The 57190-nt window shown below is 46.9% G+C and carries 55 protein-coding genes and 1 tRNA gene (2 of these 56 cut by a window edge); 22 read left to right on the forward strand and 34 right to left on the reverse strand.

Going from position 1 to position 57190, the window contains the following annotated elements; genetic code table 11:
• The 24 genes from ACNI23_RS16810 to modA (ACNI23_RS16925) all read right to left on the reverse strand — a co-directional run.
• Positions 1-201, reverse strand: the 5' end (the start) of a protein-coding gene (locus tag ACNI23_RS16810) for an ATP-grasp domain-containing protein (RefSeq protein ID WP_420250433.1). It extends 969 nt beyond the left edge of the window; only the first 201 of its 1170 coding nucleotides appear in the window; the start codon lies at positions 199-201; the stop codon falls past the left edge of the window.
• Between the two features lie 499 nt (positions 202-700).
• Positions 701-1882, reverse strand: coding sequence for an iron-containing alcohol dehydrogenase (locus tag ACNI23_RS16815; RefSeq protein WP_420250434.1), 1182 nt, complete (start codon positions 1880-1882; stop codon positions 701-703).
• A gap of 511 nt (positions 1883-2393) precedes the next feature.
• Positions 2394-2981, reverse strand: coding sequence for a peroxiredoxin (locus ACNI23_RS16820; protein ID WP_420250435.1), 588 nt, complete (start codon positions 2979-2981; stop codon positions 2394-2396).
• Between the two features lie 11 nt (positions 2982-2992).
• Positions 2993-3535: a peroxiredoxin family protein gene (locus ACNI23_RS16825; RefSeq protein ID WP_420250436.1), complete on the reverse strand. Its 543-nt coding sequence runs from the start codon at positions 3533-3535 to the stop codon at positions 2993-2995.
• Positions 3536-3704: 169 nt separating this feature from the next.
• Positions 3705-5048, reverse strand: a complete 1344-nt coding sequence (locus ACNI23_RS16830; protein ID WP_420250437.1) for a sigma-54-dependent transcriptional regulator — start codon at positions 5046-5048, stop codon at positions 3705-3707.
• 3 nt (positions 5049-5051) lie between these two features.
• Positions 5052-6242: a two-component system sensor histidine kinase NtrB gene (locus ACNI23_RS16835; RefSeq protein WP_420250439.1), complete on the reverse strand. Its 1191-nt coding sequence runs from the start codon at positions 6240-6242 to the stop codon at positions 5052-5054.
• Positions 6242-7384, reverse strand: coding sequence for an iron-containing alcohol dehydrogenase (locus ACNI23_RS16840; protein ID WP_420250440.1), 1143 nt, complete (start codon positions 7382-7384; stop codon positions 6242-6244). The genes ACNI23_RS16835 and ACNI23_RS16840 overlap by 1 nt, the downstream gene beginning before the upstream one ends.
• 99 nt (positions 7385-7483) lie before the next feature.
• Complete coding sequence (locus ACNI23_RS16845) at positions 7484-8104, reverse strand: histidine phosphatase family protein (protein ID WP_420250441.1); 621 nt, start codon at positions 8102-8104, stop codon at positions 7484-7486.
• Entirely contained in the window at positions 8101-9237 is a 1137-nt protein-coding gene (locus tag ACNI23_RS16850; RefSeq protein ID WP_420250442.1) for a DVU_1551 family NTP transferase, read from the reverse strand. The genes ACNI23_RS16845 and ACNI23_RS16850 overlap by 4 nt, the downstream gene beginning before the upstream one ends.
• A gap of 2 nt (positions 9238-9239) precedes the next feature.
• The gene (locus tag ACNI23_RS16855) at positions 9240-10277 is read right to left on the reverse strand and encodes an XdhC family aldehyde oxidoreductase maturation factor (protein WP_420250443.1); all 1038 of its coding nucleotides are present in this window, start codon (positions 10275-10277) and stop codon (positions 9240-9242) included.
• A complete protein-coding gene (locus ACNI23_RS16860; protein WP_420250444.1) occupies positions 10274-11608 on the reverse strand; it encodes a DVU_1553 family AMP-dependent CoA ligase in 1335 nt (444 codons plus the stop codon). The genes ACNI23_RS16855 and ACNI23_RS16860 overlap by 4 nt, the downstream gene beginning before the upstream one ends.
• The gene (trsS, locus tag ACNI23_RS16865; protein ID WP_420250445.1) at positions 11601-12950 is read right to left on the reverse strand and encodes a radical SAM (seleno)protein TrsS; all 1350 of its coding nucleotides are present in this window, start codon (positions 12948-12950) and stop codon (positions 11601-11603) included. Before trsS ends, ACNI23_RS16860 begins: the two co-directional genes overlap by 8 nt.
• Positions 12940-13404 (reverse strand): DVU_1555 family C-GCAxxG-C-C protein, encoded by a 465-nt coding sequence (locus ACNI23_RS16870; RefSeq protein WP_420250446.1) that lies wholly within the window; start codon positions 13402-13404, stop codon positions 12940-12942. The genes trsS and ACNI23_RS16870 overlap by 11 nt, the downstream gene beginning before the upstream one ends.
• A 56-nt stretch (positions 13405-13460) precedes the next feature.
• The gene (trsM, locus tag ACNI23_RS16875) at positions 13461-14111 is read right to left on the reverse strand and encodes a DVU_1556 family methyltransferase (RefSeq protein WP_420250447.1); all 651 of its coding nucleotides are present in this window, start codon (positions 14109-14111) and stop codon (positions 13461-13463) included.
• A complete protein-coding gene (locus ACNI23_RS16880; RefSeq protein WP_420250448.1) occupies positions 14111-14326 on the reverse strand; it encodes a DVU_1557 family redox protein in 216 nt (71 codons plus the stop codon). The genes trsM and ACNI23_RS16880 overlap by 1 nt, the downstream gene beginning before the upstream one ends.
• A 36-nt stretch (positions 14327-14362) precedes the next feature.
• The gene (locus ACNI23_RS16885) at positions 14363-16639 is read right to left on the reverse strand and encodes a pyridine nucleotide-disulfide oxidoreductase/dicluster-binding protein (protein ID WP_420250449.1); all 2277 of its coding nucleotides are present in this window, start codon (positions 16637-16639) and stop codon (positions 14363-14365) included.
• A gap of 102 nt (positions 16640-16741) precedes the next feature.
• On the reverse strand, positions 16742-19465 hold the full coding sequence (locus ACNI23_RS16890) for a molybdopterin-dependent aldehyde oxidoreductase (protein WP_420250450.1): 2724 nt from the start codon (positions 19463-19465) through the stop codon (positions 16742-16744).
• Positions 19466-19531: 66 nt separating this feature from the next.
• Positions 19532-20551, reverse strand: a complete 1020-nt coding sequence (locus tag ACNI23_RS16895) for a molybdopterin-binding protein (protein ID WP_420250451.1) — start codon at positions 20549-20551, stop codon at positions 19532-19534.
• A 649-nt stretch (positions 20552-21200) separates the two neighbouring features.
• Positions 21201-21932 carry a Rossmann-like domain-containing protein gene (locus ACNI23_RS16900; protein ID WP_420250452.1) on the reverse strand — a complete coding sequence of 244 codons (732 nt, stop codon included), beginning with the start codon at positions 21930-21932 and terminating at the stop codon, positions 21201-21203.
• Between the two features lie 12 nt (positions 21933-21944).
• The gene (locus ACNI23_RS16905; RefSeq protein WP_420250453.1) at positions 21945-22619 is read right to left on the reverse strand and encodes a molybdate ABC transporter permease subunit; all 675 of its coding nucleotides are present in this window, start codon (positions 22617-22619) and stop codon (positions 21945-21947) included.
• A gap of 4 nt (positions 22620-22623) precedes the next feature.
• Entirely contained in the window at positions 22624-23349 is a 726-nt protein-coding gene (gene modA / locus ACNI23_RS16910) for a molybdate ABC transporter substrate-binding protein (protein WP_420250454.1), read from the reverse strand.
• The gene (locus tag ACNI23_RS16915) at positions 23349-24053 is read right to left on the reverse strand and encodes an ATP-binding cassette domain-containing protein (protein ID WP_420250456.1); all 705 of its coding nucleotides are present in this window, start codon (positions 24051-24053) and stop codon (positions 23349-23351) included. Before ACNI23_RS16915 ends, modA (ACNI23_RS16910) begins: the two co-directional genes overlap by 1 nt.
• Complete coding sequence (modB, locus tag ACNI23_RS16920; RefSeq protein WP_420250457.1) at positions 24050-24715, reverse strand: molybdate ABC transporter permease subunit; 666 nt, start codon at positions 24713-24715, stop codon at positions 24050-24052. The genes ACNI23_RS16915 and modB overlap by 4 nt, the downstream gene beginning before the upstream one ends.
• On the reverse strand, positions 24715-25461 hold the full coding sequence (modA, locus tag ACNI23_RS16925) for a molybdate ABC transporter substrate-binding protein (protein ID WP_420250458.1): 747 nt from the start codon (positions 25459-25461) through the stop codon (positions 24715-24717). The genes modB and modA (ACNI23_RS16925) overlap by 1 nt, the downstream gene beginning before the upstream one ends.
• A 136-nt stretch (positions 25462-25597) precedes the next feature.
• On the opposite strand from modA (ACNI23_RS16925), the gene ACNI23_RS16930 reads away from it, so the two are divergent.
• The 4 genes from ACNI23_RS16930 to ACNI23_RS16945 all read left to right on the forward strand — a co-directional run bounded on the left by ACNI23_RS16930 (position 25598) and on the right by ACNI23_RS16945 (position 28732).
• Entirely contained in the window at positions 25598-26677 is a 1080-nt protein-coding gene (locus ACNI23_RS16930; RefSeq protein WP_420250459.1) for a TOBE domain-containing protein, read from the forward strand.
• Positions 26678-26889: 212 nt separating this feature from the next.
• Complete coding sequence (locus ACNI23_RS16935) at positions 26890-27933, forward strand: ABC transporter substrate-binding protein (protein ID WP_420250460.1); 1044 nt, start codon at positions 26890-26892, stop codon at positions 27931-27933.
• A 92-nt stretch (positions 27934-28025) separates the two neighbouring features.
• Positions 28026-28541 carry a thiol peroxidase gene (gene tpx / locus ACNI23_RS16940; RefSeq protein ID WP_420250461.1) on the forward strand — a complete coding sequence of 172 codons (516 nt, stop codon included), beginning with the start codon at positions 28026-28028 and terminating at the stop codon, positions 28539-28541.
• A gap of 115 nt (positions 28542-28656) precedes the next feature.
• A tRNA-Thr gene (locus tag ACNI23_RS16945) sits at positions 28657-28732 on the forward strand.
• Between the two features lie 114 nt (positions 28733-28846).
• Here ACNI23_RS16945 and ACNI23_RS16950 read toward each other — a convergent pair.
• Positions 28847-30076 (reverse strand): hypothetical protein, encoded by a 1230-nt coding sequence (locus ACNI23_RS16950; RefSeq protein ID WP_420250462.1) that lies wholly within the window; start codon positions 30074-30076, stop codon positions 28847-28849.
• A 364-nt stretch (positions 30077-30440) separates the two neighbouring features.
• Here ACNI23_RS16950 and ACNI23_RS16955 point away from each other — a divergent pair, with 364 nt between their 5' ends.
• The 4 genes from ACNI23_RS16955 to ACNI23_RS16970 all read left to right on the forward strand — a co-directional run bounded on the left by ACNI23_RS16955 (position 30441) and on the right by ACNI23_RS16970 (position 33089).
• Positions 30441-30731 (forward strand): hypothetical protein, encoded by a 291-nt coding sequence (locus ACNI23_RS16955; protein WP_420250463.1) that lies wholly within the window; start codon positions 30441-30443, stop codon positions 30729-30731.
• Between the two features lie 69 nt (positions 30732-30800).
• Positions 30801-31004 carry a hypothetical protein gene (locus tag ACNI23_RS16960; RefSeq protein ID WP_420250464.1) on the forward strand — a complete coding sequence of 68 codons (204 nt, stop codon included), beginning with the start codon at positions 30801-30803 and terminating at the stop codon, positions 31002-31004.
• Positions 30997-31260, forward strand: a complete 264-nt coding sequence (locus ACNI23_RS16965; RefSeq protein WP_420250465.1) for a hypothetical protein — start codon at positions 30997-30999, stop codon at positions 31258-31260. The genes ACNI23_RS16960 and ACNI23_RS16965 overlap by 8 nt, the downstream gene beginning before the upstream one ends.
• A gap of 53 nt (positions 31261-31313) precedes the next feature.
• Complete coding sequence (locus ACNI23_RS16970; protein ID WP_420250466.1) at positions 31314-33089, forward strand: DUF3987 domain-containing protein; 1776 nt, start codon at positions 31314-31316, stop codon at positions 33087-33089.
• A gap of 97 nt (positions 33090-33186) precedes the next feature.
• Here the strand turns inward: ACNI23_RS16970 and ACNI23_RS16975 are convergent, their stop codons facing one another.
• The 4 genes from ACNI23_RS16975 to ACNI23_RS16990 form a co-directional block, all read right to left on the reverse strand.
• Complete coding sequence (locus tag ACNI23_RS16975) at positions 33187-34473, reverse strand: type II toxin-antitoxin system HipA family toxin (RefSeq protein WP_420250467.1); 1287 nt, start codon at positions 34471-34473, stop codon at positions 33187-33189.
• Positions 34470-34784, reverse strand: coding sequence for a helix-turn-helix domain-containing protein (locus tag ACNI23_RS16980; protein ID WP_420250468.1), 315 nt, complete (start codon positions 34782-34784; stop codon positions 34470-34472). Before ACNI23_RS16980 ends, ACNI23_RS16975 begins: the two co-directional genes overlap by 4 nt.
• Before the next feature lie 247 nt (positions 34785-35031).
• Positions 35032-35667 carry a YagK/YfjJ domain-containing protein gene (locus ACNI23_RS16985; RefSeq protein WP_420250469.1) on the reverse strand — a complete coding sequence of 212 codons (636 nt, stop codon included), beginning with the start codon at positions 35665-35667 and terminating at the stop codon, positions 35032-35034.
• 319 nt (positions 35668-35986) lie between these two features.
• Entirely contained in the window at positions 35987-36889 is a 903-nt protein-coding gene (locus tag ACNI23_RS16990; RefSeq protein ID WP_420250470.1) for a hypothetical protein, read from the reverse strand.
• A 245-nt stretch (positions 36890-37134) separates the two neighbouring features.
• Here ACNI23_RS16990 and ACNI23_RS16995 point away from each other — a divergent pair, with 245 nt between their 5' ends.
• From ACNI23_RS16995 to ACNI23_RS17030, 8 genes are all read left to right on the forward strand, one after another.
• Complete coding sequence (locus ACNI23_RS16995; RefSeq protein ID WP_420250471.1) at positions 37135-37461, forward strand: helix-turn-helix domain-containing protein; 327 nt, start codon at positions 37135-37137, stop codon at positions 37459-37461.
• A gap of 131 nt (positions 37462-37592) precedes the next feature.
• Complete coding sequence (locus tag ACNI23_RS17000) at positions 37593-38270, forward strand: ERF family protein (RefSeq protein ID WP_420250472.1); 678 nt, start codon at positions 37593-37595, stop codon at positions 38268-38270.
• 77 nt (positions 38271-38347) lie between these two features.
• Entirely contained in the window at positions 38348-38734 is a 387-nt protein-coding gene (locus ACNI23_RS17005) for a hypothetical protein (protein WP_420250473.1), read from the forward strand.
• A gap of 1 nt (position 38735) precedes the next feature.
• Positions 38736-39731 (forward strand): AAA family ATPase, encoded by a 996-nt coding sequence (locus ACNI23_RS17010; RefSeq protein ID WP_420250474.1) that lies wholly within the window; start codon positions 38736-38738, stop codon positions 39729-39731.
• A 77-nt stretch (positions 39732-39808) separates the two neighbouring features.
• Positions 39809-40780: a DUF3150 domain-containing protein gene (locus ACNI23_RS17015; protein WP_420250475.1), complete on the forward strand. Its 972-nt coding sequence runs from the start codon at positions 39809-39811 to the stop codon at positions 40778-40780.
• Between the two features lie 11 nt (positions 40781-40791).
• Entirely contained in the window at positions 40792-42321 is a 1530-nt protein-coding gene (locus ACNI23_RS17020; protein ID WP_420250476.1) for a cobaltochelatase CobT-related protein, read from the forward strand.
• Positions 42322-42337: 16 nt separating this feature from the next.
• On the forward strand, positions 42338-42673 hold the full coding sequence (locus ACNI23_RS17025; protein ID WP_420250477.1) for a hypothetical protein: 336 nt from the start codon (positions 42338-42340) through the stop codon (positions 42671-42673).
• A gap of 14 nt (positions 42674-42687) precedes the next feature.
• Positions 42688-42879, forward strand: a complete 192-nt coding sequence (locus ACNI23_RS17030; protein ID WP_420250478.1) for a hypothetical protein — start codon at positions 42688-42690, stop codon at positions 42877-42879.
• A gap of 71 nt (positions 42880-42950) precedes the next feature.
• Here the strand turns inward: ACNI23_RS17030 and ACNI23_RS17035 are convergent, their stop codons facing one another.
• Positions 42951-44498 (reverse strand): DNA cytosine methyltransferase, encoded by a 1548-nt coding sequence (locus ACNI23_RS17035; RefSeq protein WP_420250479.1) that lies wholly within the window; start codon positions 44496-44498, stop codon positions 42951-42953.
• Between the two features lie 88 nt (positions 44499-44586).
• Here ACNI23_RS17035 and ACNI23_RS17040 point away from each other — a divergent pair, with 88 nt between their 5' ends.
• The 6 genes from ACNI23_RS17040 to ACNI23_RS17065 all read left to right on the forward strand — a co-directional run bounded on the left by ACNI23_RS17040 (position 44587) and on the right by ACNI23_RS17065 (position 52530).
• Positions 44587-45000: a very short patch repair endonuclease gene (locus ACNI23_RS17040; protein ID WP_420250480.1), complete on the forward strand. Its 414-nt coding sequence runs from the start codon at positions 44587-44589 to the stop codon at positions 44998-45000.
• 161 nt (positions 45001-45161) lie between these two features.
• Positions 45162-46544, forward strand: coding sequence for an ATP-binding protein (locus ACNI23_RS17045; RefSeq protein ID WP_420250481.1), 1383 nt, complete (start codon positions 45162-45164; stop codon positions 46542-46544).
• A gap of 2 nt (positions 46545-46546) precedes the next feature.
• Positions 46547-49192: a Z1 domain-containing protein gene (locus ACNI23_RS17050; protein ID WP_420250482.1), complete on the forward strand. Its 2646-nt coding sequence runs from the start codon at positions 46547-46549 to the stop codon at positions 49190-49192.
• Positions 49192-50169, forward strand: a complete 978-nt coding sequence (locus ACNI23_RS17055) for a PD-(D/E)XK motif protein (protein WP_420250483.1) — start codon at positions 49192-49194, stop codon at positions 50167-50169. Before ACNI23_RS17050 ends, ACNI23_RS17055 begins: the two co-directional genes overlap by 1 nt.
• A 15-nt stretch (positions 50170-50184) precedes the next feature.
• Positions 50185-52239 (forward strand): AIPR family protein, encoded by a 2055-nt coding sequence (locus tag ACNI23_RS17060; RefSeq protein ID WP_420250484.1) that lies wholly within the window; start codon positions 50185-50187, stop codon positions 52237-52239.
• Positions 52240-52254: 15 nt separating this feature from the next.
• Positions 52255-52530 carry a hypothetical protein gene (locus ACNI23_RS17065; protein WP_420250485.1) on the forward strand — a complete coding sequence of 92 codons (276 nt, stop codon included), beginning with the start codon at positions 52255-52257 and terminating at the stop codon, positions 52528-52530.
• Positions 52531-52542: 12 nt separating this feature from the next.
• On the opposite strand, the gene ACNI23_RS17070 is transcribed toward ACNI23_RS17065, so the two are convergent.
• The 4 genes from ACNI23_RS17070 to ACNI23_RS17085 form a co-directional block, all read right to left on the reverse strand.
• Positions 52543-53406 carry a restriction endonuclease gene (locus ACNI23_RS17070; RefSeq protein WP_420250486.1) on the reverse strand — a complete coding sequence of 288 codons (864 nt, stop codon included), beginning with the start codon at positions 53404-53406 and terminating at the stop codon, positions 52543-52545.
• Between the two features lie 147 nt (positions 53407-53553).
• Positions 53554-54665 (reverse strand): IS3 family transposase gene (locus ACNI23_RS17075; protein WP_420249022.1). Its coding sequence is split into 2 segments (ribosomal slippage): positions 53554-54404 and positions 54404-54665, totalling 1113 coding nucleotides; the frame shifts between segments, so codons are not numbered across the junction.
• A gap of 246 nt (positions 54666-54911) precedes the next feature.
• Positions 54912-55760 carry a hypothetical protein gene (locus tag ACNI23_RS17080; RefSeq protein ID WP_420250487.1) on the reverse strand — a complete coding sequence of 283 codons (849 nt, stop codon included), beginning with the start codon at positions 55758-55760 and terminating at the stop codon, positions 54912-54914.
• Positions 55761-55895: 135 nt separating this feature from the next.
• Positions 55896-57190, reverse strand: the 3' portion of a protein-coding gene (locus ACNI23_RS17085; RefSeq protein ID WP_420250488.1) for a tyrosine-type recombinase/integrase. It continues 19 nt past the right edge of the window; only the last 1295 of its 1314 coding nucleotides appear in the window; its start codon lies off the right edge, out of view; its stop codon occupies positions 55896-55898.

A 57190-nucleotide genomic window follows, 5' to 3' on the forward strand; every position in this document is an offset into this window, starting at 1 on the left:
GATGGCGTTTTCAGAATTTGAGTAAACAGGCTGGTTGCTGTTCTGAGTGTATGCTTCAACGAATTCCCGCTCTGTGCTTAGTGAAATTGAGCGGCCTTTAAATATTTCGTGGGCGACTTTATTTCCAAGTACGGGCTGTCCGATTTTAGCCAAGGTCTCTTTTAATAAATCTGATACATATGGTTTTTCCAGAATGAACATTGTGCTTTCCTCTTAGGGCTGGGTTTCAGCAGGATTAATAAAGATAATACCAGCCAAGCACAATAGTGAAAGGAAAAATACAATCAAAGATACAGAAAACTAAAAAGACAGGGTGTCAGAATGGAAGAAGGAAGGAAAGGAGCAGGCCCGATTGCATTTGTTTCCAAGGTGCCGGGGTAAACGGTTCGTTTGAACCGTACAAGATTGAAACAATTTCTGCATTGGTCCGTATGCTTCATTACGGGCTTTCACCGTAATCGGGCCTGCGCGGGGAAAATTCTGAGGGGGATCTTGTCCCCCTCGGTAAATACTTTGTCTGTTCGGCTTTGAGTTTGCAGCTCCACCTGCGTGCCTTTGGCCGAATGTCTACAGGATAAACGGTTCAAACCTTTGCCAATCCATGACCTCTGTTATGCAAAATGATCCGTATGCCTGTGACAAAACATTTGTACATTCGGCCTGCGGTTTGCAGACTCACAGGCCGAATGGAACTTTCTATTTACATAGCAGCCTTGTAGATTGCTGCAACAGCTTCGTCAGTCATGCATCTGGGGTTGGTGAGACCACATGCATCTTTCTGTGCGTTGGCAGTCATAGTCGGGATATCCTTTTCGGAAACCTTCTTGCCGTATTTTTCACCGAGAGCCTTCAGGCCTGCGGGGATACCAACGTCAGCGGAGAGCTGGCGGATAGCATCGAGTGCTGCATCAGCTGCGTCGCGTTCGTCCATGCCGCTGGTATCAACGCCGAGCCATTCAGCGAGGATAGCGAAACGTTCAACATTAGCGATCAGGTTGTGCTGTTCAACGTGGGGCAGCAGGATAGCGTTACATTCGCCATGAGGCAGGTCATAGAAACCACCGAGCTGGTGAGCCATGGCGTGTACGTGACCAAGGGATGCGTTGTTGAAGGCCATACCGCCGAGATACTGGGCGTAGCACATGCCTTCGCGGGCATCGATGTCCTGACCGTTAGCAACTGCGCGGCGCAGGAATTTGTTGATCAGGCGGATGGATTTTTCAGCACAAGCGTCAGTGATGGGAGTAGCGATGGTGGAAACCCAAGCTTCAACGGAGTGGGTCAGTGCATCCATACCGGTTGCTGCGGTCAGTGCCGGAGGCATGCCCATCATCAGCAACGGATCATCAAGAGCGATACCGGGGGTAACGCGCCAGTCAACGATAGCCATCTTAACTTTGCGGGAAGTATCAGTGATGATGCAGAAACGGGTCATTTCAGAAGCAGTACCTGCGGTGGTGTTAACTGCAACATAAGGAGGCATGGGGTTGGTGGATTTGTCAACGCCTTCGTAGTCGTGAATGGTTCCACCGTTAGCAACAACAAGGCCTACGCCCTTACCGCAGTCATGGGAGCTACCGCCACCGAGGGTGATCAGGGAGTCACATTTGTTGTCCTGATAAGCTTTTACACCGTCAGCAACGTTTTTGTCAGTGGGGTTGGGAATTGTGTCATCGTAGACAACGCAGTCCATGCCTTCAGCCTTAAGAATGTCAACGATCTGCTGGGTGATACCAACGCCGGTGATACCTTTGTCAGTTACGAGCAGAGGCTTTTTACCGCCGAGAGCCTTGATGCGAGCGGGGATTTCTTTGTGTGCACCAATACCGATAAGGGTTACACTGGGAATGAAAAAACCATTTACTTGTTCACGTACTGCCATTTTGAGACCATCCTTGTAGCTTTATAGGTTTTTGAAGGTTGGGCCTGTCGTGTACTTATTAACGCTTTCTATAAGGCAAGACGTGTGCCAAAATTGGTAGTCTTGCTATTACAGATGGTTACGTCGTTTCTGCGTTTTTTGTGCTGAATCATTTCTGATCTATTTTGGCTCCTAGTATTGCTAAAAGTAATGTGAAAAATGTAACAAGAATGACAAATGTGTTATACTACATGGGATAAAGTTAGTGTGTGTCAATATGAACCAGCAATGTATGGCTGTGTGTCAGATGGCACTTGTGCTTTTCTTAGCATGTATTTGCAGTTGCTAAAAGTCTCTTTTTAGTATTTCTGTATTAGAATTTATATTTTTAATTTTGTTGATCAGCTAATCAATAGTTTTTCTTTGTTTATTGCTTTCCTATTTGTTATGATTTTAGCTTTTTGCATTAACGCTAAAAGAAAAGCCGCCCTGCATTTGCAGGGCGGCTTTAAGTTTAAAATGACAGTAAGGACTAATTCAGCTTCTCAAGGGCTTTAATTATCTGGCCGAGGTCCGGTCTTTTATTAATGTCGTGTACATCGATGTAGCGAAGTGTTCCTTTTTTATCGATGATGAAGATGGCCCGTTCAGTAATGCCTTCCGGTCTGAGTATCCCATATTTTTTTGCTGCTTCTCCATGAGGGTAGAAGTCAGAAAGTACTGGAAACCACAGCCCGTCTTCACTCATTTGCGTTGTCCAGGCGTATAACGATGGAATGTTGTCGGCTGATATTCCGATGACTACGGCATCGTGCATTTCAAACAGTTCGCGGGCGAGATTGTATCCCGGCCATTGATCGGAGCAAATCGGAGTGAATGCGGCAGGGACAAATGAGATCACGACATTTTTTTTACCCCGGTAGTCCGATAGACTGACCTTGTTGCCGGAAATGGCTGGCAGGGTAAAGTCCGGGGCTTTCTCTCCGACTTTAACTTTTAGTACGCTGTCCACTGCTTTAAGTGGATGTTGTTTGTATATTTGTTCTTCAGCCACTTTGGCCTGAACAGGTGCCTGGGCCAGCAGCAGGAAGGCTAGGGTGCACAGAATGGTTTTGATCATATCCGGCTCCGTTAAAGTTTGTTGTTAATTGTTTGCATGAATCTTTCTGCGGATTCAAATGGTCCCTCATGGGAGAGCAGTACTTTAAATTTTCCGCCGTCATTTTGCAGCAGGAAGAAATGAGGAGTTCCGGGCTGGCCTACTTTATCATGAATCTCGAGTTCCGGATCAGCAAAGATTGGGAATTTCACGTTGAATTTCTCTTTGAAAAAGTCAATTTCGAACTCTGTGTTTCCAGCAGCAAGTCCGATTAGCTTAACCTGCTTTTCTGATGCTTTTTCAAGACGCTCAAACAAGGTATTTACGTTCGGTGCTTCTCTTTGGCAATGCGGGCAGTACATGCTGTATACTTCTACTAAAAGATATTTAGCATCAATGTCGCTGATTTTCCATGGACCGTTGCCTTTGAGGGCAAGATATTGTTTTTGAGTTTCAGTTATCTTTCCTTCAAGAGGTATTTCCGGGAAATCCATTCCGGACTGGATCGGAGTGGCGTAAGCCATTGAGGTTACAAACAATGTAACAATTATTAAAACAAAGCAGATTTTGCGCATTAGAGATCTCCTTGGGAGTTTATTGAAAGTATATCCTGCCTGAACCGGGGAGGAAGTCCAGCTTTGATACAGCTGGAGTTAGTTTGGCACTTGAGAGGTATGGAATTGAATATAAAAAGCCGCCCTGTTAAATACAGAACGGCTTGCATAATTAATTGTAAATCAGAATTTACAAATTATATTTATCAATCTTGCGGTACAGGGTCTTCCTGCCTATTCCCAAAGACTGAGCCGCCTTTTGGCGATTTCCATTGAAAAAATCGAGGGCCTTGATGATGTGCTCTCGCTCCATGCGCTCCAAAGAAAGGATTCCGGCTTCGCCTTCGCGTTCGGGCTGGTCGGCTATTTCCTTGGGCAGGCAGGAGCAGGTAATTGTGTTGTTATCGGCAAGGATGATGCTGCGTTCCAGAACGTTCCTGAGCTCGCGGACGTTCCCGGGCCAGTGGTAGGAAAGCATGCATTGCATGGCTCTTTCGCTGATTGTATATTCGCCTTGTCCCATCTGGAAGCCGAGTTTGTTGATGAAAAAGTCGATGAGCAGCGGAACATCTTCGCGCCGGTCTTTAAGTTCCGGCAGGCTGATGTTGAATACGTTGATGCGATGGAAGAGTGCTTCATGAAATCTACCTTCCTCAACTTCTTTGGCGAGGTTGCGGTTGGTGGCGAAAAGGAAGCGGATATCAACAGTGCGTTCGTCCTTTTCTCCGACCCTGCGGAAGGTATGGGATTCGAGCACACGCAACAGGGAAGCCTGCACTTCCATGGGCAGCTCCCCGATCTCATCGAGAAAGAGAGTCCCGGTATGGGCAAAGGTCATCAGCCCGTCGCAGTTTTCCGTAGCTCCGGTGAAGGAGCCTTTGGTGTGGCCGAAAAGTTCACTGCGCGAAAGTTCTTTTTGCAATGTGGCGCAGTTCTTAACGATCATGGGTTTAGCCGAGCGCTGGCTGGCGCAATGGATGGCATGGGCTACCACATCTTTACCTGCCCCGGATTCCCCGGTGATCAGTACCGGCACATTGGTGGGCGCTACCTTATTAATAAGATGGCGGATCTGTTTGATGGGACTGGAGCTGCCGATGAGCTGTGAACTGGCCGTCTCGCATTGCTGTGAGTGGCGGTAGCTGCGGTTTTCACGGGTCAGGCAAACCCGTTGCCATGCACGGTCAACAACCAATTCAACCCGGTCAAGGCGGAAGGGCTTGGTAATGTAATCGTAGGCACCGATGCGAATAGCTTCAACAGCGTTGTCGATATTACCATGTCCGGTGATCAGGATCACTTCCACATCCGGTTCCATATCTTTGAACTCGGTGAGCAGTTCAAGTCCGTCCCCATCCGGAAGGCGGATATCGGAGACAATTACTTCGTAACGTTCCTTGCGGACCATTTCCCGGGCCGTTTTAGCGCAGTTTGCAGTCTGGACAATGCGCTCCGGGCTGGACAGTTCCTTGCTTAGCAGTTTTAGTATTGATTCTTCGTCGTCTACCACAAGAACTTTATATGATTCAGCCATCTCTTAATCTCTCTGCAGTGGGAAAAGTACCGTAAAGCAGGACCCTTTGCCCTCTTCACTGTCTACTATGATTTCGCCGTTGTGTTCGCGTACGATGTTGTAACAGGTGGATAGCCCGATTCCGATTCCCTTGCCAACCTGTTTGGTGGTGAAGAAAGGTTCAAAGAGCAGACCACGGCTTGCTTCGGGGATGCCGCAGCCGGAGTCGCTGACACGGACTCCTACGTGTTTGTTTTCAACGAATGTTTCAATGTTGATTTTACCGTTATGCTCAATGGCATCAACCGCATTGGTCAGCAGGTTGAGAAGAACCTGTTTGAGCTGTGCCTCATTGCCGAGTATGGATTGCATGGGAGAAGCCAGTTTAACATCAAGCTCCATCTTCTGGTAGCGCCGGAACTGGTGGTCCAGCAGGCGCAGGGTATCTTCTGCAACCTGATTAATATCCACAGGTATGAATTCCGAGGCTACCGGACGGCTGAAAGAAAGCAGGGTCTTGACGATGTCCTGACAACGCAGACACTCTTTGAGGATTGTGTTGGTGTAGTCGTAAAGATCTTCTGCAAGTTCATCGGGGATTTTGTCATCCAGCCGGGTCAGCCTGCGCTGGATGCCTTCGGCAAATCCGGCCACAGCAGCCATGGGGTTGTTTATTTCATGGGCTACCCCGGCTGCAAGAACACCGATAGTTGCCATTTTCTCAGCCTGATAAAATTTAGCCTGATATTCCTTTTCCATGGTTACATCGCGCTTGAAGATGAGGATGCGGTCTTCCTCGGTGCCGGGAGTTTTAAGCGGAGAGGCTACCATGTCGAATTGCAGGTTTTTGCCGTCAATGCGAAATATCGCCGTATCCTTGCAGACCGAGTTGGTGGATAAGGATTTGAAAGCCGGACATTCCGGGCAGGCTTGTCCGCTTTCCCTGAACAGGGTGTAGCATTTCTTGCCAATGGGATTGAGACCGGGAAAAAGCTGTTCAAAAACACGGTTTACAGAGATGATTTCCAAGTCTTCGGAAAGAACCATCATAACATCGGTTATGCCGTCGAGGATGGCCGCAATCTCACAGCGCTGATCTTCGGATTCGCGGTTGATTCCCTTCAGTTCTTGTATATTCTGCTGAAGTTCCTGAAAAAAATTAAGCTTGTGATGTTCGATGCCTATCAGGTCGTGCAGTGCTGTCTTGTTACTCATTACCAAGCCTCCGCACATATAGACATCAATTCTTGACAGTCAGCTTCCCGCGGGTTGGTTACTGTGCAGGCATCTCTAGCCGCAAGACGGCAGATTTCTTCCATCTGGTCATTGTCCGGTACAATGTCGCGTAAGCGCATGGGAATTCCCAATTCCTCGAACATGGATTGCAATATCGTACTCAGGTCCCGTTTCTTTTGCTTCATCGGGGCCGGACAACTATTGTTGATAGTCCGGGCAATGGTCTCCATTTTCCTTTCAGCGCAATGTTTATTGAAGCGTACTACAGAAGGGAGCAGGATTGGCAAGGTTAAGCCATGAGTAACATCGTAACGTCCTCCGAGTGAGTGGGCCAGAGAATGTCCGACCCCCAGTCCCGCATTACTGAAGGACATGCCTGCAGCGGTGCTGGCAATGGAGAGGTTCTTCAATGCTTCAGAATCTTTGGAGTTTGCAGCCGTCTTGATGTTTCCGGCAATGAGCCTGATAGCCGTCAGGGCCTGTGATTCAGTGAAAGGGGAAGCCAGCCGGGAAACATACGATTCAATGGCATGGGCCAAAGCATCCACTGCCGAGGCGAGGATGAGCTCGCGGGGTTTGGTCACCAGCAGGTCAGGGTCGATGATGGAAATATTGGGAACCAGTGAACGGCTGATGATGGCCATCTTCACCTTACGCTTCTTATCGGTGATGATGGCGTATTGCGAAACATCAGAACCGCTTCCTGCGGTTGTCGGTATAAGGATCATGGGTGGCAGGGGACGGCTGATGCGGTTGGCACCTTCGTAGTCGTGAATTTCTCCGCCGTTGCTGACGATAGTGGCAATGCCCTTGGACGCGTCGATGGGGCTGCCTCCGCCCAGTCCGATAATGACATCGGCCTTGTTGTCACGGTAAAGCTGTGCTCCCTGTTGAATCTGGCAGGCTCGCGGGTTGGCAGTCAGGCCGTCGAAATATATGCAGTCCAGATTGGCGGCTTTAAGAAGATTGATGATGATTCTTACCCAGCCGGATTCTTCCAATCCTTTATCACTGACCAGCAGGACCCGTTTGGCTCCCAGTCTTTGGGCGCATGAAGCCAGATAGGTGATGCTGCCGTTTCCGAAAATTACTTCCGGTATGGCGAATTTGGTTACCTGCATATATTTCCTCTTCTTAAATTATGTCTATCTCTATATAATTATTGCATTGTTTGATTGTCTGCCTGCATGGGAAATAAGTCAAGGTCAGGGTAATCGACCTTAATCCGGCATCAGTGTAAGTAGCTGGTCGCCCAGCCCCGAAGTGGGCGGCAGATTATAAGCCAGTAAGTTGAAACCTCCTTTATTTCGGGCGATAACTGTCGCATGGCAGTAGTCCGGTTTCATCCTGAAAATATTGTCCAGCGGGAAGCCCAGTACAATATGCATAATTGTTCTGATTACTCCGGCATGGGTGACCACAATTACCGGAGTTTTGTCATCAATGCTTTCCAGAAAAGAGCTGACCCGGTTCTTTAGATCATTGAAGTTTTCCCCGCCCGGAGCGCGGAAACCGGCTATGTCCTCTCCGCGCTTTTGGTAGTCCTGTGGATACCTTGCTTTCAGTTCAGTAAAGTCTACTCCATCCCATTCTCCAAGATTGATCTCTTTGATTTCAGGGACATGAATCGCCTTTTGCGAACATCGCTTTTCAATAAATGATACAGTCTGAACTGTTCTGCTCAGGGGACTGCAATAGATACGCCGGGGGTGGAAGGTGTCTAAGGAATCAGCCAGTTGCGCTGCCTGAGTAAATCCGTTTTCTGAAAGATGCAGGTCAATCTGACCCACAGCACGGCCCTTTCCGCCTTCAATCTCACCGTGGCGGATGAGAACAATCATACAAGTTCCTTGGTCATCAATCGGGGCAGGTGGCAGAGAATGTTGATGCCCGCTTCCTGTTCATATCTTTGGAGCAGGTCTTTGGCTCGCGAAAGTCTGCCGGTAATTGCGGTTACGGCTTCGTGGTCATCTTTCCATCTTTCGAGGGTTTTTCCATAACGTTGGTCCAGAGAGACAGGGGTGGTACCTTGGAAAAGCTTGTCGGCCAGAAATACTATCTCCTGTTCCGTAAGCGGTGATTCGGGTTTTATGTCCGTGTCCCTGTGGGCGGCGACAATATCAGCAATGCCGGAAAAACCGTACCCTGCGAGAATAGCCGCTCCTGCCGATTCGTGGTTGCGTTTGAGCTTGGCAATGTCGTGCATTAGTGCTGCACATTTGACTACATTCAGATCCAAAATTTTTTGGTGGCTGCGGGTTTTATTCAAGGCTTCAGCCATGAGGCAGGCTGCTTCGGCTACGGTTTTACAGTGTTCACGGGTCTGGTGCGGAGTGTCGGCCAGTTCCCAGAGAGCTTCGCACTCCTCCGGCAGGGGAATGCGGCGGCGTGAGATTGCCCGGGCCTTTTCATAATCTTCCGGTGTGTCCAGATCGCGTAGGATGCCGAGGTCCGGCATGCTGAGTTCCCGGGCATTTTGGTCATGCCGTTCGAGGACAGCACGCAATCCTCCTTTTCCGTCATGGGCAAGGATTTCCGGAATCAATTTCGCGCTGATCAGAGGGGGGTGTCCCCGTTCGCCACGGAAACAGGGATAAATGATGTCTGTCGGGGCAGATGTATAATCAAAGGTCAGGGCCCGGATTGTTGAGGAACGCACCAACGGGATATCTACAGGGAGGACTAGAAATGCAGCGGTGTCTCCCGGTAACCCTTGAACTCCGGCTCTGACCGACGAAAACATACCCTCCGCATAATCCGGGTTGAAGATTTCATGCATGCCCAGCACTCTTGCTTCAGCTCCGACCTTATCCGCCTTGTGTCCGGTGACAACAAAGACATCGGAAGCACCGCCGTTAACCAGCGAGCGGATGCAGCGTGAAAGAACAGTACAACCGTCCAACGGAAGCAGTGCTTTCAGCTTGCCCATGCGCGATGAAAAGCCAGCCGCCAGAATCAGTCCGTAAATTTTCATGTTCAACCCCCGGCACGTTTTTGGATTAATTCTCCTACAATTGATACTGCGATTTCTTCAGGTGTCTGTGCTCCTATTGAAAGGCCGATCGGGCAGTAGCAACGGTCGATTTCTTTCTGCGCAACTCCCTCATCGCGCAGGGCATCGTATATAGCGTTGCGTTTTTTGGAACTGCCGATCATTCCCACATAGCGGGCAGGGGTGGCTAACGCCTGCCCCAGCACAGTCTTATCGTGTAAATGACCTCTGGTTACGATGATTATGTATGAATTATCGTTAACTTCCAGCCCGGCAAAGCAATCTTTGAAATCGGGCAGGACATGGATTTCAGCAGCCTGCGGGAATCTTTCCCTGTTAGCGAAATCAGCCCGGTCATCAAGGACCACAGTGCGGAAATTAACTGCTGAAGCCAGCTCTGCCGTGGGTCGGGAAACATGTCCGGCACCGAAAATATAGAGGTCCGGCTGAGGAATAAATGCTTCAGTGGTAAGCAGTGATCCTGCAATCTTCTCCATTACCGGAGTGCCGGATTTAAGGGCAGCTTCAAGCAGTCTGGTTGCTTCTTTTTCCTCTGCAAATTGCAGCTCCGGCAACTGGCAACATGGACGTACGGCCTGTCTTTCCTTGATAGATCCATCTTCTGAAACAGTGAAAAGCACTGAGTGCTTGCCACTGCGCAAAGCCTCATTCACAGCGGAAAAAACAGCTATGGTTTCCTCTTCCGCAGGAAGGTGCTCCAGCATTACCTCAACATGACCGCCGCAGATCATATCCGCATTGGCGGCAAGTTCATTGGAGAGGTCGAATTCGCGGAAAGATACCGTATTTGCCGGTTCATTAAAAAGTTTTGCGGCCTCTTTCTGGACCAGCGCTTCGACCAGACCTCCTCCGATGGTTCCGTCAATGGAGCCGTCGCGCATGACTAGCATTTTGCTACCCGATGAACGGGGAGTGGAGCCGGAGCTTTTTACAATTGAAGCCAGAATGAGATCATTGCCGGACTCAAGCTGAGTACAGAGATTGGAAATAAGTTTTTTCATAGGTTACCGGCCTTTATCGGGTTTACTGTTATGGAGCGCTTGCCGAAACCGGAATGAATGGTTCCATCCTGATTAGCAAGTCTGGCTGAGATTTTCAAATTGTGGTTGGCACAAGCCTGCTGGATTTTCGGATAGTCCATAACCAGTTGTTTTATTTGCGGACCTGGTTTGGCTCCGGGCAGTACATCCAGTTTGAAAGACAGGGACAGTTCATCGGTATGATAATCAACTGTGAAATCGAGAATTTCTTTATGGGCAAGGATAATATTGTTCAGTTCTGCCAAGTCCAGTCGGCTTCCTCCGGGCAGGATTATGCCGTCATCGAGCCTGCCTTCCACTGCTCCCAGCCTGCGCAAAGGCAGGCCGCAGGAACATTCATCTGGCACTATGCAGCCGACATCCCCTGTGCGGTAACGAATAAGCGGCATAGCCCTGCGGGAAAGGGTGCTGATTACTATTTCGCCTTTGTGTCCGTCAGGAACCTGTTTTTCTGTAGCCGGGTTGATGATTTCCACAAAGAAATCGGGTTCGCGCAGGTGCATGCCTGAACCGGAGTGACACTCCACTCCGCCGCCAAGGCAGGTTTCAGTCATACCCCAGTGGGAAAATACTTCGCAACCGAAGACACGGGCAATCGTCTGCATACTTGTCTGAGGCAGCACATCCCAGCAGAGCAGCACCGAGCGGACATGGTTGATGGTGATTCCCTTGCTTTCCAGCATCCGGGCCAAAGCGTGAATCTGGATAGCCGGACCTAAGATGCAGCTGGCGTGGCTGTCGAGCAGCAGATTGAGCAGGGTACTGATATATGAAGGATTAACCGGGAGTACGGTTTCCCCGCCCAGTAAAGAAATTGATTCCGCAAAGAGTGAACCTACTCCTCCGGGCCGGGAGTCAGGCAGTATGGCCAGAATGGTTTCTCCTTCTTTAAGCATGGAGGACATTCCGTACTGGAAAAATTCGATAGTCCGCTCAAGGTCTCCTGCGGTGAAAAAAAGACGTTTGGGTGGCCCGCTGGAACCGGAACTGGCTAAGGTGACGGCTCGGGCGACTTCATCCTGTGAGACACAGAGAAAATTTTCAGGTCCGCTGCGCAGGTCGTCGGCAGTAGTGAAGGGTATTTTTTCAAGGTCCGCAGGAGAGTGTACGGCCCCGGTTTGAATTCCGGCCAGTCGCTCGTGGTAGAAGGGACAGTTCTTTACAGCTTGAAACAGTGTCTGGCGTAATGACGCAAACTGCCATTCCTGCAGTTCGCGCAACGAGACAGGTTGTATATCGGGATCACGGCCCATGCGCAGATTGAGCCATTTACCCAGTGGGCGTTCAGTCATCAATCATCCTCCTGTATAAGGTGGAGCCGTCCATGGCGGTAAGATTGTAGGCACAGAAAGGAATCAGTCTGCCGTTGGGATCGGCTACATGGATACAACACCCTTTTAAGCGGTCAAGGTCAAGTGTCCATGCATCCTGAAATGCCATTCCCGATATGGCTAGAATGTGTGTTTTGGCCCGGTTCAAAAAGCGGTCAAGGTCGTCTTGCGGTTTTTTACACTCGCAGGTTTCTTCCGGGGCAGCCCATTGACGGCGCACGAAAGCCTTGGATTTATCTGCCCCTTCGGAAGCCGGTTTCGGGGTGCAGCAGCCTTCCTTCTTAGCGGAAAGTTTTTTTAAGCTGCCGTCCTCCATTACCAGATAATTTGCGTGGAAGGAGCATAGAGAATGTTCACAGCCCGGGGGCATGAAATCATTCCTGTGGACCAGTTGACCGCTTTGTTCTTCAAGGGCGGTCATGATCTCGGGCAGGGTGATGCGCATATCGTCTGAAGGCGGGGCGGGATAGCGCCCGAAATAACTGACCGGCTGGAAATGTACTCCGCGTACACCCGGAGCATATGAAACAGCCAGCTTCAGGATTTCTCCGATGTCATCGTCGTTCACTCCGGGAACAACTGTTGGCACCAGTACTACCCCGATCCCCGCCGCAGTGAGGTTTTCAATTGCTTTTATCTTTTCTTCCAGAAGGTTGCGGCCCCTGATGGTCTTGTAAATATGGTCGTTTGTGCCGTCGAATTGCAAGAATGCGGAATCAACCCCACCTGCAGCCCAGCGTTTGGCCAGTCCGGGGTCCTGAGCTGCGCGCACTCCATTTGTATTGACCTGCACAAACGGAAACCCCTTTTTTTTGGCCAGTTCGGCAATGCGTGGGAGGTCGTCGCGAACAGCCGGTTCGCCGCCGGAAAGCTGTAAGTTGCATGCCCCGGCAGTGGCACGGACTTTTTGCAGCAGATTGTCCAGTTCAGGGATGGTCGGATCAGCCGGAACTTTTTGGCCTGCTGAGGCAAAGCATACCTTGCATTTCAAATCGCAACGCCATGTAATTTCCACCAATGTGGTGCAGGTATGCTGGTTGTGGTCCGGGCAAAGACCGCAATCAAAAGGACAGCCCTTACTTTCAGTTGTATCCATTACCGGAGGAGCCGAGGGAATTTTAGGGCGTGACCAGCCGGAAATTGCGGGCTCCCCACGCCAGAAGGGAGTGCTGAACTTACCGTGTTCCGGACATTCTTTTACAATGCGGCTTTCACCGTTTTCAGTAACCCTGCGGGCAGAAATTTTTTTAAGGCAAACCGGACAAAGGGATTCGGTCTCAGCAACATCAAAACTAATATCCATCAGAATCATCCCTTCCAACAGCTGGATCAAATCCGTTTTCCAGTAAAATGTTCACGAGTTGAGCGTAAGCTTCACCGAGCAGAACTCCACAGCGGTCCGCTCTCGGTGATCCGCATTCACCGCCCAGAATATCGTTGCATTTTATACCGCCGAATTCTGTGCTGACTCTTTCTTTGAACCATTCACGGAAAGTTTCCACCAGCAGGGGATAATTGTCTTCAGCCGCCTCAACATCGGTGCCTTTGCCAGCGTAAAGTCCCAGTGCGCAAAGACCGCCGTTTAATATGCCGCAGGTTCCGGCGCAGTCGCCCATGCCCATGCATAATCCCTGTGCAGCGCGAACAAGGTCAGGATTTTCCTGCTGTAAATTATCAAGGCAGAGAATTATCATTATCTGGGCGCAGCAATAACCAGCACCATTAAGTTGCATTATTCTAATATCTGTATCGGTCATGTATGACTCCGGAGAATCTTATTTGATTTATTCGTAAATACCAGCGGCGAGGCGCCTCAACATTCTGCAATCAACAACATATAGCCGGGGCGGTCGCAGCAATTCTGCCCTGCGGTAGGATTTTTTTCCCCGGCGAAGATCAGCTTTGCTGCCAGCTCAGCCAACAATCGGGAATAGTCTTCGATTGATGTTATCTGTATCCCGTTTTCTTTAAAAATCTGCTCTATGCGTTTCAAATAAAGAGGCGTACTTGCGCATGATCCGTCACTGCATTGATCCAGCCCATTTCCGCGTTGGTAAAGGTCGCTGATAATCAATTTGCCACCCTTTGTGAGTACTCGCTTGAACTCTAGAATAGCCTTTTCCTTATTAGGGATCAGAGAGAGTACACATTCGCAGAAAACGGCTTCAAAACTGGAGTCTGCATAAGGCAGATTTGAACCGTCCGCGCGGGTCAGTGGCAGTCCTGCCTGTGCTTCGGAAAGCTGGCGCGGTGAATAATCCATGCCGAAGGCGTTGAAACCGTATTTCTCGTGCAGATGCTCAACCGTTGCACCCAGCCCGCATCCTACATCAAGTACACGTGCAGCTGATTTGAGCCGAGCCAAATCAACGGCACGGTCAGTGATGGTGAATCCCCCCGGGCGCAGGGTGTCACCGGCGGCATCGCGAAGGATGGGGTTTTCCCAGAGCGGAGTCCCAGTCATTATTTATCCTCCAGCATCCGTTCCACTTCGGCCATTTTTCCCAGTGCCAATTCTTCGGGAATGAGCACGAATCCGCAATCAGGGCAGGCAGGTAATTCTACATTGAACCTGCTATCAAGATATTCCAACTCAACGGGCGAAGGATGCAAGTTATGTCCACATGTTGCACACTTCCAAGAAGAAAAATCTTCATCCAGAACTTTCATAGTACTCATTAGTTGCCTCCTTGAGTCGCATTCAACAATTGGTCTCTATATTTTCCCTATTCCCAGTACCCGCATACGGTGGGACCAGACTCGATGGACCAAATAAGTATTGTCTTTCATCTCGTATTCTACCCAGTAGGTTACTGTAACTGGCCTAAATTGTGCCAGTTTGTGTCCGCTTTCTGTATTTTCAAGCACTTGCTTTGAATCCTGCACAGAGTGCAGTGTTTTTTGTACGTCTGATAAAAGGATGCGACGTTCTTCCATCATCTTTGTGGCTTCTTCAGTGAAATCCACAGAAACGGATTCATAGTTGTTGCGCGGTTCGGGCTGTTCGTTCCATTTTTCGCGGAGCAGGGTTTCTTTCAAACGGACTCTGTTTTCACGACGTGCAGAGTAACCGGGGGCGATACGTCCGGCCGGATCATCCTTGCCCTCGGAAAAAAGGATGTCGAGAATGTGCTGGCAGCGTTTTCCTGCCTTGGAGAGCATGTCGCGACACATGGCGCAGTATGTAATGCCGTCATATTCCAGTTTTTCGGCCCTGCGTTCAGCAACTTTGCGGGAAAGCGGTTCATTGGCATTGGCCAGCAATCCGCCGAAGCCGCAGCATTCGGTATGAGTACCGGAAAGCTCCGGTTCATCAAAATTGACATCCATTTTACTGAGCAGCAAACGTACATCATTCATCAGTTCATGGTTTTCGCGCGCTGAACATGGGTCCTGTAATGATAAAAGCTCAGCTTCCGGGTGCTGATCAAGTTGCCCAGCTTCAGAGCTTAGGATTGACCAAAGGGAAATGACATCCGCTTCGGGCAATCCCTTATGCAGGCTTTCCATACAGGACGGGCAGGCAGCGATAATCTGCGGGCGACCAAGTGACTCCCAATCCCGTTTCAGTGATTCCATTTTGCGATCAAACATCTCCAGCTGTCCGGCCCAGTCTGCAGGCGCACCGCAGCAGCGAAGCATAAGCCCGGTTCCGCCATCGAAAGTAGAACAAAGGTGTTCGTATGTCCGCTCAATGGCTCCGGGGTCGGATGCACTAAGCTGGCAGCCGGGAAAGAAAAGTCGCTTGCTTGTTGATGTTCCCGGCTGGTGCCTTATCAGTGCACAGGCTGAGGAATCTGCAAAATCCATATCACGAAAGGCGAATTCATGAGCCGAAGGCGGCATGTGTCCTTTCTTTACAAGATCCTGCCGGGCTTCGAGGCAGAGGTCCTGCATGGCGAAATTTTCAGGACAGACCTTTTCGCACAGTCCACAGAGCATGCAGGAATTGATCAGGTTGTTGGCCATGCGGGTGCCCATAACAATGGAGGCGTTGTTATAAATCTGGCGGGCATAAGCCTTGGGGTAACTCTTGAATTCTTCCAGATAAGCACAGTTGTTAACGCACTCCATGCATTCGCAGAGCATACAGCGGGAAGCTTCTTCAAGGGCCTGTTCCGAAGAATAACCCTCAGCAGGAACGTTTACCGGGGGGACAGCTTCAACTTTGCTGATATTGGTGAAAAGCCTTGTTTCAAAAGGGTCTTCGCGGTCGCGTCCGGCAGTAAGAGATGCCTTTTGGAGTTTGCGTTCAATGGAAAGCGCGCCCTTGCGACCTATAGCGAGGAGTTCGATGGAAGATTTTCCGCTTGCATCCGGAGCGGCGAACAGAAAGTCAATGCTAGTCTGCAAAGTCCCGGGGTCCACTTCACTTATTCCCAGCTGTGTACTGTTGTATGCCAGTGGATCGACGAATACAGCATCAAAACTTTCGCAGGCAGCCATGATTGTTTGCGGATCGGGCTTGCCGTGTTCCGCAAAGGAAACATTCATTTTGCCGAGCTGAGCCAGTTCTTTGTCAATGACTTCATTGCTGACCCGTTCCGCCGGGAGACTCTCTAATCCCTGTAACTTGTCTTCGCAGAAGAGAATAACGGTGAATCCCTTTTTGCCGAGATCCCATGCCGCAGCCAGCCCCGGCAGAAAAGCACCGAACACGGCAATATTCTTACCTTTGGGAGGCAAAGCCCGGAGCATGGGTGAGCGTTTGGCGTTTTCCGCAACAAATCGTTCCATCGCGGCCAGCTCAATACCGCCGCCTTTTTGAGAACGCAGACAGTCGTTTTGACAGTCTCCGTCACAGATACGGGCAGTTATGGCAGGAAAGGGCATGGTCTTGCAGAGCACTGCCCAAGCCTTGTCTATCTGGCCTGCAGCCAATAAACGGCAAAATTCCCGTCCATCCACATGCAGCGGACAGCGGGCTTTACATTTAGGCGGCTCTTCTTGAGTACACCTAGCTTCCCAGTCGCGTAAATTTTTTTGATCCATAGCGGCGAAGCCTCGATAAAAAAGTTATGATGCGTCTCGGCCTGAGGCAAAATAAATCCGGATTCGGGCGCATGCACCCGAATCCGGATTACATTTAATTACTTAGCCTTTCATAGCAGCGAGAACCTTCTCGGGGCGAGCCGGGAGATGGGTTACGCGTGCGCCGCAGGCATTGTAGATAGCGTTGATAACGGAAGCGTGCGGGGTGGTCAGCGGAAGCTCACCAACACCGGAGGCACCGTGGGGGCCGTCGGGACGTTCGGTTTCAACGTATACCAGTTCGATATCATCGGGAATCTGCTTGATGTAGGGGAAGCCTGCACCGACCATGGTGGAGTGCTTCTTGATGTCTTCGTAGTCCTCAGTGAGGGCCAGACCGACACCCTGTGCCAAACCACCGTACATCTGACCGTCAACAGCAAGTTTGTTGTTGATCTTACCGATGTCGGCAACGAGTTTCATCTTTTCAACCTGAACTTTACCGGTTGCGATTTCAACTTCTACACCGGACATGAACAGACCGTACATGTAGCAGGCAAAGGGGCTACCCTGACCGTTTTCGTCACAATCGGTTGCCGGAGCGGACCATTTACCTTCGTAACGGAGCTCTTTACCGGCTGCGACCATTTCGTCATAGCTCATGTAGGAGTTGTCTGCTTTGCGCATTGCATCCATCAGGTTGCGGCATGCTGCGATAATTGCGTTACCGATAACAACCTGTGAGCGGCTACCACCTGCGGGGCCACCGTTGGGGCAGTTGCGGGTGTCGTTCATAACCAGATGAATCTGCTCAGGCTTGAGGCCGAGGGGACGCAGGGTTTCGTGAGCAGTACCCAGACAACCGATGTCCGCACCCTGACCGTGGTCATGCCAGCAGTTGAAGAGGGTTACAGAACCGTCTTTGTTCAGTTCGATTGCGGATTCTGCGGTGTCAGGTCCGTCAAGACCGGAACCGTAGATACCTACTGCGATACCAACGCCGCGTTTGAAGCCTTCAGCAGCATCTTCAGCAGCCCATTTCTTCATCTCTTCATACTTGGGACGACCGGCGGTGAAGATATCTTCCAGGCAGTATACTTCAGGCTTGCAGCCGGTGGGAGTGGTGTCGCCCTGACTTTCGCGGTAGACGTTCTTTTCACGCAGATCGAAGGGGTCCATTCCGATTTTTTCAGCCAGTTCGTCCATCATGACTTCGTAACCGAATTCACTTTCAGGAGCACCGTAACCACGGAAAGCTGAACCCCATGCATGGTTGGTGCATACGGTTTTACCGAGGCCGCGGATGTTATCCAGCTTGTAACCGGCACCGATGAACTGAGCACCGCGCAGGGTCAGCAGGTCACCGAATTCGGAGTAGGGACCGTGGTCGCAGATCCAGTCGGTTTCCATACCGAGCAGGTCACCGTCTTTGCTTGCAGCAAGGCGGATGTCGGTGAAGAAGGGAGAGCGTTTACCGGTGTATTGCTGCTGCTGTTCCCAGGTGTAGTTCAGGAATACAGGCTTTCCGGTTGCGAGGCAGGCTGCGCCGACCAGTGCTTCCATGGTGGGGGAGAACTTGTAACCGAAGGTACCGCCAGCGTAGTTCTGAACCATAATCAGGTTTTCCAGCTCGACACCGAGACCGGGAGCGATCATGGCTGCGTGCAGATGCAGGCCGATAGACTTGGAGTGGATGTTGAGCTTGCCGTCATCATCGATGAAAGCGAAACCTACGTCCGGCTCGATGGGCATATGCGGCTGGCGCTGAACATAGTAGGAACCTTCGAGCACAACGTCTGCTTTGTCAAAGATGGGAGCGGTTTCTTCGCCCTTAACGATCTTCTGTTCAAAGTAAACGTTGGGGGTGCCGGGGTGGATTTCCATGGCGTCTTCAGCCATAGCGGAAGGAGCGTCCATGTATTCGGGCAGCTGTTCCAGTTCAACTTTTACCTTCTTGGCTGCTGCTTTCGCGATTTTTTCGGAAGTAGCACAAACGATGGCAATAGCGTCACCGTACTGGAAGATTTTTTCATCTGCGAGGATGGGGCGGTCCCAACCGTCACCTTTGTTGGTGGGGAAGGTGATCAGACCGGTGATGCGGTTTTTACCCTTGATGTCTTTGTAGGTAACAACCTTTTCAACGCCTTCCATTGCTTCTGCTTCGGAAGTATCAATGGAGATTACATTGGCGTGGGAAACTTCCGCCTGTACCAAAGCGCACTTGAGGGAACCTTCGGGCATGTTCAGACCAAGGTCTGCACCGTATTCGAGAGTACCTGTAACTTTGGCAACTGCGGTGGGACGGGGATATTTGGAACCCCAGATGCGCTGATCTTCGGGCATTTTGAACATCAGATCTTCTTCGCTCATGTCGCCGCGCATAACTGCTGCTGCGTCCTGAACTGCGTCAACCAAGGGCTTGTAACCTGTACAGCGGCATGCGTTGCGGTGCTTCTGGAACCATTCGCGGATATCTTCGCGGGTAGGTTTGGGATTAGCAATAAGCAGAGCGTAGGTAGAAACAACAAAACCGGGAGTACAGAAACCGCACTGTGCGCCGCCGTGGGCAATCCATGCGAGCTGGATGGGGTGCAGCTTGGTGGGGGTACCTATACCTTCTGTAGTGAGTATCTCGGTGAAATCTTCAACCCGTTTCATTTTGAGGGCACAAGTGCGCTTGAGTTTTCCGTCGATGATGACGGAGCAGCTACCGCACTGTCCGGTTCCGCAACCGATCTTAACACTGAGCAGACCGAGTTTTTCACGCAGAACACTGGCGAGGGTATCATCATTGTCGCAAATGATGAACTTTTCTACGCCGTTAACTTTTAGAGTCCGTTTAAGCATGGGGAGAACCTCCTTGAATTACTGCTGTTTATTAGCAGGCGTCCGAAAAGGACGTCGAACTATCCTCTATTTACCGAAAGAACACAGCGGGTAGCGGCAGGTATCGCAACCGGCACAGAATCCGCCGTGGCCCAACTCGGCGATTTCCATGCGGGTGGGGCGTTCGCCAGCCACAATCCGCGGAACTATAAGGTCGAAAATACTGGCCCGGTAGTACATGACGCAGCCCGGCAGCCCAACAATGGGGACACCGTTCAAATAGCCGATCATGAACATTACTCCGGGGAAGGTGGGAGAGCCGTAGGTTACTATTTCAGCACCTGTGGCCCGGATGGATGCCGGGGTCTGGTCGTCGGGGTCGACGCTCATGCCGCCGGTGACCACCACCATTTGCGCTCCGTCATCAATTGCTTTGAGGATCGCGGTGCTGGTCATATCGGGATCATCGCTGACAAAGGTCTGGCCGATGACTTCCGAATTGAGCTTGGAAAATTTATTGCGGATAACCGGACCGAATTTGTCCTTGATCCGGCTGTGGTAGACTTCACTTCCGGTAGTGATCAGACCCACTTTGAGATTGCGGAAAGGTTTTACGCTGACAATAGGGCCGCATTCACGGCAGATTTCTTCAACCTGCTCGATCTTGCTTTCGTCGATAACCAGCGGAACAACTCTGGTTCCTGCAACTTCTCGTGATTCAGTGATCTGGATGCCGTTGTGCAGTGTGGCCAGCACAACTTCGTCGATACAGTTGATGCGGTTCAGGGCTTCCACATTGATACAAAGCAAGCCCGGTGAAGCGACCATGTTAATACGTCCCTCGCTGATATCAGTGAGAGTTATTCCCGGTCCGGCAGCAGCTTTGGCAATGCGTCTTGCGGCATCGTTCTCGTGCAGCTGTCCGTCTTCGAGGGTAAGGATGTAAACATGCTCCTTGCCGATTTCTAAGAGTACCGGAATATCTTCCGGGGTGATGATATGTCCTTTTTTAAAGGCTGGGCCCTTGTATTCTCCGGGGACGATTCGGGTCATGTCATGACAGAGGACATTACCGATGGAGTCCTGAACAGGAACAGTTTTCATCATGAGTTAAGGCTCCGGGTTGAATTTGTGAGTGGCGGCTGTATTGCAAACAGAAGCAGCCTGATCCGTTTTTCATGTCAGCTGAATCTCTTTCGATATATCAAAAAAGACATAATTTTAGATGCTGAGTCATCGAGAAACATTATGAATGTAACTCTATGAGCTTGGGATTTATATGTCCAACTGGATACAATAAGTCAAGGAACACCAAGATATTGGTGGTTTGGAATCGTTCCATTATGGACAAGCTTGCACAGCCTTTGATTCATAAGGGTTGTCTTGGACGCACCTCATTTGACTGGAATCTACAGCAAAATTAGGTCCAAAATGGTATAATTAATAAAAACAGAGACTTGATGAGATTGTGATTTTTGTGACTGGATCAATATTTTTAAAAATATTTTTACAGTCTTTTATTTGATTGCTATGATAGTGAGTTTAATGTGTGAAAGTTCGCATAAAAAGCTGATCTCATGAGGTGTGTGTCATTTTGGGACAGTTATCACAAGGCAATGTGTCAGAAGCAGACTGTGCAGAATTGAAACAGTTTCAGCTTAGGAGGCAGGAGGGTTTTGCAGGGTTGCAACCTGTTTGTGCAGAATGGCAACCTGCCGGAAAATTGAGATTAAATTCCGGCAGGTAATCGGTATTATTAAGAACTCTGACAGCAGAATCGTTGCCAGCCCATCATTTCCGCTGCCGCGGATACGGTGGTTCCGAAGAAAATTGTCGGTTTGTCATCACGAAGGAAGTTGCCGATGGTATCGTTAACTATGGTTGACCCGGTGACAACCAACAGGTTTACATCATCAAGAACTTCTGCAGTGTTATCCGGTCCTTCTACATTGATTCCACACTTTACCGTTCCGATATTGTCCGGATCTAGATCTACGATGCGCATTTCAAAACGACCGGAAAGGGCTTTGATCATAGCCGGCTGGTAACCAATGAGTCCCAGTTTGGGGTTGCCGTATTCTTTTGCAATATAATCACCAAATTGAGGAGCGCAGAGAGCCGGACCTTCGTCCTTACAATGAATAGTCTGTTCGGCCTTGCCGAGGCTGCATTGCACAGCATTAAGGGCGGAGACGAAGATGGCGCGGCGAAAGTTATTGGTCAGGTCCATTTCCGCTATTTCACGCAGGGTATTGCTGAAATCCCCGTAACGGTCGGTAAATGCCTGTCCTTTGTAACCACGGAAATCGGCTTCCATGAGTTTTTCCTTTCCTCTCAGAAGAGGGAAGTCATCACCTTCAGGATTGCCGATGGCTTCTTCGGTGCTTAATGTACGTGCTTTTACTTCAATGCTTTCGTCGAGGATGCCAGCTGATTTCCAAATCTCATAGGCCCGGGACTGGACCTCTTTTAAAATTGATTCACTCATGATGTTTCCTGTTTAGTCTGCGTCAGAAAATTTTTTCAGCGCGCTGAAAATGGTTATGGAAGCGATGCCGATAATGGACGAGAGGACTGCCGCCCGTTCAAATTCACCGTTGAAGACCGCGTTGTATATTTCAAGGGAAAGGGTGTTGGTGCGGCCTATGACGTTGCCGCCAAGCATGAGGCTCATGCCTACTTCACCTAGTGAACGGGCCAAGGCCAGCAGGGTCCCGGCTGCAATAGCCCTTTTTGTGCAGGGGAGCAGAACCTTTAGGAATATCTCAGTTTCAGATTTTCCTAAGACTGCCGCAACTTCATGCAATTTTGCAGCTTCGGCTGATTTCAAGGCTGCCTGCACCGGTTTGACCAAGAGGGGTAATCCGGCAATGAAAGCCGCCACCACCAAGCCGGGGAAACCGAAGATAATGCTGTCCCCGAAAATTTCAGCAGCAGGGCCGCGTCTGCCGAGCAGGAAGAGGAGCACGAATCCCGTTGCCACCGGAGGAAAAACCAGCGGCAGGGTCACGGCAGTGTCCACGAAATTCTGCAGCACCCCTTTACTACGCGAAAGCCAGAATGCCAGCGGAACTCCTGCAATCAGCTGCAACACACCCGCTACCCCCATAACCTTGGCGGAGAGGACCAGCGGGCTGAGTGTTGCGCTGTCGGAGATGATAGCCGCAATATCCATGCTCTTAGTCCTGCATACCGTGGGCTGCTACGATTTTGCGGGCTGTGTCAGATTTCAAAAAGTCCATGAATGCGGTGCATTCATCCTTGTTTCCGGAGCTGCTCATCTGCTCCACTATAATGGTGATGGGCGAGTAAGCTGTTTCATCAACGATAACGAATCCGCCTATGGAATCCTTGATTTTGCGGGCGTGAGTCAGATTGATAAAGGCATAATCAACTTCACCCGCTACTACGTATGATGCGGATTGCGGCACAGTGGCAACCATGAGCAGTTTTGGTTCAAGGCTGGCGAAAATGTTTTTATTTTTCATGTATTGTTGTGCTGCTTTTCCGTAAATGGCCCGCTTGGTATCGGGCAGAGCAATACGTGAAATGTCTTTTGCAAGAAGGTCGTCTGAACCGTTAAAGCTTTTGCCTTTGGGATAAGCGATAACCAGCCTCCCCCGGCCTACTTTTTGGGTCGCGCAGCAATCCAGCTTGGATTTCTCCAGAAAAGATTTGTCGCCGAGGACCAGATCAACAGAGCCGCTGTTGCGGGCCTGAGCAGTGACCCGGGCCATGTTTCCATAGACCCGTTCTACTTCGTTTCCTGTCTGGTCCGTATAGGTTGCAGTCAGTTTGTCCACAAGTGAACGGTATCCCGCACCTGAGGCAATGACAATTTTAGCTTGGGCGGCAGCGGGTACTGCGAGCAGTATGAGAAGCAGCAGGGCAGATATTTTTTTCATTATAGATTTCCTACAAGTTCAAGGTGTGGATGTGGTTTTGGCTCAGGGCAGAATCGATTGCGCTGGCGTTCCAGCCACTGCGGTGATTCCTGACCGTTCTCAAGCACGAAGATGGAGTCTGCTAAATAGTAGGCTTCCTCCAGATCATGGGTCACGTGGATGATGGGAATATTCAGCTCTCTTTTCAGTTCGCGTAATTCTTTTCGCAGTCCTTCGCGGGTGGCGATATCCAGAGCGGAGAACGGTTCATCAAGCAACAGCAGTACAGGTTCGCGGGCCAGAGCCTGACAAAATGCCGCTCTCTGGCGTTCACCGCCGGAGATATTGGAAGGTTTGCTTTCAGCTATGTGGGAGATTCCGAATTTCTTCAGCAGGCCGGGAACGCACCCCTTATCCTTTGCTGCAAAGGCAACGTTTTTGCGCACATTCAAATGCGGGAACAGGGTGTATTCCTGAAAAACAAGACCCAGTCCCCGCTGTTGGGGTTTGGCAAAGTTTTGAGTGGCAGTGTCCACCCAGATTTTACCGGCAAGTGATATGTTTCCGCTGTCCGGTCTTTCCAATCCGGCGATGATGCGTACCAATGTGCTTTTTCCGGCACCGGAAGGGCCTACGATAGCGGTCAGGGTGCCGGGCTTACAGTCCAAGGCAACGTCCAGCGCAAAATTAGGCAGCTGTTTGCGGATATTAATTTTCAGGGTCATGATCTGCTCCGGCTGACTTTATTGAGTCGGTTTATGGCTAAGAGGGCCAGAAAGCTGACCGGGATGATTGCCAGCGACATATACAAGGCATCGTCATAACGCATGGCTTCGACTGCTTCGTAGATGGCGATGGAAGCGACTTTCGTTGAGCCGGGAATGGACCCGCCGACCATGAGGATTACTCCGAATTCACCAAGGCTGTGGGCAAAGACCAGCATGGCTGATGCCGCCAGCCCGGGCAGGCTGTTGGGCAGCACTACCCGGAAAAAGGTGGCGGTAGAAGAAAGGCCCAGCACTGCCGCGTTCTCCAGCAGCCGTATATCCAGTTTTTCAAAAGCCGCACGCATGGGCTGCACCGCAAAAGGCAGGTTATACACCAGCGAGGCCAGCAATATACCGGAAAAGCTGAAGACCATGCGTTCTCCGGTAAGGTCCCTCCAGAATCCTCCCAGCGGCCCCTGTGGACCCATGACTATGAGCAGTCCGAAGCCAAGGACCGTGGGAGGAAGCACCATGGGGAGAGAAACAACAGCATCAATTAAGCTTTTGCCTTTGAAATCAACGAAAGCAAGGATGTAAGCAATAGGTGCGGCAACAATTGGAATAAACAGTGTCGTAGCCACAGCCAGTTTGGCAGAGATATAGAGCGGGTAGAAATCCATTAGTCGTACCCGTATTTTTTCTTGATGGCAGTAGCCTCAGGTCCGGATAGGAATTCAACGAATTTTATGGCCGCAATTTTGTGTTCTGATGATTTGAGAATACAGGCAGCTTGTATTACCGGAGGCGCTTCTTTTACGACTGCAAAGCCGCCTTTTTTGCCTGTGGGGGTAAACATGGATGAGTATGCGCAGAATCCGGCGTCGGCAGCTCCTGTGGAAGCAAACTGAAAAGCCTGAGCAATGGACTGGGCATAAACGAGTTCCGGTTTAACCTGCTCCCAGAGCTTTGCGTGCTGCAATGCCATCATTGCGGCGGTTCCGTAGGGGGCGGTTTCTGTGTTGGCGATGGCAATTTTACTGAGTTTGCCGTCCTTAATTGTTTCCTGCCAGCTCTTTCCGATATTTTTCTTGTCCTTAGACCAGAGAACCACTTTGCCCTTGGCATAGACGAAGGGGGTCTCAGCCAAGCCGTCAGTGAAAAGCTTCTGGGGACGGCGTTCATCCGCAGCCAGAAAGAGATCAAAGGGAGCACCGTTAACTATCTGAGCGTATAGCTTTCCGGTGGAAGTATATGTGGCTTGAACTTCAAGACCACTTACTTCTTTGAAAGCGGGAATAATTTCTTTCATGGCAGGCATGAAGTTGGCTGCCTGCGCGATCATAAGGTCGGCAGCGCTGGCTTTAAGGGGTAAAGCAAGCAATAGGATCAAAAGGGGGGTGAGGATGAGGGCACTGATTCGTTTCATTATCTGTTCTCCATTTTGAAATTGAGGTCTTCCTGAATTGGCTTTATCAGTGTCTTATGCTTATGCAGGGAGCGGTAAAAATTTCAAACCGGTCACGCATTCTAATAAAAACGTGACTGCTCGAAGGGTTATTCAAGTGCAGAACAAAGGGACTGGAAATAAGAAATCTCATGTCGGAGAAAGCAGGCTTGCTCCTGCGGAAGTATTTGATGTTCCTGAAAATATTCTTCATCTTGATAGTCGGGAACTATCCGCTCTCGAAAAAGAATTCCGTAGCTGGAAGGATAGGGGGGGGCGTGCGGATTACGTCCGGTCCCGCACAAGGGTATATTGCCTGTTTCTGGTTTTGCGGCATACCGGGGCCAAGCTTGGTGAGATTCTCGGACTCGATGAAAGCAGAAATATTGATCTTCCCAAGGCAGTAATCATGCTTGGCAAGGACGGACACGAGAGGGAAGTACCTTTGCCGCAATCAGTCTGCCGAGAGCTTAAGGGGTTGATTGACGGTCCTATGGGGAGCGGTCTTGAGGGGGAAATTTTCCATCTAGACCCCGGCTATGTGCGAAGAACTTTTTATGAGCGAGCCGATGCCTGCGGACTGGAACGCAAAAAAGGCGCGCCTTCGGTGCTGCGTCGCTCAAGGGCTGTGGAATTATTGCGTAACGGTGTTCCGCTGGGAGTGGTTCGCAAGGTTCTTGGGCAGTCTTCAGCTGATCTTGCTGCAGTTTATCAGGAATGGTCTTCCGGTGATGTAAAGAACATTGTCCGCCGCATGGCTCTTGAGGAGACCGCACTTAAGTCCAGTGCCCGTAATACTTTTATTGGTCAGGTAAGTTCAGTGCGCCGTGACGGTGTGTTGGCAGATGTAGAATTTGAGACCGCCGAAGGATTTACCATCAGCTCGGTTATCACCCTAGAAAGTTTATACAAGCTTGATCTTGAAGTGGGCGTATCAGTTTCCGCTACAGTCAAAGCTCCATTGGTGGCGGTTCGTCCTCTAAAGGGAAAGGGCACAAGCTCCCGTAATTGTGTTCCTGCGAAAGTAACATCAATCAAGCAGACAGAAATTCTGGCAGAAGTTTCCGGTGAATCTAAGGGCGGGGTCCAGATGTGCGCGCTGGTCACCTCATGGTCAATTGAAGAAGAAGGTTTGGCTGAGGGTGCTGATGTGGAATTTTGCTTTAAGGCTTTATCTGTTGTTCTGCATGCGGTCTAATTTTTATTTACCTGCTGCTTATGTTATAATGTCATATTGAGTTCCTTTTGGCATAGAATGACCGTTTATGGTGATGGTTATGCATTATGTCATGTGAGCAGCAGGTGGTGCGCGTGCGTTATTTTTTCTTTGTTTTTGTTACGCTTTGCATTTCTTTATTTACCCTCCCGACTTCATCTTTTTGCAAGGGTAGCAATGAGCTGACTGATAGGATGGAGGTCGTCTTTCTTAATCCCGGTAAGTCAGATCCAAGTGACCCCACAGGTGGATTCTGGCGTGAGGTTAGTTCTTTCATGCTGGCCGCCGCAGATGACTTGGGCATAGATTTAGAAGTCATGTATTCTGAACGTAATCATGTTCTAATGGTTAAAGAAGCAGCGGAAGTACTTAACCGGAAGCATCTTCCTGATTATCTTATTGTGGTTAACGAGAAGCTTGCTGCCGGGAAGATAATTGCTCAAGCTGATGCAAAAGGTGTTAAGGTTTTCAATCTTTTGTTGGATTTTTACGGAGATCAGGCCGAGACCTTGGGCGTCCCGAGGGGAAAATTTAAAAATTGGATTGGCGGTCTGGTTCCTGATAACCGTTGGGCCGGATATAATCTGGCGAAGAAGCTGATAGAAAAAGCAGTAGAGCAGGGGATTGCTCAAAAGGATGTAAAGCTTTTGCCCATTGCCGGAGACTATGTCACTCAGGCAACCCTGCTCAGGAATGCTGGATTGGGTTATGCGCGTGCTGATTTCTTTGAAGCAAAAATTCTTCCTGAGATTCATTGCTTGTGGCGTAAAGATAAGGCCTTTGATCTGGTTAGCAAATTTTTAGTCCGTGACCCAAAAGTAAATGTTATCTGGGCCGCTAACGATCCTATGGCGCTGGGTGCCATTGAGGGGATAAAAAAGAATGACCTGATTCCGGGTAAGGATGTTTTGGTCGGTGGAATAAATTGGGATAAGCCGGCTCTGGAGGCTGTAAGAAAAGGCTCGTTGGCTTTTTCCGTGGGCGGTCATTTTATGACTGGAGGCTGGGGGCTGGTCATGCTTTATGATTATCACCACGGCTACGACTTTATTGGAAAAGCAGGACCATCGATCAGGAAGAGGATTTTTTGCGTTGTGGACGAACATAATGTGGAGCGATTTTTAAAACGATTCGGTTCCCGCGACTGGTCTAATATTGATTTCAGGAAATTTTCAAAAGCCTACAATAAGACAAACGCTGATTACGATTTTTCGGTGAAGGCTTTATTGAAGAATTAGGGCTGTGATTATTTGTTTTGGATGTTTGTTGTCGGAATTTCCCGGTTGTGCTATCAGTTAACCAACTATAATTAAATCAATGGAGTTGAACCATGAATGAAAGAACAGGAATAATCACTTTTCAGGGCAATCCCCTGACACTTCTTGGCAATGAAATTAAAGTGGGTGACAAGGCCCCCGGATTCAACGTTACTGACAATGGACTTGCTCCCAAAGCTCTGTCTGATTTCGCAGGCAAAGTTTTGATTATTAGCGCAGTACCTTCTCTTGATACCCCGGTCTGCGATATGGAGACTCGCAGGTTCAACAATGAGGCCGCATCCCTTGGTGAAGACATCAAGATCCTGACTCTGTCCATGGACCTGCCGTTTGCTCAGGCCCGTTGGTGCGGTGCTGCCGGAGTTGAAGCAGTGCAGACCCTTTCCGATTACAAAGAATCCTCTTTTGGAGAAGCTTACGGCGTGCTGATCAAAGAACTGCGTCTCCTCAGCCGTGCTGTTTTTGTTGTGGATAAAGAAGGTGTCGTTCAGTACGTAGAGTACTTGAAAGAAATTACCGAAGAACCGAACTATGATGCAGCCCTCGCTGCCGCTAAGAAGTTGGTTTAGTATTAATCAGTATAAAATTTAAAAGCCTCTTTCCGATTATCGGTAGAGGCTTTTTCTTTTAGCTTTAGACTTGACCGCAAAATATGTACTGATATAAAGACAAGTTCAACCAAAAGCCAACGTAGCTCAGTCGGTAGAGCAGCTGATTCGTAACCAGCAGGCCGTCGGTTCAATTCCGATCGTTGGCTCCATGAATATCAAAGGCTTACGTCCGTATAGACGTAAGCCTTTTTTGCTGTTTGATGATTTGGTGACGGTATTGGTGACGGTATGGATTCGGTCTTGTGCGTGATGGTTTGTATCTGTCATTCCACTTCATGGGATGGGCTAGCTTTGTATTTGGGATTTCCATGCCCTCTTCCCCGTCGATATTTTGTGGGGAGGGCTCTAAATATTTTTTTGGCGATATCAATGCCTCGTTTTGGTAAATCAGGATTCCTCTTTACTCTGTCCAGAAATTCATTTTCAGTTATCTTTTCTTTTTTAGGTATATCGGTCTTATGGTCTTCAATGATTTTTGCGATTTCAGATACCGATGCTTCGATATATTTTTCTCTGTTTTCATCCGTTGCAGTTCGCTTGTCTTCTATTTCTTTCTTAAGGTCTTTTAATTCTTGTTTTGTTTTTTTGTATTTGTGAATCAAGGCTGGGATATTGTCGTGCATGATGGGGCTGAAATATCCATTTTCAACGACTTCTTGCGCAAGTTCAGCTAGGTGTTTGTTGGAATAGTCAAATATGCTCCTGAGTATATTCTCGGCGCGGCTTTTGTTCTCGTTCTCCTCAATGTATTTTATTAATTCATATATAGTTATGTATCTCTCAAGCGATTTTCCTATCAGAGGTTGGTTAGTGTGTGCCTGTGTTAATGTTCTTCTAGATGAAATTTTATTTTCTTGAATTAACTTCAATAGTCTTGCTCTTGAACAGTCTAAGAGCATAGACGCTTGTGTGAGGCTTATCTCTAGTGATAAATAAGGTTGTTCTACATAGTGTGTGCCTATAGTGTTATAGAAGTATTCGTCCCAGAAATGTTCTGCAGTCATTACACTGCTGTAAATTCCTAAAAGATAAATTTTAGAATCGGCTTCTGTTCCAAGAATGTAGTAGTTTTGAAATTTATATTTTATTAATTTGTATTTATCTTTGATCAAATTCTTTGAAAACTCTGTGCCTACTAGGTCCGAATATTTAGTGTCTCCTTGATGTATGCTTAGCAGTATTTTAAGCACCTCACTGTGTTTGTAATGTATTGCGCTAGAGAAACCTGCTGTGATGAATAAATTATCATTCTTAGTACTGTCGACAATTATTTCATTCTCGGCAAAAAGCTGGACTACTGGTTTAAAATAGTCGTCTTCAATTTCTTTAATACGCTCTTTGATTGACATTATATCTTCGTCAGAAACAACGCATTCTCCTGCCAGCCTCTGTGCCCACTCAATGAATTTTCTCATGTCTCCTGTGAATTGTCCGTTGGTCTGATCAGTACCGATAACAAATGGATAACTTTTTAAGTCTTTGGGGCGTTGCATGATTTCTCCTTATTTGAGCGGAACACTCATGGTCCTTTGATAAATGTGAAATAAAAAAATTTTACAGAAGAGTCTTTTTTTAGCTTTAAAAAGTTTTTATTTGATTTATGTGCTCGAAATTAATGATTTTATCTATTCGTGTCCACTCCTCCATTTTTCTATGTTTTTTAATGTCATTTTTAGATGGTTTTAATTTTTCAGAAATGAGTTGGAATTTTAACTGTTAGTGAAATCTCTTTTTTTTATGCCCTTTTTTTTAGTTCAAGCTCTTTCTCTTACGATTTCACAGTGTTCTGATCTCTGCAAGCCGAGGCCACGGCTAAACAGAATTAGAGCTCTATTTCCAAACTATAATGGAGGACAGATGAAAAAATCTGAACTCAAGCGAAAGATCATTAAATATTTAAGGGGAAATTTGCCCATTGTCGTTTCACGCAAGGTTTTGTCCGAAAATTTAGGAGGTCTTGTGTGTGAGCGAACGCTCGCCAACATGGACAGTACGGGTGAACGGTGCATTTCGGAAAAGGTGAAGTTTGGACGAAATGTCGGCTATCCGCGTGATGCGGTGCTGAAATGGGTGGATGAGCATTTAGTCATTTGTGAAGAAGAAACAGACGACGAGGTTCTGGAACAATTAAATGATGCCACTAACTAATGTAGCTACACGTATCAAGATTTACCTTCCCGTTGAAGGGCGGGCAAGGAAATAGTTGAGGTAACTTTCATGTTCAAAGATAAGAATTATCCTCCCGATGTCTGCCTAGATGGAGTGATCAATGAAGAGCTCCGTGACGGAATTGTCGGCAGTATTGTGGATTGTTTAGAGGAACTGGTTCTCCGTCTCCCGGGGAATCATTGGGATAACATTAGCCATGTTGAAATTTGCTGTGTTCCTAACACCAAAACTAAAGAGAAAAATTATGATTAAAAAAACTTTAGTTCCAGAAGTTGTTTCGAATATCGGTAATGGTGAGGTCAAGCAAGTTGTAAGTTCTTTTTATAAAGAGGCTGAAGATAATTTGCGTACCACTGTCCGAGTAGCAAGTGGGTTAATTCCCGAAGGTCAGCGTACTGGAGTAAATGTAAAAGTTGAGGGGCCATCTCTTATGATTTCAGTAAAAGATTCTGGAGAGTTGGTGCAGATAGAAATGACTCCGCATGTCCTGACCTTTACTATGCCTTAACAATATAGATAGCAGGTTCAGTGTCAGACACTGGGCCTGCTTGGAGCAATACAATGTCTACTAGAGAATTAGTTATAACTGATGAAACAGGTAATTGCGTTGATTTTGAAGTAGTAAAAGGAATGCCTGGAGTCAACACAGGAAAAACTAAAAGCGATATTTTAGAAGTGCATCAAAAATCAGGAGCTTACTCTCCTGTTTCTGGCATGAATAAAGTCGATAACCCCATGCTAACACAGACACAGGCCAACAACGCGTTTTCCGGTTATGTTAACTCTGAAGAGCGACGGCTTGAAGCCGAAGAGAAGGTGTATGATTATGAATATGAGAAAAGACTTTCTGATGAGTTGTTCCATTTAATTATCAAACCAGTACCCAAGAACCTTGAGCCGGAAGTAGAAACCCCAATTGACATTTTGCCTAATGACCTGAAGGAGCTGGTTCAGCTCTCTGCTATGAAATTAGGTGTTCCTATTGCAGCAGTGGTACATATTTTACTTGGGGCAATATTTATTGCTGCGCGTGGGTGTTACGAAGTTCGTATTGAGAAGAGATATAGGGAGATTGTTACAGGATATATGCTGGGCGTTCTGCCTAGTGGTGGCAGGAAAAGTGCCTTGGTTGAGATGTTCAGGCATGTTTTCGATCAAGAGCAGCGTGAGCGTAAGGTGAAACATAACCACAAGAAGCATGTTGCCGAGGAGGCGTTTTTTGTAGAAAAGAAGTTCAAGACCAAACTTTTGAATAGCAAGATAAATGCACTGTTCAGTGAAGATATGACCTCTGACGAAATATCAAAAGCAGCTTCTTCAATTAGGGCTGATATGTCTGGTGGTGTTAAGCTAGATGCTCTCAAAGCTTGGCAAGTAGATAGGCTTCTTGTCGATAGTCCAACGCTTAAAAAGATCGCTTTGATAATGGCAGAGCAGAATGAAGCGATCGGTATCTTTGAAGCAGAGCCAGGACTTTTGAAGTACAGAATAAGAGATGGGCAGGACAATATCCTTCTTAAGGCCTATTCCGCAGAGCCTTTTGGTGATGAGGTAACCATGGCAAAAACCTCTGTCGCCATGGATGCCCCTGTTCTAGCAATCAACATTTTTGCGCAGGATGGGGTGGCAGAAGACTTTTTCGGCCGCAAGAAGCTATACGAAGACGGTTTACTTCCCCGATTTCTGACACTTTCCTGTCCCGCTGCTAGTCTTTCACGAAACTTGGTCGATGAAGTTCGGCTTGAGGAGCTTTTAGAAAATTACGAGGGTGTGGTATTAAGGCTGCTTATGACTGAGTTTCAACCGCAGGGCTATGAACAAGGAAAAGTCAGGCATAGTTTAAAACTAAGTTCGGAAGCTGAGTTTTTGCGTTGGCAGTTTGTTGATGAAGTTAATCAGGACTTGGAGGCCGAAGTGTTTTCCGGTTTTGAAGCTTTCGGACGTAAGCTTGCTGGGCATGCAGTGCGAATCGCTGGAGCTATTCATCTTTGGGAACAAAGAGAACCGACTGCGGTTGAAATGAGTGAAGGAACAATGCGTGCAGGGATCGAACTTGCTAGGTTCTACAAGGTTCATGCCTCGTACATGTTTTGTTCCGAAACTTCCAAAGGACACAGGTTCGCAAAGATTGCGTTGAAATGGATTGATAAGCTGAAAAAGTATCAGTTCACAGAAAATGAAATTCGTCGTGGTTCTGGAGAGAGGATTGATGACATCAGGTCTGGGTTGGCCTTACTTGAACGGCATAACTATTTGCGCAGGCACACGCGGAGAAAGACCACCCACTGCGTCGTTCATCCAAAATATAATTTTACCGGCAGTACTACTTGTGCGTAAGTGTTACGAAGCCGTGTCAGTCCTTCTGGCACGGCTTTTTTAATAAATAAGGCTTTGCTAATGCTGATGATAGCGTAAACGCTGCATTAGCAAGAAGTTATTTGCAAAATTTTTGTGGATTTGCATGAAGGCCTAGTAGCGAAACTACCTCATCCCTCAATCCCGCAGACACCTCATACTCCACAGCCAGCTTTTCAAACTCTGATAAAGAATCCCGTACCTGCTCGATAATCCGTACAGCTTTTTTCACGTCAACATTCGCAACCGCAGCCAAAGCCAACAGATGCTCCTCTCCGGGACTCCTGCCTTCGCCCATGACCATGGTGGACTGCTCTCCGTTGGGTCCGTGTGAGTAGGTCAGGTCGTAGGCTGGAGAAAATGTCCATTCGCCTGTTTTGTCCATCAGAAAAGTAAAGTTCTTTCCGTGGTCATCGCGGTTGTGGGCGAGAACGTTGAAAACAGCCAGTCGGTACACCTTTTCTACCTCCTGCTGATTTCGGGTCAGGATATAGGTCAGTTTTACTAAGTCTTGGTAATCAAGTGCAGGGACGCGGTAATCCGCTTCAAGTATCCCGCAGGCCGTGTGCATATGAAAACGTTCAGTGCCGAAGACATCAAACCTTTTGATTCCGAAGTATCCCGGACCGCTGCTGGCAGGTAGGAGTGCCGTTTCTGGCATCTCAATGCCGGAATTACGAGCCATGATGGAATAGACATATTCGAGGGCTCCACTGTCTTTGCCGTCCTGAGTGTTCGGGAATTTTACCATCCATGGTTCTGAAATCTCATCCGGGCATACCCGTGCCCCACCGCTTGTCATAGGGAAGCACTTCATGGTTCCGTCACTGCATCTGTTGAGCAGCACCTTCGGCCTTGCCCCGGCAGAAGATCCATTCAGGTGCAGCAGAGCTTCAAGCACTTCTTTAGGTGTGCCAGCAAGTTCCTCATCCAGAATGTTGCGGGCATATCCGGCAATTTCATCAAGACTCAGTTCCCGTGTGTCTGGCTTAGACGTGGCTGGTTCGTATTCAAGTGCACCTAACCCGTTGAGGCCCACAAAGGCCAGTCTGTCCAGCGGAGTGATTCTGCTAGGGTGTATCCCTTTTGATCGAAGCAGCCTTTCCATAAGCAATCGTCCCCATCCGTCAGGCAGGGTGTCATAGAAAACTCCGGGCAGGTCTTCAAAAGGCGAATTGCATTTCTGAAATTTAGTTTTTGTCGGCAGCTTTAAAGGGGAAATCTCTATGCCTGTTTCAATAAAATTATCTGAATACTCGAAGTAGATGCTGCCTTCGCGTTGAGCCAGTACCCCGACATGAAGACGTTCTATGCCGAAGTTGCAATACACATCAAGGCGTTTCTGATCATTATCAGTGGTACTCATTTTTTGCCTCGTTTTCGTCTTTTGGGTGCAGTGTCATTGAGCACCTGATCCATGGAGGTGAACTCTTGCTCTTTTGGTGCAGTGGTATTTAGCAATTCATCGAGAATGTCTAGGCAAAAGCATATTTTGATGAAGGATTCCAACGAAATTTTACCTGTCTGTTCAAATTTCCGAAGGGTGGATATGGGCACTCCAGCTCTTTCAGCCAAAGTCATTTGGGTCCAGTTACGGCTTAATCTTTGGTCTCTGATGTTGCGCCCTATAATTTGTATGCTCTCGGACGGTGTGTTTGTGCTAATAAGTGACATCATAGTGGTAGTAAAACACTAAAATGCACCAAAGTAAATATAGTTGTGGTATTTTTGGTCATTAGTTAGATGGCTGGCTCGATTAAAAAGACAGGAGGTATAACCGTAGTCGCTACCTCCTGTTCTGCAATGATGTTCGTTAAAGGATCGCATTAAATTTTAGGCAATCTATTCCAGTGTGAGTTGTTTTGATGGTAACCTTGCTCGTCACGTCTTCAGGTTTCAGGTTGTTAGTTGCCGTGTATAAGACTTAGTTTGTGATTCTTGAAGAGAATACCTCTCTGGTACGGTGAGGGGTGTTTCCTTTTGTGTTTGTCTTGGCAAGGTAGCTGCATCGTTCAAAGCAGTCGTTCATCTCTTTTTCAAAGTTGTCATCGTTCCTGCGTAGTACGTAATGATTGGTCTGTTTCTCACCTGATCGTGATTTAGTGCAATAGTGGACCAGACTCTTATGGCTTTTGTCCTTACCCAGAGTCCTGTTCCAATGTTCCTCGGCAGTCTTGATGACAGTATGTGGACTTCTGATCTTGTTGCCATCAGTAAGGACTGCTACATGATAATGCTGATGTTTCTCTCTGGATTGTTCCCGTACTGCGATGTACTTCGGGTCCAGTCCTTTACGTTTCAGAGCTTTGTTAAACGTAGAAGCAAATCTGGAGAAGTCTTTGTTGTCTGTTGGTACATTCTCGTCTTTTGGATATTTTAGATCAAATCTTGTGACATTAGCTTTGTTATGCTTGCCTGTGTAGGTGGTCATGAGTCTATCTGTCTTCTGCAGAATATCCTTGTAACAACCATAGCCTTTATCCTTGTCAGTTAGTATCTTCTTTCCATTATACATCTTTTCGTAAGTGATACCATTCTCATTGTCTTTTCTGTTGCTCATAGATTTATCCTGTTGGTAATATGTTGATGTTTGTATTGAAAGTATTAAGTGCTTATTTAGATATTACAATATACCTAGTTTTATCTGTTCTATTATGCCCTGGATTTGCAAGGGTGCACTTATCTCTCTGTCGTGTCTTTCTTATAGTATATTGTGACTGAATTAATATTAAAACGGCTCAATATAATATGAGTAGATGTATGGATGAAAGAAAAGCCCCCTCCCGGATAGTTAATCTAGGAAGGGGCAAGCTTGTGGTTTGGCTATCTACTTAGTAAATAGCCTGCTATGCAGGCATATACATTCTGGAGGGTATTTTTTATTGAAATTCCATATTGATATAGGGGGTTCCTGGTCTGTCTTTTATATTAACCACTCCAATAAATTGGTATTCCCCTTCCATCGAGATTCCCATTCCGCAAAATCCACACTCTCCAATGTCACTAATTGCGATTGTCCTTGGAGACTCCGATGCCCTTTTCTCAATAACTTTAATAGAAGGGGAACAAGTTGCGTTAGTTAACACAAATTCTGTCTGTGCTTCATTGTACTTTCCATCTTCAAAAAAAGAGCAGGTTGCACCAGTCTCGCCATTCAATGCTGCCCCCGCAATTATTCCATATCGGAAACTTGCTGCCAAAACAGCTCCTGTACTTTGGTTTTCATACACATTGAGGATTAATTGGCGATACTTTTTGGGGTAATCAATTAATTTTAACGTACTTTCAACTTCATTTTTTCTTTTGTACATACGCCGTTGAATTTCGTCTTCATGTAGGCGGTTAAGTTCATGTAGTATGCCATATGGAACTAATGGCTTGTCTTGATAAATTAATTTCATAGCTGTTGCTATGCCAATATTTCCATCCTCCTCGTAATGTTTATTTAGCCGTTCTTTTTCGATGAAATCATCAAGAAGCAGGTTCTTTTCAAGCGTCATTCCTACATGGGTAACTTTGAACTGGTTATTGTTTAACATTTGAAATTGTATAGTGAATTTAAAAACAGGCAAGTAATTATCCGCAAAATTCCTTAGGCGATCAAGGTGGCTTCCATGGTAGCCGTATTGTTCTGTCAACATTTCGCCCCGTATCGGAATATCTGCAGTAAATTGAACAAATTTGCGTTTGAGCTTAGTCTCAAAGGTGGTCCATTGCCGATTTTTCATACCTTGGCAATTATCCAGTACATTACCGATTGTTACGGATTGATCAAATTCCATGTGCCCATTCTTGACCGTGGAAATATCACTGTTTTCCGTGCAACCGAATAGACTTATCAACAAGCATAAAAGGATTGTGAACGTTAAGTTGCGAAGCATTTAATGGCTCCATTTTTAAATAGTTAATCAAGTGCTTATGCGGTTTCTAGCACCTATCGGTGTCTTATTGCAAGAGTAAAAGACTTGTTTCATGGGTTTAAAATCAGAACAGAACTCCTCATGACTTAGATCATGAGGAGGACGAAGTGACTAAATCTGCCGAAATAGTTGGACAAAATATTCAAAAACTACGCAAGTCCCTGAAGTTAAGTCAGCAGGATATGGCTGAAAGGGCTGGCATAAGCTATAAATATCTTGGAGAAATTGAGCGCGGAAAGGTAAATCTGTCAGTTGATATTCTGATGAAGATTTCTAACTCGCTACAAATTCAACCTGAGAAATTACTTGCCTCTCAAAGCAAGACTAATGACAGCCAGCTCAAAGCACAGGCTATTTTAGCTGATTTGTCTCCTCAACAGTTGGAAATAATTATGGATATGGTTGATGTGCTTAAAAAGCATTCCACTCAGTAATCATATAGCTCACTAAATGATTTTCAAATAATTTCAGACATATATTATTCATGTAAGAGTATGGTCTTTTTGGCTTTTATTGTCCCTGCCCGGTCTGCCGAGCAGGGGCTTTCTTTTTCAGGAGGTAATATATGAACGGAACGAATCTTTGTTCCCCGGAGATCACGGAACTTGCCGGGGCAATGCTCAGGGTGCAGCAGGCTTTGAAGCCCGCTGCAAAGGATGGACAGAACAATTTTACAAACAGCCGTTACGCCAGTCTGCAATCGGTGATGGAAACATGCCGGGAAGCTCTGCTGGCGAACGGAATCTGGCTGACTCAGTTGCCGGTACAGGTGGAGAATGGAAACCTTGGGCTGGTCAGTAAGATCGTCCATGCTGAATCGGGACAGTGGCAGTCATCGTTGCTTGTCATGCCGCTGCCTAAAGGAGACCCGCAGGGCTACGGATCGGCCATGACTTATGCTCGCCGTTATGGACTTGCGGCTTTGGTCGGAATCGTTACTGAACACGATGATGACGGTGAAGGGTCATGCCGCCCGCAAAATCAAAACAATGAATATAACCCCGGCAGACACTTGGGTTCTGCAACTCACGCAGCACCCAAAAGTCAGTCTGAAGGTAACGGGTCAGGACCGTCTTTACCTCGCCTTGAAGGAGTCCAGTACCGAAAGGAAACGGCACGGGATGGCAAGCCCTGCATTCTGGCAACCGGTAACACCCTTCCGCAGAAGGATTCACTCCGCAAAGCCGGTTTCCGCTGGGATGGGAATCGTAAATTGTGGTGGAAGTATGAACAGGCCGCATAGCCGGTAACAAAATTTAACGCAGCACATGAAGCGCGTCTCTTCGGAGGCGCGCTTTTTTATTGCCTAAAGGAGTGCACATGGAACCCTTCAGTGACATTACGATTTTTCTTTCCAGTCTCGGACTTACAAAATTTAACAACAAGCTGGCTGAGGCCCAAAGGGAATTAACCAAACAGGAGTTGGTAGCCGTTCAGGAAATGCTGGAAGAAAACGTAAGTAATCAGACCGGCCAAGGATATGGCGGCCACCTCTTTTACTGGACTCGGACTGCATGGGATGTCCGTCATCCTTTGGTTTCTTTGATGGAATCGGTTCTCGCAGAGCTTGAAAGTACGGAGTTTAGCTTCATGCGTATCGGCGATGATGAAAATGACTTTGAAATCCGTGGCGACTATTACAACAACCCTTTTGATAAACCGGACGGCCTGCTCCAGCAAACCGTATCCGAGTATTGCGGAGGTTAGCATGACCAACACAATTGAAGAAATTGAAAAGCTGAATCCTACAGAACTGGATGCCGGGCTGATCTTCAGCGGCAAAGCTTCCGGGCGTATGGTTCAGGGATTTGAAGAAGCATCATCCTTCACGCCGAATCTGGATGCCGAATATCTTTTTCACGAATCCAGCCGGGATGTTGTGGTCTGGTTCATGGACAGCTCCGATCCGATCTACCTGTTTGGGCCCAGTGGTAGCGGCAAGACCAGCCTCATCAAGCAACTTGCAGCCAAGTTGAATTATCCGGTGTTTGAAATCACGGGGCATAGCCGGTTGGAATTCCCGGAAATGGTCGGACACCTGACCGTTGAGGAAGGCAGTATGGAATTCCAGTACGGGCCGCTGGCTCTGGCTATGAAGTACGGAGGCCTTCTGCTTCTCAATGAAATCGACATCATTGATCCGGCAACTGCGGCTGGATTGAACGGAATACTGGATGCTGAACCGCTCTGCATCCCTGAGAATTCCGGGGAGATCATCCATCCGCATCCCATGTTCAGATTTGCGGCTACCGCCAACTCCAACGGTGCGGCTGACGAAACTGGACTTTATCAAGGAGTCGTTCGTCAGAATTTGGCTTTCATGGACCGCTTTTGGCTTTGTGAAATTGGGTATCCCAGTCCTAAATCTGAAATAGAATTACTCGCCCGTAAGGCTAAAAGTCTACCGGAAAATATCCGTAAAAAGATGGTCGAGTATGCTAATTCCGTCCGTAAGCTGTTCATGGGCGATGCATCCGGAAATCTTACCGACACCATTGAGATTACCTTCTCGACCCGCACCTTGATTCGCTGGGCAGACCTCACTGTGCGGTTTCAGCCGCTGGCACGTCAGGGGATTCAGCCGGTAACATACGCACTTGATCGGGCTCTTGGTTATCGGGCTAGCCGGGAGACTCGCACTGTGCTGCATGAACTGGCCCAGCGTACTTTCCCTGTGGAAGACGGATCAGAATCAACATCATAAAGTATACACGCAAATTTCATAAGCGGGGCGGCTTCGGCTGCCTCGCTTTTATTTTGTGTAAAGGAATGGAGGAAATCATGGAAACCAAGACTAGAATCACGGTCCTCAATCATATTTTGGCCTTGAACTTGGACGTAAACATCTGGTCGGCCAGAAAGAAACTCACACCCTACGACTTTGGAGCGACTCAGCTTCCGCCGGAAGAACTGGCATCACTTGGAAGCAAAAGAGTTTGCAATCCTGAAGACCTGCGCATCTTCGGCACTCTCAAATCTCGTGCTGTAAACATGCTTGATCGGCACGGTGTACGCTTCCTCGGCGGCTGGGCCATCCCTGAAAAGGTCGCGGATGAAATCGTGAAAGAGCTAACGGCCATTGAAAAGGAATTCTTTGCAGCAAAAGAGGACTTCCTCAGTCGCTACGATGAAGCAGTGCAGGACTGGATCAAGCAACATCCCGGTTGGGAAAAGCTCATTGGAAGCTCGACTGTCAGTGCCGAGTATGTACGCTCCCGCATCGGCTTCAAGTGGCAGTTCTACAAGCTGGCGGCTCCGGAAAAGAGTTCTGTGAAGAAAGGATTCAAGGATGAAGTTAACAAGCTTGGCTACACGCTATTTGATGAAATCTCCAAAGCTGCCACCGATACATGGAATCACTGCTATGCCGGAAAGGTCAAGGTGACGCATAAGGCCCTTTCGCCGTTACGGTCAATTCAGAGTAAGTTGAACGGGCTGTCCTTCGTAGATCCTCGTGTCCTGCCCATCACCGACCTGCTTCAAACTGCTTTCGACAAGGTCCCGTCCCGAGGGTTTATCCGCGATGAGAACTTGCTCATGTTGCAGGGAGTCGTATCTGTGCTTCGTGAACCAGCGTTGCTCGTGGAAAATGCGCAGAAAATTCTTGATGGAAGCACAGCCGAGGATTTGCTTGCTGGTCTGACAGCAATTCCGAAATCTTCCGTTGCCGAAGATGCTCCTGAAAATCACGAACAGGACCACACCCCGCAAGTTGCTTCCCAGCAGCAGATCGACAGCCATGGGCTGTGGTGATCGGAGGCGTCATGAATAACAAATTGCTCATGAAGTCTTTGCCGTTTGTGGCGAGCGTACTTGGTCGGAAATATGGGGTGCGAGTACAGATAGGTGGGGACAAGGCTTTTACTGATGGAAAGGTAATTCAATTGCCTGCTTTGCCGTTGGGCAATGATGAGCTGGTGCTGAAACTTGCCAGAGGATACGCAGACCATGAAGCCGCTCATATTCGCGAGACAAACTTCAAATGGCTGAAGCTGGCAAAGCTGACTCCATTTGAAATGCACATCTGGAATTCGCTTGAAGACTGGCGGGTGGAAAACAAGTTGGCCGAGATCTTCCCCGGTTGCCGACAGAACTTCCATTGGTTGATCCGGCATCTATTCATTAATGATAGAGGCAGTGTTCAGGCGGCTAAAACCGATCCGGCAACTTCCATCCTGAATTGGGTGCTGCTGACAGTTCGCTCCTGGGATGTGGAAGAATTCACCGAAGAATGTGCTCAAATAGCCTCAATTCTTGATACGCAATACCCCGGCCTTACGGACCGTTTAAACGGTATTCTACAAAAGGTCAGGGCCAAGTGCGAATCCACTCAGGATTGCATTCTCTACACAAAAGAAATTGTCGATTTGCTGAAGGGCTATCTCAAGCAGCTTGAATCCAATGGACAATCTACACCGGCTAAGAAACTTAAAAAGTTGCTGGATTCAAATTCCGGCAATCTTCCCAAAGCGTTCGGAGAAGTTCTAGAAGAGCAACTAGCAAGTCACGCTCCGGATGATGCAGAAGATGGGCTTCGGGTTGCCAAGGATGGGTATAAAAGACTCACCGTGCTGGACGAAGCTGAACTTGAACAGACACGCAGGACTTCCACGGCCCTCAAATCCCGACTGCATGGAATTCTTCAGGCCAAAACCATCAAACACGATCGTATCGGCAGACATGGTCGGTTAAGCACAGCCCATCTGCACCGCATAGCTGTTGGTAATCCACGGATGTTTCGCAGCAGGCAGGAAAGCCGGGGAATCAGCACGGCAGTTCATCTCCTCATTGATTGCTCCGGTTCCATGCGCAGACGTATCGGGCTGGCTTCACAAATCAGTCATACCGTGGTCAGTGCGCTTAATTCCATCAACGGCGTGAGTGTGGGCGTGAGTGCCTTTCCCGCAATCAGAACTCAAGGAGGAGAAAATTATGATGATCCTACTGTGGCTCCTATTCTAAATCACGGTCAAAAATTACACACCCGTTTCGGTGTAGCCGCTTCCGGCTCAACCCCGCTGGGCGAAGTACTCTGGTGGACATTCCAGCAAATGCTGCCGTTGCCAGAAAACCGGAAAATCATCCTCTGCATAACGGACGGTGTCCCGGCCAACCCGGCCAACGCACAACAAGCGATCAAAGACGGGAGCGCATACGGCTTCGAAATATACGGTCTCGGAATAAAATCCGAGGCCGTTTTTCATTTGTTCCCCGGAAAAAGCAGAGTCATCACCGAGCTTACGGACCTAGGTCCAGCCATGTTTGACCTGCTTCAGGAATCATTAACCAAATAAAAAAGGAGAAACCGCAATGTCTGAAGATAATCCCTTATGCCCCAACTGCTGCACCGGAACTTTTGTCGTGCTCGTTAACAATACCCAGAAAATCGGAACCGCAGTAGGCGGAGTTGCCGGAGGCGCAGCCGGATACGCTGGCGCAACTTCCGGAGCTGCAACAGGTGCGGCTATCGGATCAGTTGTCCCAGTCATCGGAACAGGACTCGGTGCCATCGCCGGTGGTCTTGCCGGAGCAATGGCTGGATTCTTCGCCGGTTCCAAAATCGGCAATGAAGTTGGCGCACATGTGGACCGGCATGTCATCGGCCTGTATCGCTGCAACCGTTGCGGCACTCAATTTGAATCTTAAACTAGGAGGATAAGATGAAGAATTTGCTTACCTTTATCGGCGGAGTCGCTGTCGGTGTTCTGGCCGTTACCGGGATTTATGCTCTGGATGATGAGTTGCCTGCAACTGGGTGTGAAGCTGATACTGAAACAGGAGAAGTGGATGATCCGGGTGAGGAGTCTGTTGATGACAGACTTGAGGAATTGTTGGAGCCTGATGGGAGTTAGGTTTGAAGAGAGGGCCGCCGGGGGAACCCGGCGGCATTTAAATGTTTTAATCTTATGGCTGAAGGAATGGGTTACTGAAGTAATTTCAATACAATTTTTGCAATTTGATTGGCAAGATATGGAGGAACAGCATTACCTACTTGTATATATTGATTGGTTCGTGGACCGCAAAAGAAATAATCATCTGGGAACGTCTGTATTCTTGCTGCCTCTCGTACAGAAAAACTTCTACATTGCGCAGGGTCTGGATGGATAAAATAATGTCCATCCTTGGAAATATGACTGGTTATCGTTGTTGCAGGGCGATTTGCCTGCTGAACTCTAAATCTGTCTGAAAAAGCCCCGCTATTCCAGTTTTGATGAGCTGGAGCAAGTCCGGGTAAAGAGAAATCCTCGGCCCCCTTGGGGGACTTCTCGTATACCTCGGTGAAGGCAGACGCGAATGCGTATCGGCGTAAATCTGATTCCATATGCCCTCTTGTTTCGTGATTAAAGTACACGTTTGTCCATTCACCAGTTATCCAGTTCTTAAGTTCTTCCGGGATTTGAGTTGAAACCTTGGTCTGTCTGCTTTGGGAAAAGGCTTTCCGGCTCAATTGGGTTGCAACGACAGTTTTAGCATGTTTTTGTAAACTACGTGCCAATTTTTTTTGACCATCAGTTTGAGCGCATTTGGCAAGATCTTCCATCTGTTGTGAGACATATTCATGCCATCGTCTACAGGAGTCTCCTCCTCTACTAAATCCACTTCTAAGCTTAGGGAGGTCCATGATCATATTGCTGACATTGGGGCCCATTCTTTTTGGTAGCAATTCAGGTTTTGCTGAAATGTCATTGCGTATGCCTAAAAGAATGACTCTATGCCTTGCTTGTGGGATGCCATACTCTTCAGTTTTTACTACGAAATTGGATGTATTGATTTCCTTCAAGTTCATGCCCGCTTCGTAACATTCAGGCGCAACTAGTGAATAAATCCTGTAGCCTTCGCTTGGAGTAGTTGAAGCGTTTGTACCGCCACTGGCAAGGTCTTGCAATATTTGGTGGGCAATGAGTTTCCCATCTATTTTGCAGGAGAGCATACCTCGGACATTCTCCATTACGAAGACTGCAGGACGGTATCTGTTTATTATCTTGAGATATTCTTGGTAAAGAAAATGCCTTTTGTCCTCCAAGGGATTGTATTTATCTTTACCCTTGTTACGAACTCGTCCTGCGACTGAATATGCTTGGCATGGTGGCCCACCTATCAGTACCCATCGATCTTTATCGGCAAGCTCTGCATCCAATCTTCGATATAAAAGAGAATCTCCTTCATGAGTGCCTAATTCTATGTTTAAAGCTTCTTCATTTGCTTTTTCCCATAAATGTTTGGTTTCATCAGTATAAGGTTTTTTCCCTACTCCAAGGCAGTATTGTTTGAAGTGGTCCGTAGATTTTTCAAGCTGAAGTATCTTCCTTTGGTAAGCTCTCAATCTCAGAGTGGAATGAGCATACGTGTCCATCTCAGCAGACAGGAGTATGCTAAATGGATTCTTTTCTTTTTTGGTAACAAGGCTGCTGAAGCCTTCGCCTAGTCCTCCCGGACCGGCAAAAACATCAATTATAGGTATTGCGCTCATTGCGTGAAACAACTCTTTCAGGTTAATTTTTTCGGGACCACGAATAGTGCCAGGTCGATCTTGAAAAAGCAACCACGAGAGGAATAGTGTGGCTGATATTGTAGATTCTCAAACAAGAAGTCGGATGATGGCTGGGGTAAAAGGCAAGAATACCAAGCCAGAAATATTGGTTCGTAAATTTTTGCATAGGAAGGGACTCAGATTTCGCCTTCACAAGAAAGGATTACCGGGCAAGCCGGATTTGGTCTTTCCCAGTAGAAAAATAGCCTTGTTTGTTCATGGATGTTTTTGGCACAGGCATGAAGGGTGTGCCAAGGCGACAACTCCTTCAACAAATGTTCCTTTTTGGGAGAAAAAGTTTTCCGACAATGTCACTAGAGATCGTCGAGTTGTTACGGAATTGGAGCAGCTTGGTTGGAAAGTGATTGTCATCTGGGAGTGTCAATTGAATGATAACGAATTAAACAAGTTGGCTGAGTCGATAAAAGGAGTCTCATTGTAGATATAAAAAATAAGTTTGTTTGTTTTTAAGGCTATATTTCCTTGGACTTGGCACTGGTATTTTGTTTATTGTACGAGCGTGTTTATCTGAATAACCGCTTACTTGCGATTGAGTTCATAATGTCTACGAGTTCAGAATGCCCACCACATCCCGGAAGTCTCTTGGAGTCTCTCAGAAATCTGGGATACTCTCTCGGAGCAGCTATTGCCGACTTGATTGACAATAGTATTACCGCATCAGCTTCAAGAATTGATATTTTTCATGATTTGGATCAGCCACAGTTTCGTCTTGCCATATTGGACAATGGCTTGGGGATGGAGCGAGAGGAATTATTGGGAGCCATGCGAATGGGCTCTTCTAGTCCGCTTGATCCTCGTTGTACAAATGACATGGGACGTTTCGGTCTGGGAATGAAGACCGCGTCTTTTTCGCAGGCCCGACGTTTTACAGTTATTACACGTAAAAATGATGTGTGCACCGGAGCCAGATGGGATTTGGATAATCTGGATAAGCGATGGAAACTTGAGGTTCTTGATGACGAGGAGATCGAGGGAACAACGTGGTCAGATTCTATTTGTGATACCGGCACGATGATTTTGCTGGAAAAGCTGGATAGATTGGGTGGAAAGCATTTGAAAAAGCTTACTCCCAAGATTTTTCTCAGGGAACTGGATTTAGCTAGGGATCATTTGTCTCTAGTGTTTCACAGGTATCTTGCTGGTCAGTCTGCTTCTCGCATATCAATAAATATCAATAATTATCCTATTCAGCCTTACGATCCATTCTTCAAATATCATCAGGCAACTCAACCGCTTAATGGTATGTCGGTCAAAGTCGGTTCAGGGCTGGCAGAAATCAAACCATATATTATTCCCCACTTCTCTAAATTGAAAGGAAGTGAGCGAGACGTAATCAAGAAGTACGGAGGGCAATCCAAGACCCAAGGTTTTTATGTGTATCGAAACCGAAGACTTCTGGCGTGGGGCAGTTGGTTTGGATTGAAGCGTCAGAAGCGGGAGTCCAGTGCTTTGGCGAGAATTCAAATTGATATCTCGAATGCCATGGATCATCAGTGGGGAATTAACATAATGAAGTCAAAGGTATTTTTCCCCGAAGCTGTCAAAAGTGAAATGCGGGTCGTATTGGATCGTATTGAAGGGGCCTCTGTGAGGACGTACACTAGTCGGGGACAAAAAATTTCGGGAGCTATACCATATCCATTTTGGCAACGTGAAGTGAGTAATTCAGGCGTAAAATATCTTATAGATCATGAACACCCTCTCCTGAAGGCTTTTGCAAAAAAACTGCCCCCTGAAGTAAAGAGAGAATTGAGTTCCATTTTTTCTCTGATCGGCGAAAAAATGCCTCTTGAAGCAATCTACAATGACAGATTGGGAGACAACATAGATCGTTCGACTTCAGCTGCGAACAATATTGGGGAAGAAAAGTATCAGCAGATGCTCAAATTGCTACTCGAATCAGGATATGAACGGGAACAGGCTGAGAATATTTTAAAACACAGCTTCAAGGAAATTGGAGGATAGTGATGGATAGCCCCTTGGTTCCATTTGTAAAAACGTTGGTCGAAGGTGAAAAACATAAGGCGGCCAACGGCGGGAAGTCTTTTTCAGAAGATGATTTGGTTGAGATTGTAAAGGAGAAAGCTCCAGATACAGCTAAATTACTTGGGATTGTTTTGGAAGAAGATCTCTTGGAACAGCTGATTGAACGTATCAAGACTCTGGTCTCTGTCGATATGATTACCGGGACTTTGCTTAAGGACAAATCGCCCCATAAGGAGTGGGCTCGTAATAGTGATATTTCTTGGGATTGCTGGGAAAATTATAAAGGTATGCTTGGAGTTGAGCAGGGTTTTCCGGATATCGTGCTCAGAACTATTGGTGACGACACTTTGAAGGTTCTTGATCAACTTGGTGATCCTAAAAATGGAGAAGATTGGTATAGAAAGGGCTTGGTCCTCGGCCATGTCCAATCTGGAAAAACATCCAACTATGGTGGACTGATTAACAGAGCGGCAGATGCTGGGTATAAGATATTCATAATCATCGCTGGCATTCATTCCAACTTGAGAAATCAGACTCAGAGCAGGATTAATGATGCTTTTGTAGATAGGGCGCCCGCAAACAAGAAGCCTATTTCGCTTACAACGGAAGAATACGATTTCAAAGCTTCAGTTGCGTCCAGCCGGATTCCCTCGTCTGCGGTGGGGACATCACTGGTATTTGTAATCAAGAAAAATGTAACCATTCTGAGGAATCTCAGGGATTGGCTGAAGGGGAACAACAAGAAAGGGGAAGGTTGGCAGGACATGCCTCTTCTTATGATTGATGATGAAGCTGACCATGCCTCTATCAATACAAATAAGGAAGAGACGGATCCAACCTCAACCAATAAAATGATCAGGGAAATTCTGACTCTTTTCAATCGTAAATCATACGTTGCATACACAGCGACTCCTTTTGCCAATATTTTTATTCACCCTGATGCCGCAGATGAAAGATGGGGTGAGGATTTGTTTCCTGAAGATTTTCTTTATGCCTTGGAGGCTCCCTCCAATTACTTTGGGCCAGGAAAGATTTTTCTTGCCGAGGATGAAGGAGATCAAATCTTGCGGGATCTGACAGACGTATATGACTTAATTCCCCCAAAACATAGGTCGGATGACATTCCTTCCGCAATTCCCGAATCTCTCAAGCTGACCATAAGAACATTTGTGCTTGCTCGGGCCATAAGAATGTTGCGTGGTGATCTCAAGGTTCACATGTCCATGCTAATTAATGTGTCTCCATTCGCAGATATTCAACGTCAGGTGAAACTATTGACGGAAGATTATGTGGATGAATTGCGAGGGCGTGTGTTCGCAGGTGCACGTATGCTTGGTGCTGATCGTAAGTTCTGGAATGAAATGCAGGAACTTTATGAACATGAATATGGCAATTCCGGAAAAGCTTGGGAAGAAATACGCTATATTCTTCCTGATGCAATGGATAGAATGCGGGTTATTGTTGACAACAGCAAATCGCAAGAACGACTGAATTATGATGAGTATGAGCATGACGGCCTTCCTGTAATTGTAGTGGGCGGATATACTTTGTCGCGAGGTCTGACTCTTGAAGGACTGATGACCAGTTACTGGAGTAGAAATTCCAAGACATATGATGCCTTGATGCAGATGGGAAGATGGTTTGGTTACCGAACCGGCTATGAGGATCTATGCCGGTTGTGGATGTCTCCCGAAGCTCGAGGTTGGTATACGCACATAGCTGAATCGGTAAACGAACTTCGTTACGATGTTTACGAGATGGCCAAACGTGGAATGACACCAAGGACATTCGGGCTCAAAGTACGAGATCACCCAGATACTCTTCAGGTTACAGCTTCAAACAAGATGCGTGCAGCTGAAAAGCGAATGGTACGAGCTGACCTTTCAGGGCGTTTGATAGAAACTCATGTTGTCCGGACCGAAGAGGAAGCGATCAAGGATAATTTTCTTTTATTGCAGGCAACGGTTGAAAAGTTGAATTCATTGCCTGACCCTGTATGTATGACCCAAAGGAACCGGGGCTACATGTGGCATGCTGTGTCTATGCAGGTTGTCAGGGATTTTATTGATGATTTTGAAGGTCACCCACGGCCAATAGATCCCGGATTGTTGACATCTTATCTTGATGCCCTTGAAAAGGTTCCTTATGGGCCTCCGTTGTGGAATGTTGTTCTTGTTAGCCTCAAAAAAGAAAGTCGTCTTGTTCAGGGGTTAGGTGAGCTTGATATCAAAGTACAAAGGCGAACCATTGGTGAGCCTTGTTATCAGCCCGTTCCTGGAGTGGCGGTAGGCAGAAAGCAACGTGTCGCCTCGCGTGGCATTGAGAGTGTGTGCTTTGAAGATGTTGAACTTAAAACCTTGGAAGACGAATATCGAATTGAAAATCCTGGAAAAAATGTTCCGGATAAATATTTCAGAGATAAGATGGATTGTCCGCTGCTCATGATTCATGTTTTGGATTTGTATGCAGATCCTGACTTTAAAACTCCTGTCGAGTATGAAAATGTTGTTGGATGGGGAGCAAGTTTTCCATCGAGGGATGATGTGCCAGCTGAAATATATCAGGTTAACCAAGTTTGGCTCGAGCAGGTATCCAAATTTTTTGAAAGCGAATATGAGGATGAATAATGGTACAACAAGACTACCCATGGAAATCATTGTCCCCATCAAAGAGTCCTGACTCAAGCGCGGTGATTGCAGTAGACGGTGCTGCCCATGCCTTTTATTGGGGGAAAGACCATAACGGCCTTCCTCAGTTGGTTTGCAAATTGCCAGAGCTGGTTTCAGTTAGGGATAAGTTGCCAGCTTTTAAAGGAGTGGATGCTCATCTTCTTGATGTTGAAGGAAGAAGTTTGTTGATAATGCAATTGCTCGACATGGCTTTCGAGCAGTTGTTCTATCATCTGTGCCTGAATCTTGTTGAAAGTACGAAGTGTGCCCGTTCAGCAGACAGTATCGTTTCTGTCGTTACTGGGAGGTTGAAAAGATGGCAAAAACTCATGGGCAAAAAGACTATCCCCGGCATTCTGACTAAGCAGGAGCAGCAGGGGTTAATCGGGGAATTGTTTTTCTTGCGAGATAATCTTTTTGATTGGACGGATCCATTTTCAGCTGTGGAGTGTTGGGTCGCTCCGAATGAACATCCCCAAGATTTTGCTTTGCCAGGACCGGTATCCGTTGAGCTCAAGTGCAGGCAGGTGACGTCTCCAGAGATGGTTAGAATCTCTTCTGCATGGCAATTATTACAAGAAGATGGCGATCTTGTTTTGGCAATACTTACCTTGGCAAAAGGGGAAAGAGAGGGGAAGGGAGATTTTTCATTGGCTTCATTGGTGGCCGCTATAAGAATGTCCTTGGACTGTTCGCCAGATGCGCTGGAGAAATTCGAAGATGCTCTTTTTTCTTGGGGGTACATGGATTTGCCTGAATACAATGAAGCTTGGTGGCATCCTTCGAGCTGGAGAGCTTATAGTGTTGATGAGAGTTTCCCCAAGTTGACAGTGCCAGAGTTGAAAAAAGGTATCGCGGATGTGTCTTACAGGTTGTCATTGCCAGATTGTAAAAAGTGGGAAGTTGATATTCTGGATTTGAAAGCAGGATTTTGATGAAGGGGAGTGAACATGGAGTTGGATGAGTTTTATCATGAGCTGCAGCACAAAATTAGGCTCAAGAGCCAAGAGCTTGAAGATTTTCCAGAACCTTCTTTTCTTGAGATGGTGACTGAAGAGTTATGTGAATCCGGTGTCATCGAAGATTTCAGTCATGCTCATCTCTTTGGGATCAAGTCAGGACCGTACAGAAACAGTCGGGTGGATGGTTATTGTTTTTCAGAGGAAAACGATTCCATAGATCTTTTTGTTGTGGACTACAAACAGAATGACAAGCTTTCAACCCTGACTTTTACTGAGATGGAAGCTATCTTTTCAAGATTGGAAAGGTTTTTTGTAGCTTCTACATCAAGCAGCGCGTTTGAAGGTATGGAAGAGAGTTCTCCGGTTTACGGTTTATCTTACCAACTGAATAGAGAGGCTTGCAAGTATTGCAATCTGAGGTTTTTTCTCGTTTCTTCCAGAGTATTGAGTGGCCGGGTCAAAGCTTTGGAAAATAAACAGATTGAAAATTGGAATGTATCGTTTCAAGTATGGGATGCTGCGCGGCAACATCGAATGCATGATTCTCGCGGGCAACGGGAGGATGTGATTGTTGATTTCATTGAGGAATTTGGTGAGCCTTTGGCATGTCTTCCTGCGCATATAGGGGCAGAGGACTATCAGTCGTACTTGGCTGTTGTTCCCGGAGAACAGCTAGCCAACCTTTACGGTACATATGGAGGCAGACTCCTCGAATTGAATGTGCGCACATTTCTTCAAGCTCGTAACAAGGTAAACAAGGGTATACGGAATACGATCGTTAACAATCCTGATCGCTTTTTTGCATACAACAATGGGATAACTGCAACAGCAGAAGAAGTCGTTGTTGAAAATGGAGGTATTTCACGGGCAAAGAATCTGCAGATTGTAAATGGAGGACAAACTACAGCGTCTCTTTACCATGCCTCCAGAAAACAAAAAGCCGACTTGAGTCGTATTTTTGTCCAGATGAAACTGTCGATCGTTGATGCGGATATTTCCAACGAAGTTGTTCCAAAAATTTCTGAATATGCCAATACCCAAAACAAGGTAAATGCTTCCGACTTTTTTTCCAATCATCCTTTTCATGTGAGAATTGAAGAGTTTTCACGAAGGCTTTTGGCTCCAGCAACAGAAGGGTCCCAAAGAGAGACCAAATGGTTTTATGAGAGAGCCAGAGGTCAATACGCTGAAGCGCAATCCGACATGAGCACTTCACGCCGAAAGGCATACAAACTTGAGTTTCCGAAATCACAAATGTTCACGAAAACGGATTTAGCCAAGTACGACAATTGTTGGGATGGTTTTGCTCGTGAAGTCAACTTGGGAGCACAGAAGAATTTTGCCCACTATGCCAAACGAATTGCCGAAAGTTGGGATGAAGATAACACGATTTTTAATGAAGATTATTTCCGACAGTCTGTAGGCCGTGCAATTGTTTTTCGGACTACTGAAAAGATGGTTTCCAAACAGGAGTGGTATCAAGGCGGATATCGCGCAAATATTGTTGCATATACTCAAGGCCTTTTGGCAAAGGCCATCACTGATATGAAAATGTCACTTGATTACCAAATGCTTTGGCAAAAACAGTCAATTTCGTCTTCATTACTTTTGGTGCTTCAAAACATAGCACGGGACGTTAACCAGTTCGTAACGGCTACCCCGGATGGAATACGAAATGTTACCGAGTGGTGTAAAAGAGTGGGGTGTTGGGAAGGACTCAAGGAACTAAAGATCGAACTTAATGATGATTTTGTAAAAGAATTGATCCCTCTTTCAGAGGTCAGGCGTCGAAGCAAGGATGCCAAGGCTACGCAAAAGATCGATGACGGGATATCTGCGCAGGCAAAGGTGCTTGAACTCAAACCTGAATTTTGGAAACAGGCTTTGGAATACGGCATGAAAAGCCGTTCTTTGTCGCCTACAGATTCAGGAATTATTCAAATTGCTTGTATGATTCCTCTAAAGATACCTTCTGAAAAGCAATCCGTGAGATTACTTCAAATTCTGAATAAGTTGAAGGAAGAGGGAATGAAAGTTGGTTAATTCGAGGAGGCCGTAATGTTTCACTCTGATCCTTATCATACCGCGCAACAAGGCATGGCTATGTTGAAATCTTCTGTGGTTCAGCTGCTGAAAATGCATCATCCAGAAGGACTCAAGAATTCTGAGCTAGGGCGAGCTTTAGGGATTTATATGGGACACAAAGGGCACGAAGGACATATTTCCAGGACTATTTTGTCCCTACTTGAAGCAGAGGGAACAGTTCTTCAGTCCGATGACAAAAAATGGCATTTGTCTCCTGCATTGATATATGGGTTGAAGGTTGCAGAATGATTATGGATATTTTTATTTTAAGTTTTTAAGGCTTCGAATCCATTCAATAAAGTTGTCTCCATCTTTTAAAGAAATTTGGTATCCTTTTTCACGAGCAGTTTGATGTGCAATAGGTTGAAAATCACTTGTGGTTACGACCATGGCCATATTGGCGTTATCGTTGAACATTCTGAACCAAAGGCGTGTTATCGGCTCAGGCCCCACAAGTCTGTGCGGAGCATATCGTTTACACTCAACAAGCATTAGTATGGGAGCCGCAGGTGTTGCGAGGTTGGCAATAATATCAACTCCGTTATCGCCAGATTGGGGCGTAAGCTGTATATCATATCCCATCTTGATTAGGATTTCTGCGACAGCCTCTTCAAAAACACGCGGATTAAGTCTAAATCTCTCCTCTGGATATTCAGCCAGTTTTCTCCATAGTTCTTCGTTTACACTGGTAATTAACCCCACATCATTATTTGATGAACCTGTCGCCTCATAAATCAACTCAATATTTTCATCACTAAGCGCATCTGCAATCCCATTTGCAAATTCAGTCGGCCTAGGTACAGACCATTGGGCCACAACCACCTGAGCAGGCCATCCTGGGGGAAAATAATCAAATCCACCATAGTTTGCCAACGACAATGGAAGGTGTGGGAACTTCTCAGTAATGATTTCAACGTCATCTATATCTACACCGAGTAAAACCATAACTTCCGCCGGGGAAGAGGATTGTTCGTACAAAGCACTTTTGACAGAGTCTACTACACGAATATTCCACCACCCTGTCATAAAGCCCCATTCTATGATTTCATCAAGGTCTATGGGGGATTCCGCAACATAAATAATTTCAACTGCTTCACGGGTTCCGGATTCAATGTCGTCCCACATGCTTTCATCCTCAGTCTATTTATGGCGATTGTACAAGTAATCTCTTTGAATCAAGTTTGTTTCTATGTTTGCGGAGCTGATATTAACCGAAACTCAAAAAGATATAAATAACATTGTTAATTACTTGGAAGTGTAAACCTCCCCAAGTTAGTGCCATCCGAAAGTAGAGTTTTCTTGGGGTGAATGAGTTTGGACATATTCGACTGGAGTCATGTCTCCGAGCGATTCATGTGGCCGCTCTTCGTTGTATTGCCGAATCCAGTCTTCGGTTATGCCCTTGACCTCAGATAACGTTGAAAACAGGTAAAAATCTAAAACCTCGTTTCGAAACGTTTTGTTGAAACGTTCAATGTATGAATTCTGAGTCGGCTTGCCTGGCTGGATGAATTCCAGCACAACACCATTTCTTTCGGCCCAATCTGCCAATGTCACCGAAATAAGTTCAGGACCATTATCCATTCTCATTTTTTCAGGAAAACCGCGCCATGTTGAAACTCTGTCCAGCACACGGGTGATCCTTCCTGCGGGCAGGCTTGTGTCTACTTCAATGGCCAGACATTCACGGCTGAAATCATCAAGCACATTAAAAGTTCTAAACCTTTGTCCACTCATCAGTGAGTCATGCATAAAGTCGATCGACCAGCAGATGTTGACTTTCGGCGGAACTGATAAAGTCTGAGGATTCCGGGAAGGTAAACGTTTCTTCCCCTTTCGCCGGAAATTCATTTTTAGCATGCAGTAAACTCGATAAACCCTTTTATGGTTCCAGCGGTGTCCTCGTTTGCGCAGCAGGACGAACAATTTTCTGAAACCGTAACGGGGATACCGATCAGCCAGCTTAAGAAGCATTTCAATAATTAACGAATCATCTCGCGAATTCGGCTTATAGCAATACACTGAGCGACTTAAGCGTAGTGCGCTGCATGCTTGCCGAATGCTGAGAAAAAATTCGTTACGAAGGTAGTCAACAAGCTCACGTTTCTCAGCTGGCTTTAAAACTTTTTTGCTATGACATCCTTTAGAGCTTCGTTTTCAAGGCTCAAGTTGGCAAACATGTTTTTAAGCTTACGATTCTCTTCTTCAAGATCCTTCAGACGACGAATATCGGAAGCTTCCATGCCGCCGTATTTGGATTTCCACTTGTAGTACGTGGCCTGACTAACCTTGTAATCTCGGCACACGTCTGCGACTTTGCGACCGCCTTCGGCTTCTTTCAGGATCTTGATAATCTGACTTTCACTGAATCTGGATTTCCGCATCGAAACAACCTCCTTCATGGCTGTCTTTATCAGAAATCTCTACTTTTCGCTGGGACTAATATACGGGAGGGCTACAGAAGCAGGGCGCTTATCTTTTGCAGGGGATACACTAACCACGGAGTGCTTTTTTTTAGATCTGTTCATGAAGTCGGGACTAGTCTTCATTCATAATGAAAATGTATTCAAATATTGTTGGTGCTTGGAATATTGTGTTGGGGAAGCTCTTAAGGGGTAATATGATTTACATTAGGTTCGAAGGGTGAAAGGGATATCTTTGCAGGGCACATCCTGAGGATCTCTTGAATGCCAATCTAGGATATCAATTTTGTACCCTAAGTTATTCTCTCCAAGTGTGATCTCAACAAATTTATCCGATAAATTGGTAGTGTCACTTAGATCTTTTGTTCCCCATTTTTTGAAAACAATTCTTAGTTCTTTTTCTCTAGAGTAGTCTTCGCCCTTTAGATAGAATGCACACATTCTAGAATTACGGCTTAGGGAAAACTTTAAGTTATATTTTTCTTTAAAAGTGTTTAAAAAATCCATAATTATTGGGATAGGCTCATTATCATTTTCATAATAAATTTTTCGAAAATCTGAATTTGAGCTAGTTGCGGTTATTTCAAATGTTAACCTAACTCCATTGTATGGTGCAAATGAGCTCCATAGATAATCTTCATCACTAGTTGACATACATATGCCTGCGTCAGTAAAAGAGGCATAATATAAATTTGGAATTATTTCTAAGTATTTCTTTTTATCTTCAATGTGATCACTAAGTCCATGGGTGTTATAAAATTGAACAATTTCATTGTCTGAGAATCTTTTTGCTATATTGTAAAATCTAAACTTCTTTGTTTTGATGATTTTCTGAGCTGTATCTAATGTAGTATAGTGGTATACTTTAGCTTTATTTATGGATGGCCATATGTTTTCTATGATTAATTTTGATACTCTCTCTCCTTTATGAGCGTCTATAATAACGTCTTGGATGATATCTATGTCTTCAGGTTTTATTTCTTCATTGATTTCATGTTTGACAAAAATTTCATTAATATCGGATGCAACCGCTTTTTTTAGTTCATAATTAGTCATACTGTTCTGCTTTTAGTGTTTCGCATTATAAGAAAAATATACTGATTCTCTTCAGGGAAATTGCTTCATATTTTCCCAATGTTTCTGTGTGCCTCACAAGGGGAAGCTCGGTGTTAAAAGATTTAATAGTAAGTATTAATATTTACCAGTCCCATCCCGACGCAAAGGAATAACCCTAGTATCACTGTCCCCAAGAATACGGCTCAGTACCTTATCCAGCACAAGCATGGTCTTGGTCTTCGATTTTAGATGCAGGCTCCGGTCATAGTGCTTCTGTCCGACTCCGCTACGGCCATGGTTCAGGAAAAGATCGAGGCGGTGGTCCGGTTCACCGGCATCGGCCAGCTTGGTCCTGATGGTTCTTCTGATGTCTCGTGGAGACCAGTGTTCCCGGTCATGCTTTTTATGGAAGCGGGTAATGGCCTGCCGCAGTGAGGTATACATGATCGGTTTAGCCGGATTTGTTCCCGGAAAGAGGAACTCGCTGTTATTATTTTCAAGCTGAGCTTCAATGATTCGGATTGCCCGATCCGAGAGGGGGAGGGCATGGAATTTATCGTTTTTTGTGCGATTCGGAGTAAGATTCCATCTTTTCTGCTCAAGATCGAATTCGTCTTTACGGGCCTCTACGCATTCCTTGACCCTTGCACCTCCAACACTGACCATCAACTGTAGTACTCGCGCTACCGGCAGTGATACATGATTTCCGGGAACAGTCATTTCATTAAATATGGCGCGGATCTCATCTTCGCTAAGGACTCTGTTTCCGACTTTCTTGGCCTGACGGTCGACAGCAACAGCGGCAACCGGGTTTGAATTAAGACTAAAGCAAACATCACTTTTCTGAGTGTAGTCATTCTCAATTCTCATTCCGTACTGAAATGCGCTATGCAGGTAGCTACGGGTATGGTCAGCAGAGCTGGCAGCTCCCCGGTTGTAAATTTTTTTCAGAACCTTGGTTATATCGGACGGGTTTATTTCGTTGGCCCTGTTCTTTCTGCCCAACCCTTTAGCAGCATTGTATTTGCCGGTTAAAAGCGATCTTTCCACTTGTCTCCATGTGTTCTTGCCCCGGCGTTTAAGGTCTTCAACGTAGTTGCGGAAAAGCTGTTCAACAGTGCCTTGGGACTCCAGTTCTTTGCGTTTTTTCTCAGCTTCTTTCTTTTGTCTTTGCAACTCGTCTTTAGGGTCGAGGCCCTCGACAAGCATTTTCCGCAGGTCTTCGATTTTCAGGCGTGCTTCAGCAAGGGATAATTTCCCCGCTCCACTGGCATTGGCGACTTTGATCATTCTACGCTTGTCACCGACATAATATTTAAACATCCACTCAGCTGAGTTAGGTCTTGTTCTCAGAGCAAGGCGACCGGCTCCTTTGGGAGCGTCTTCGGCAATTAGTCTTTCTTTGCCCGAGCGAATCTCTTTTTCGATCT

Source organism: Maridesulfovibrio pacificus (SeqCode) (genome assembly GCF_048612815.1).
Taxonomy (GTDB): Bacteria; Desulfobacterota; Desulfovibrionia; order Desulfovibrionales; family Desulfovibrionaceae; genus Maridesulfovibrio; species Maridesulfovibrio pacificus.

Excerpts from the sequence above, each read along its gene's own strand:
- ACNI23_RS16815 (WP_420250434.1), bottom strand. The coding sequence starts at position 1,882 with ATGGCAGTACGTGAACAAGTAAATGGTTTTTTCATTCCCAGTGTAACC.
- ACNI23_RS16820 (WP_420250435.1), bottom strand. The coding sequence starts at position 2,981 with ATGATCAAAACCATTCTGTGCACCCTAGCCTTCCTGCTGCTGGCCCAG.
- ACNI23_RS16825 (WP_420250436.1), bottom strand. The coding sequence starts at position 3,535 with ATGCGCAAAATCTGCTTTGTTTTAATAATTGTTACATTGTTTGTAACC.
- ACNI23_RS16830 (WP_420250437.1), bottom strand. The coding sequence starts at position 5,048 with ATGGCTGAATCATATAAAGTTCTTGTGGTAGACGACGAAGAATCAATA.
- ACNI23_RS16835 (WP_420250439.1), bottom strand. The coding sequence starts at position 6,242 with ATGAGTAACAAGACAGCACTGCACGACCTGATAGGCATCGAACATCAC.
- ACNI23_RS16840 (WP_420250440.1), bottom strand. The coding sequence starts at position 7,384 with ATGCAGGTAACCAAATTCGCCATACCGGAAGTAATTTTCGGAAACGGC.
- ACNI23_RS16845 (WP_420250441.1), bottom strand. The coding sequence starts at position 8,104 with ATGATTGTTCTCATCCGCCACGGTGAGATTGAAGGCGGAAAGGGCCGT.
- ACNI23_RS16850 (WP_420250442.1), bottom strand. The coding sequence starts at position 9,237 with ATGAAAATTTACGGACTGATTCTGGCGGCTGGCTTTTCATCGCGCATG.
- ACNI23_RS16855 (WP_420250443.1), bottom strand. The coding sequence starts at position 10,277 with ATGAAAAAACTTATTTCCAATCTCTGTACTCAGCTTGAGTCCGGCAAT.
- ACNI23_RS16860 (WP_420250444.1), bottom strand. The coding sequence starts at position 11,608 with ATGACTGAACGCCCACTGGGTAAATGGCTCAATCTGCGCATGGGCCGT.
- trsS (WP_420250445.1), bottom strand. The coding sequence starts at position 12,950 with ATGGATATTAGTTTTGATGTTGCTGAGACCGAATCCCTTTGTCCGGTT.
- ACNI23_RS16870 (WP_420250446.1), bottom strand. The coding sequence starts at position 13,404 with ATGACCGATACAGATATTAGAATAATGCAACTTAATGGTGCTGGTTAT.
- trsM (WP_420250447.1), bottom strand. The coding sequence starts at position 14,111 with ATGACTGGGACTCCGCTCTGGGAAAACCCCATCCTTCGCGATGCCGCC.
- ACNI23_RS16880 (WP_420250448.1), bottom strand. The coding sequence starts at position 14,326 with ATGAGTACTATGAAAGTTCTGGATGAAGATTTTTCTTCTTGGAAGTGT.
- ACNI23_RS16885 (WP_420250449.1), bottom strand. The coding sequence starts at position 16,639 with ATGGATCAAAAAAATTTACGCGACTGGGAAGCTAGGTGTACTCAAGAA.
- ACNI23_RS16890 (WP_420250450.1), bottom strand. The coding sequence starts at position 19,465 with ATGCTTAAACGGACTCTAAAAGTTAACGGCGTAGAAAAGTTCATCATT.
- ACNI23_RS16895 (WP_420250451.1), bottom strand. The coding sequence starts at position 20,551 with ATGATGAAAACTGTTCCTGTTCAGGACTCCATCGGTAATGTCCTCTGT.
- ACNI23_RS16900 (WP_420250452.1), bottom strand. The coding sequence starts at position 21,932 with ATGAGTGAATCAATTTTAAAAGAGGTCCAGTCCCGGGCCTATGAGATT.
- ACNI23_RS16905 (WP_420250453.1), bottom strand. The coding sequence starts at position 22,619 with ATGGATATTGCGGCTATCATCTCCGACAGCGCAACACTCAGCCCGCTG.
- modA (WP_420250454.1), bottom strand. The coding sequence starts at position 23,349 with ATGAAAAAAATATCTGCCCTGCTGCTTCTCATACTGCTCGCAGTACCC.
- ACNI23_RS16915 (WP_420250456.1), bottom strand. The coding sequence starts at position 24,053 with ATGACCCTGAAAATTAATATCCGCAAACAGCTGCCTAATTTTGCGCTG.
- modB (WP_420250457.1), bottom strand. The coding sequence starts at position 24,715 with ATGGATTTCTACCCGCTCTATATCTCTGCCAAACTGGCTGTGGCTACG.
- modA (WP_420250458.1), bottom strand. The coding sequence starts at position 25,461 with ATGAAACGAATCAGTGCCCTCATCCTCACCCCCCTTTTGATCCTATTG.
- ACNI23_RS16935 (WP_420250460.1), top strand. The coding sequence starts at position 26,890 with ATGGAGGTCGTCTTTCTTAATCCCGGTAAGTCAGATCCAAGTGACCCC.
- tpx (WP_420250461.1), top strand. The coding sequence starts at position 28,026 with ATGAATGAAAGAACAGGAATAATCACTTTTCAGGGCAATCCCCTGACA.
- ACNI23_RS16950 (WP_420250462.1), bottom strand. The coding sequence starts at position 30,076 with ATGCAACGCCCCAAAGACTTAAAAAGTTATCCATTTGTTATCGGTACT.
- ACNI23_RS16955 (WP_420250463.1), top strand. The coding sequence starts at position 30,441 with ATGAAAAAATCTGAACTCAAGCGAAAGATCATTAAATATTTAAGGGGA.
- ACNI23_RS16960 (WP_420250464.1), top strand. The coding sequence starts at position 30,801 with ATGTTCAAAGATAAGAATTATCCTCCCGATGTCTGCCTAGATGGAGTG.
- ACNI23_RS16965 (WP_420250465.1), top strand. The coding sequence starts at position 30,997 with ATGATTAAAAAAACTTTAGTTCCAGAAGTTGTTTCGAATATCGGTAAT.
- ACNI23_RS16970 (WP_420250466.1), top strand. The coding sequence starts at position 31,314 with ATGTCTACTAGAGAATTAGTTATAACTGATGAAACAGGTAATTGCGTT.
- ACNI23_RS16975 (WP_420250467.1), bottom strand. The coding sequence starts at position 34,473 with ATGAGTACCACTGATAATGATCAGAAACGCCTTGATGTGTATTGCAAC.
- ACNI23_RS16980 (WP_420250468.1), bottom strand. The coding sequence starts at position 34,784 with ATGATGTCACTTATTAGCACAAACACACCGTCCGAGAGCATACAAATT.
- ACNI23_RS16985 (WP_420250469.1), bottom strand. The coding sequence starts at position 35,667 with ATGAGCAACAGAAAAGACAATGAGAATGGTATCACTTACGAAAAGATG.
- ACNI23_RS16990 (WP_420250470.1), bottom strand. The coding sequence starts at position 36,889 with ATGGAATTTGATCAATCCGTAACAATCGGTAATGTACTGGATAATTGC.
- ACNI23_RS17000 (WP_420250472.1), top strand. The coding sequence starts at position 37,593 with ATGAACGGAACGAATCTTTGTTCCCCGGAGATCACGGAACTTGCCGGG.
- ACNI23_RS17005 (WP_420250473.1), top strand. The coding sequence starts at position 38,348 with ATGGAACCCTTCAGTGACATTACGATTTTTCTTTCCAGTCTCGGACTT.
- ACNI23_RS17010 (WP_420250474.1), top strand. The coding sequence starts at position 38,736 with ATGACCAACACAATTGAAGAAATTGAAAAGCTGAATCCTACAGAACTG.
- ACNI23_RS17015 (WP_420250475.1), top strand. The coding sequence starts at position 39,809 with ATGGAAACCAAGACTAGAATCACGGTCCTCAATCATATTTTGGCCTTG.
- ACNI23_RS17020 (WP_420250476.1), top strand. The coding sequence starts at position 40,792 with ATGAATAACAAATTGCTCATGAAGTCTTTGCCGTTTGTGGCGAGCGTA.
- ACNI23_RS17025 (WP_420250477.1), top strand. The coding sequence starts at position 42,338 with ATGTCTGAAGATAATCCCTTATGCCCCAACTGCTGCACCGGAACTTTT.
- ACNI23_RS17030 (WP_420250478.1), top strand. The coding sequence starts at position 42,688 with ATGAAGAATTTGCTTACCTTTATCGGCGGAGTCGCTGTCGGTGTTCTG.
- ACNI23_RS17035 (WP_420250479.1), bottom strand. The coding sequence starts at position 44,498 with ATGAGCGCAATACCTATAATTGATGTTTTTGCCGGTCCGGGAGGACTA.
- ACNI23_RS17050 (WP_420250482.1), top strand. The coding sequence starts at position 46,547 with ATGGATAGCCCCTTGGTTCCATTTGTAAAAACGTTGGTCGAAGGTGAA.
- ACNI23_RS17055 (WP_420250483.1), top strand. The coding sequence starts at position 49,192 with ATGGTACAACAAGACTACCCATGGAAATCATTGTCCCCATCAAAGAGT.
- ACNI23_RS17060 (WP_420250484.1), top strand. The coding sequence starts at position 50,185 with ATGGAGTTGGATGAGTTTTATCATGAGCTGCAGCACAAAATTAGGCTC.
- ACNI23_RS17065 (WP_420250485.1), top strand. The coding sequence starts at position 52,255 with ATGTTTCACTCTGATCCTTATCATACCGCGCAACAAGGCATGGCTATG.
- ACNI23_RS17070 (WP_420250486.1), bottom strand. The coding sequence starts at position 53,406 with ATGTGGGACGACATTGAATCCGGAACCCGTGAAGCAGTTGAAATTATT.
- ACNI23_RS17080 (WP_420250487.1), bottom strand. The coding sequence starts at position 55,760 with ATGACTAATTATGAACTAAAAAAAGCGGTTGCATCCGATATTAATGAA.